Genomic DNA, 55,839 nt, shown 5'->3' with positions numbered 1-55,839 from the left:
CACTCTCACCGCCGCCACCGCCGGCGCCGAGCGGCTCCAGGAGATCCTGGACGCCGAGCCCGCCGTCAGCGACCCCGCCGACCCGGTGCGGGCATGGCCCGTGCGCGGCTGGGTCGGCTTCCACGGCACGTCGTTCCGCTACCCAGGCGCCGGGCGCGACTCTCTGCACGACGTGACCTTCACGGCAGGACCGGGCGAACTCGTCATCGTCACCGGAACCAGCGGCGCCGGAAAGTCCACCCTCTCCAAACTCCTCACCCGCTTCTACGACCCCACGGCCGGCGTGATCTGCCTCGACGGCGTCCCGCTGACCGACGTACCCCTGGAGTTCCTGCGCGAGAACGTCGCGCTGCTGCCCCAGGAGACCCTCATCCTGCACGGCACCATCCGCGAGAACATCGAGTGCGGACGGCCGGGAGCGACGGATGCCGAGATCGAGCGGGCCGCGCGGGACGCCGTCGCGCACGACTTCATCAGCGCCCTTCCGGACGGGTACGACACCGAGATCGCGCCCGGCACGGCCACGCTCTCCGGTGGTCAGCTCCAGCGGATCGCCATCGCCCGCGCCATGCTGCGCGGCGCCCCCGTCCTCGTCCTCGACGAGCCCACGGCCGGTCTCGACGCGGTCGCCGCGCGCCGCGTGGTGCAGCCGCTGCGCCGGCTGATGGCGGGCCGTACGACCATCATGATCACGCACGATCTGTCGCTGGCGCCCGACGCGGACCGCATCCTCGTCGTGGACGGCGGACGGCTGGTGGAGGCGGGCACGCACGACGAGCTGATGGCGTACGGAGGGGCCTACGCGCGGCTCGCGACGCCGACGGCGGAGCTCGGCCTCGGCTACCTGGCGGGGCGGAGCGTGTAGCCCAGGCCCCGCACGGTGTGGATCAGCCGCGGACCGCCGTGGCTCTCCAGCTTGCGGCGCAGATACATCACGTACACATCCAGCGTGTTGGACGTCGGCTCGAAGTCGAAGCGCCAGACCTCCTTGAGGATCTGGGCCCGGCTGAGGACCCTGGCCGGGTGCCGCAGCAGGTACTCCAGCAACGCGTACTCGGTCCTGGTGAGGTCGAGGGGGCGGTCGGCGCGGGTGACCGTGCGGGTGCGCGGGTCCATGGCGACGTCGAAGGAGAGCGCGCTGCCGGGGGCGGTCCCCACGTCGGGCCCGCCCGCGAGATCGAGGACCTCGCGACCGCCCCCGGCGAGGACGGTCTCGTACCGTTCCTGAGCAGTGAGCGGCAGTGAGTCCGCACACTGGCACGCCCCGAACGGTCTTGAGCGCACTGGTCGTCCGCTTTCGCATCCCGGGCGGCGACACGGATCCTGTCCGTGGTCCGAGCCGGGTGGGCGGAGTTCCTCACGACCTGGCCAAGTGGGTGTGGCCAAAGGCGACGGGGAGGCCCTGAACCATCGCTCCGGTGGAGGAGGGGCCCCGCACGCTGGCACCGCACCCGTTGTCCCAGATCGCACAGCGACGGTACGCCGGCCGTCCCAGGGCGCCGCAAGTCCACAAGCCGACCATCACACGATCGAGCTGAACCGACTGTATGTGCCTCCTCGGCTCGGAGAGGCGCGTGGGGAGGCTGGGCGGTGTCCGGCGCCCAGCCTCCCCGACCGGGGAAACCCCGGCTTCCCCGGGAGGCCCCCCGGCCTCCCGGGGGGTCAGGAGGCGGTGGGCGTCCAGTCGCCGAGCCATGCCGCGACCGACTGGCCCGCCGCCTGCGCGTCGGCCAGCTGCGGACGGTCGCTGCTCGCGGCGCCCGCGCCCGCGCCGGTGTTCTTGTACTCGGCGAACCGGTCGTCCTTCCACGAGAACCCGCCCATGTCGGACCAGGGGGTCGACTTGATCGCGGCGCTGAGCGTGGAGTTGCGGACGATGGTCTGCGGGTCGACGGTGGTGCTGCCGCTCGGGTGCCAGTTGCGGCCGAGGAAGAAGCTCTTCGCGTCCACGTCGCCGTTGACGGTGGAGCGGTTGGTGCCGTACGTCGTGCCGTCCGCCTTCTTCGTACCGGCCGCGTTGTCGTAGACGATCACCGTGTCCTTGCGGCTGCCGCCGGTGCCCCGGATGGTGACGTGCGGCTTGTTCGAGGGGACCTTGACCGTCTCGCGGTACGTGCCCGGTTCGACGGAGATCACGACGCGCGCGGTGTTGTTGGCGGGGACGGCGTCGACGGCGGCCTGGACGGTCCTGTACTGACCGGTGCCGTCCTTGGCCACGGTGAGGGTGGTGGCCGCGGCGGTGGTGGTGGCCGTACCGAGTGAGCTCTGCGGCCCGGCGGCGGTCCTGAGCAGTGCGGGCAGGTCGGCCGCCTTGTCGAGTGTGTAGCGCCGATGCCGAACGCCTTGTTCGTTGCTGAGCTTGTTGTACGAGACCGTCAGGTACGTGGTGTCCTTGCGGCTGTCGATGAGGCCGTCGGCCATGTGCCGGATGTCGTTGTGGTCGATCCAGACGTGGTGGGCGCCGTCCATCTGGATGCCGTCGTAGTCGTGCTCCTTGTCGTTCCAGACGCCCTGGTACGCGTCCCGGATCGTCAGGTTGCGGATGATGACGTTGTGCACACCCTGGCCGAGGAAGAAGCCGCCGCCGACGATCTGGCCCGAGCTGCCGGAGCCGATGATCGTTCTCCTTGCCCACCGGGTCCATGGTGATGGCCGCGGCGACGACGATGACGTACGGGTCGGACGACGTCGCATACTTCTCCAGGTCGGTGAGCGTCTTCACGGTGACGGTTCTGCCGTCCCGGCCGCCGTAGGTGCCGTGCTGCCCCCGCGCGTCGACCGACGCGAAGCCGTCGGCGGTGGCCGTGGCCCAGGCGGGAGCGGCGCTCGCGGCCGACGCCCGGGGCTTCGCGTCCTCCCCGAAGATGCCGAAGGCGGCGCCGTACGCCATGGCTCCGGCGGCGGTCAGGGCCAGGGGGACGCCGACGTACAGTGCGGCCTTCCGTCTGCGGTGGCGTGCCTTGCGGATGTCACTCACGTGTGGGGTCCGTTCCATGTCTGTGGAGGGAGAGGCATGGTGCAGTCGTCACGGGTGGCTGATTGGTTGCCGTGCGGCGTGCGGACGCGGTGGAGAAGGCGTGTGACGCAGATCACGGGAAGGCCGTGCACGGTGCCGGACAGCTCATGAAGGTGAGCACTCATATGCGAACCCGGGTACGGGCCGGGGAATCGAGCGCGTTCGCCGAGCTCTACGACAGCTACGCCCGCGCGGTCTACAACCATGCCTTCCGGCTGACCGCCGACTGGTCGACGGCCGAGGACGTGATGGCGGCGACCTTCATGGAGGCATGGCGGCTGCGCGACAAGGTCGACCCGGAGGGCGGCTCGCTGCGGCCCTGGCTGCTGGGCATCGCCACCAACACCGCGCGCAACCAATACCGGAGCAACCGGCGGTACCGGGCGGCGGCCGGCGTTGCCGCGGCGGCCGAGCTGTCGGTGCCCGACCACGCCGAGGAGGTGGCCGACCGGGTCGACGGTCGGCGGCGCCTCGCGACGGCGCTCACCGCGCTCGCGGCGCTGCGCAGACCGGAGCGCGAGGTCATCGCGCTCTGCCTGGGAGAGGGCCTGGACTACGAGGCCGCGGCGGAGGCGCTCGGGGTTCCGGTGGGCACGGTCGCCTCCCGGCTCTCCCGGGCCCGCAAGAAGCTGCGCGCGCTCGCCGAAGCCGAACTGGCCCGCCCCACAGGCGAGTCGGAGTTCAGGAAAGTTCGCGGAAATCGGGAAGGCGTCCGCCCCGGCCGACAGACAAGAGGCGATCACGCACACGCGATCCGGCCCGCACAGGAAGGAAACCGATGAACGCGAACACGTCCCGGCAGAGCCCTGCCGAGTGGGAAGAGGGCGCACAGCTCTTCGACCGGACGACGCGCGACCTGCCTGCGGACCGTCACCGGTTCCACAAGGAGCGCATGATGGCCCAGATCCACGAACTCCAGCAGCAGGACGAGCGCACGGCTCCGGCCAAGAACCGGCGCTTCCGGCTGCCGCGCCCGGCGATCGTGCTGCCCGCGATGGCCGCCGCCGTGGCCGCGGCGGTCGTGGCCGGGGTGGTGACGTCCGGCAATGGCGGCGGGGTCGAGGCCGGCGGCGGTGTGGCCACCGGACCCGCCCTGACCACCCAGGTAGGTGCCGCGACCACCAAGGGTGTGCCGCAGCTCCTCGACCAGATCTCGCTGGCGGCCGCCGAAGGGGACCATCCGACGGTCAAGCCCGGCCAGTACATCTACATCGAGTCCAAGACGGCCGACAGCTTCCTGAAGTCCGTCGACGACAAGACGACCCTGGCCGGCCACGCGCTGCACCGCCGACAGATGTGGAAGTCCCCGGACGGCACCAAGGGCTGGCTGATCGACCCGGCCGTCAACGACAGCCCCGAGGGCGAGACCCTGAGCCTGCCGGACGAGCAGGGCAACACCCCGAAGGCGAACCTGAACGGTCCGTCGTACGACTACCTGGCCAAGCTGACCACCGATCCCGACGCGCTGCTGGCCAAGATCTACAAGGAGACGAAGGGGCAGGGCAACTCGCCCGACCAGGAGGCGTTCACGACCATCGGCGACCTGCTCGGCGAGAGCTACCCGCCGGCGGACCTGTACCCGGCGCTGTTCAAGGCCGCCGCGAAGATCCCCGGCGTGGTCGTCGTCGATGACGCGGTGGACGCGGTGGGCCGGCGCGGGGTGGCGGTGGCCCGGCTCGACGAGACCAGCGGTGAGCGCGAGGAATGGATCTTCGACAGGAAGAGCCATGTCTTCCTGGGCGAGCGCTCGGTCCAGGTGAAGCGGAACACCGGAGTGGAGGCCCTGATCAAGCCCGGCACGGTGACCTTCACCAGCGCCATCCTGAACCGTGCGGTGGTCGACGACATCAAGCAGACGCCGTCACGGTCCCAGGCGGGCTGAGGCCGACCGGGGCCGGGAAGGGCCCGCTACGGCGCCTCGGGCGGCGCGGTCGGCGCGCCCGGCAGGCGGAGCGTCGCCACCGTCCCGCCGCCCGCGGCGGGGGTCAGGGACACCTCGCCTCCCGACTGCTGCACCGTGCGGGCCACGATGGACAGGCCCAGGCCGGAGCCCGGCAGGGCGCGCGCCGACGGGGAGCGCCAGAAGCGGTCGAAGACGTGCGGCAGTTCCTCGCTGGGGATACCGGGGCCGTGGTCGCGGACGGTGAGTTCGCCGTCCTTGAGCACGACGTCGATCGTGCCGCCCTCGGGGCTGAACTTCACCGCGTTGTCGAGGATGTTCACGATCGCCCGCTCCAGCGCCGACGGCTCCGCCCGTACGAACCAGGGCTGCACATCCGCCGTGATCGTCAACTCCGGCCCGCGCAGCCGCGCACGGCGCAGGGCAGCCTCGACGGTGTCCTGCAGCGCGACCACCTCGGCACGGTCCGCCGGCTGGCCCGCGTCCGACCGCGACAGCGTCTGCAGATCGCCGATCAGGGCGGCCAGCTCGGTCATCTGGGCGGTGACCGATGCGAGCAGCGCCTTGCGGTCGGCCGGGGGGATCGGGCGGCCCATTTCCTCGCTGCGGCTGAGGAGTTCGATGTTCGTACGGAGGGAGGTGAGCGGGGTACGGAGTTCATGACCGGCGTCGGCGATGAGCTGCTGCTGCAGGTCGCGGGAGCTGGCGAGCGCGGAGGTCATCGAGTTGAAGGACTCGGACAGGCGCGCGATCTCGTCGTCGCCCTCGACCGGGATACGAACGGTGAGGTCCTCGGTGCGGGCCACGTGTTCCACGGTCTCGGTGAGCTTGTCGACGGGGCGCAGGCCCGCTCGGGCCACGGCGAGACCTGCGGCTCCGGCGCCCACCACTCCGACGCCGCCGACGAGGAGGAGGAGCAGGGCCAGTTCGTTGAGGGTGGAGTTGGTGCCCTTGAGGGGAAAGGCGAACTGGATCACGGCATCGGGGAACACCGTCGGGTTGCCGCCGCCGGGTTCGCTGATCAGCAGGGGGACCGTCAGTACCCGTACGGGGTTGCCCTCGGTGTCCGTGCCATTGCGGAAGATGCCGCGGTCCGGCTTCTTGGCCAGGTCGGTGTCACTGCTGGTGATCTTGACCGTGCCGGGTGACATCGAGGCGACGCAGGACTCGCCGTTCGCCTTGACCACCTGGAGGTAGTACTCGGTCCCCGCACGGAAGCCGCCCTGATCCGTCGACGATTCGTCGGACTGGTCGGACGACTGGCCGCAATTGTTGATGGTGTCGAGGAGTTTGCCGCCCTGCGGATGGGTCGCCTGTGACTGCAACTGGTTGTCGACCTCGGAGTACAACTTCTTCTGCACGATGAACCAGCACGTCATCGAAACAGCCGCCACCGCGAACGCCACCGCTGCGGCGACGAGCAACGCCAGTCGCGATCGCAGCGGGAGTGACCTGAACCTGCGGATCACTCCGCGCCGCCCGAGCGCAGGACGTACCCCACGCCCCGCACCGTGTGGACCAGGCGCGGCTCGCCGCCCGCCTCGGTCTTGCGGCGCAGGTACATGACGTACACGTCGAGGGAGTTGGAGGAGGGCTCGAAGTCGAAGCCCCAGACCGCCTTGAGGATCTGCTCGCGGGTGAGGACCTGGCGCGGGTGGGCCAGGAACATCTCCAGGAGGGTGAATTCCGTGCGGGTCAGCTCCACGGGGCGTCCGGCCCGCGTGACCTCGCGGGTCGCCAGGTCCATGCGCAGGTCGCCGAAGATGAGCGCGTCGTCCTCCTGCGTGCCGACCGCCGCGGCGGCGTAGGAACTGCGCCGCAGCAGGGCCCGGACGCGGGCGAAGAGCTCGTCGAGTTCGAAGGGCTTGACGAGGTAGTCGTCGGCGCCGGCGTCCAGGCCGGTGACGCGGTCGCCCACGGTGTCGCGGGCGGTGAGCATCAGGATCGGCGTGGTCGTGCCCGCGCCGCGCATCCGGCGGGCCGCCGTCAGGCCGTCCATGCGGGGCATCTGGATGTCCAGGACGACCAGGTCGGGCTGGTAGGCCGTCGCCTTCTCCAGCGCGTCCGCGCCGTCGACCGCGACCTCGGTGTCGTACCCCTCGAAGGCGAGGCTGCGCTGGAGTGCTTCGCGTACGGCCGGCTCGTCGTCGACGATCAGGATGCGCTGGGATTCACGGTCGCCTTCGGCGGGGCTCATGGTCGGGAGTTCCTCGGGTGCGGTGGGACGGTGAGGCTGACGCCATTCAGCCTCGCACGTTTGAGGGCGCGGCCGGAGCGGCTCAGCCGGGGAGTGACCGGCTCGAGCGGGGAGGACCGGCTCAGGTCGGCAGCGTGCTGAGCGCGGTGAGCCGACGCAGCGGAACCTTGCGGCGGTGGGGGTGCTCGGCGGACATACGCAGTCCCATCAGCTGCGGGACGGCGACCTCCGGGGTCCGTGCGGCCGGGGCGTGCAGTTCGTGTGCCACTTCCAGGGCCAGGACGAAACCGGCCGGGTCGCTGTCGGTGATGATGTGGGAGACGCGCGTGATCATGTGAACCTCCGGGTGTCAGCTGTCGGAGCCGCCGGCCCGCAGAGAGGCCAGGTCGGACTTCACGGTGTTGATCGGGATGGCGAAGCCGAGGCCGACGCTGCCGGCGCTCGACGAGGACGAGTCCGAAGCGGCGGAGTACATCGCGGAGTTGATGCCGATGATGTTGCCGTTCATATCGATCAGCGCGCCGCCGGAGTTGCCCGGGTTGAGCGAGGCGTCGGTCTGGATGGCCTTGTAGGTCGTCGTCGACGAACCGGTGTCGCCGTTGAACTCCTGGCCGCCGAAGGAGAACGGCCACTGGCCGTTGCCGCCGCCCTGCTGTTGCTGCCGGCCCTGGCTCTCGTCCGTGGAGACGGTCACGTCACGGTCGAGGGCCGAGACGATGCCGCTGGTGACGGTGCCGGTCAGGCCCTCGGGGGAGCCGATCGCGACGACGTCGTCGCCGACCTGTACGCCGTCGGAGTTGCCGAGCGTGGCGACCTTCAGGCCGGAGGGCGCGCTCTCCAGCTTGATCAGGGCGAGGTCCTTCTTGCTGTCGGTGCCGACGACGTTCGCGGTGTACGACTTGCCGTTGCTCAGCTGCACCTTGATCTCGGAGGCGCCCGAGACGACGTGGTTGTTGGTGATGATCTCGCCGCTCGAGGAGATGATCACGCCCGAGCCGGTGGACGAACCGGCGTTCGAGGTCGCACTGATCTCGACGATGCTGGGGCTGACCGCCTGGGCGACCCCGGCGACGGTGCCCTTCTTCGCCGTCGGCACCACGTTGGTGCTGGTGCTGCTCGACGTGGTGTCCTTCCCGGTCAGCTCCTGGATGCCGTACGCCGTACCGCCTCCGATGGCCGCGGCGACTATCGCCACGGCGGCGAGCAGGGCCAGCGGGCCCTTCGCGCGCTTCTTGGCCGGAGCGTGCGCGGGGTTCTCCTGGACGAGGGCCGCGGCGAGCACCGCGGTGGAGCCGGCGTCCGGCTCGGGGTATCCCGCGTAGCTTCCGCCGCCCTGGCCCTCGCCACCGTTGCCGCCCTCACCGGAGCCCGGCCACACGGTGGTACCCGGCTCCACGGCGACCGGTGCGGCCGGCTGGTACGCCGGCGGGGGAGGCCACTCGGGGTTCACGGGGGAGGAGGCGTGCTGCTGCCGGGGGTACGCGGGCTGCTGGTCGCCCTGGACGTACCCGGACTGGCCGTCCTGCTGGGGGTGCTCGTACTCGCCGCTGCGGCGGAAGCTCTCGGTCATGGAAAAAGACTGTCCCCCGATCATGAGAGCTCCCTGAGTGCCCGCTGAGAAGCCCGACAGAACCTCGTATGCCCGATATAAAGGCGCTCGGGCCCGGGAAACGGAGGGTTGCGGTGGGGTGAGGGCGGGGAACGCGGCGGACGAACACTTGTCTGTCTGCTGTGAAGCCCGTGTGTGGAGGGGCGCCCGAGGCCTACGATCTCCGCGCCGGAGGGGGGCTCCGCGGTTACGCCTGAATCGATGCAGGCAATGGCGAGCGCGTTACACGCGTGTGCAAGCGATTGCTGTCGTCGATCGGGCGGGTGCGTCGTATGCCCTTCTCGGGCCTCTCACGACACGGAACGACACCACACGCACCCACGCACACCAGGAGCCCTGAGTGATACCTGCCCTGCGCGGCCGCCTGAGACGCCCTGTCACGGCGTTGCCCGCGGCCGCCCTCGCGCTGGCGCTGACCTGCGCCGGCGCCCTCGCGGCGCAGCCCGCGGCGGCGGCGGACGACCCGTCCGCACTGCCCGACGCCGGCGTCGCCCAGTCGGTGAACCCCGCGCCCACCGCCTCGGACAAAGAACTGCGCAACCGGGTCATCGAGGCCGCCAAGGACCAGGCGACCCCGGAGACGACCCCCAAGAAGACGCCCTTCATCATCGGCGGCAGCGAGACGGCGATCTCCTCCGCCCCGTGGATGGTCCAGCTCGCCTACTACGACGACACCAGCGGCGCGGGCTACTTCTGCGGCGGCACCCTCGTGGCCCCGAACAAGGTCCTGACGGCGGCCCACTGCGTCGCGGGCCTGGACTGGGTGAAGAACGGCGCCGTCGTGGCCGGCACCGCCAACCTGTACGACGACACCAACGGCACCGTCGCGGGCGTCTGGCGCCAGTGGAACCACCCGCGCTACAACTCCACGACCATCCAGAACGACATCGCGGTCCTCACCCTGGACCGCCCGCTGGAGCAGCAGTGGACACGCCTGGTGGCCGCCGGCGACTCCGCGTCCTACGCCGCCGGCAAGACCGCCACCGTCTACGGCTGGGGCCTGACCTCCGGTGCCGAGGGCGCCGACCTGTCGGCCACGCTGCGCAAGGTCGACCTGCCGGTGCAGTCCGACGCCACCTGCAACTCCGCGATGCAGACGGTCCTCGGCGAGGACGACTTCGTCGAGGGCTCGATGTTCTGTGCGGGCACCCCGGCCACCGGCACCGACGAGGGCACCAAGAGCCCATGCAACGGTGACTCCGGCGGCCCGGTGATCGTCGGCGGCAAGGTCGTCGGCATCGTCTCGTGGGGCGTCTCGGGCTGCACGGCCAAGGGCGCCTACCCGGTCTTCACCAAGGTGTCCTCGTACACCTGGGCGGCCCAGCCGCGCATCGACGACACCGACCTGTCCTTCGACGGCAAGGCCGACATCCTGGCCCGTACGCCCTCCGGTGGCCTGTTCGAGCAGGACAGCAAGGGCACCTCGCTCGCGCAGCGCGCCTTCCAGGGCACCGGCTGGCAGGGCATCAGCTGGGGTCTGCAGGCCGACCTCGACCGGGACTTCTACCAGGACCTGATCGTCCGCGACAAGGGTGACGGCAAGCTGTACCGCAGCTACCTGAACCACTCCAGCGGTGAGTTCGAGTGGATGCAGATCAGCTCGGTGTGGGGCGGCTACAAGTCGTACGCCATTCCCGGCGACATGACCGGTGACGCCCGCCCCGACCTCGTCGCGGTGGACTCCGACGGCTCGGTCTACCTCTACCCGGGCAAGGGCAACGGCCAGTTCTACGCCCGCGTCAAGGTCGTCGACAAGGCCTGGAAGAACGTCAAGATCTTCGGCCACGGCGACCTGTCCGGTGACGGCCGCGCCGACCTGCTGGTCCGCAACAGCTCCGGCGTCCTGTATCTCTACCGGGGCACCCAGCAGGAGCACACCCCCTGGTCGGCACGGATCCAGGCGCGTACGGGCTGGAACTTCACCTCGTACGTCTCCAACGGCGACGTGACGGGCGACGGTATCGCCGACGTCATCACCCGCGACTCCGGCGGCACGCTCTGGCTCTACCCGGGCACGAACAAGGCGTCCAGCAGCCTCTTCGGCTCACGGAAGAGCCTGGGCACCGGCTTCAACCAGTACAACCTGCTGTTCTAGGGCATCCGAAGAAACGCCCCGGCCCTGGGGGCCGGGGCGTTTCTTCAGAGGCGCGGGGCTGTGACATATGCGGCTCCGCCGCGTGGGCGCGGGCGACCACATCGGGCCCGCGGCTACTCACAACCGCAGGATCGCCGCACAACCAGCCGGGACGGAAACAGCTTCAACCGTTCACGCCGGGACCCGGCGACCCGCAACCCGTCGTCGAGCACGAGGTCGACCGCGGAGCGCGCCATGGCCGACCGGTCCGATGCAATCGTTGTCAAAGGCGGGTCCGTCAGCGCGGCTTCCTTGACGTCGTCGAAGCCGGCGACGGCCAGCTCCCCGGGCACGTCGATGCGCAGCTCGCGCGCGGCCCGCAGCAGACCGATCGCCTGGTCGTCCGTGGAGCAGAAGATGGCCGGCGGCCGATCCGGCCCGGCGAGCAGCCCCAGGGCGACCTGATACGCGTCGTAGCGGTTGTACGGCGCCTCGAAGAGGCGCCCTTCCGTGGAGATCCCGGCCTCCTGCATCGCGCGCCGCCAGCCCTCGACGTGGTCGGAGACCGGGTCGCCGACGGCGGGCGTCTCCGCGGTACCGCCGAGACAGGCGACGTACTCGTAGCCGTGCTCCAGGAGGTGGCGGACGGCGAGCTGGGCGCCGCCGAGGTCGTCCGTGACGACCGCGACATCGTCGATCGCCTCGGGCCGCTCGTGCAGCAGCACCACGCGGGCGTCCCAGGCGTCGATCTCGGCGGCCGCGTTGTCGTTCAACGCGTGGCTGACCAGGATCAGCCCGGAGACCCGCATGCCGAGGAAGGCCCGCAGATAATGGACCTCGCGCTCGGCGATGTAGTCGGTGTTGCCGACGAGCACCATTTTCCCGCGCTCGGCGGCGGCCTGTTCCACCGCGTGCGCCATCTCGCCGAAGAACGGCTGGCGCGCATCCGGGATGATCAGGCCTATGAGCTCGGTCCGCCGCGACGCCATGGCCTGGGCGACCCGGTCGGGCCGGTACCCCAGCTCCTTGATCGCGGCGAGAACGCGCTCGCGCGTGGCCGGGGCAACCGGCCTCGGTCCGTTGTTGATGACATAGCTGACGACGGCGGTGGAAGTACCCGCCAGCCGCGCCACATCATCCCTAGTCACCTTGGCCACGCGCGGAGTCTACGCGGATGGACCTACCTCTGGGCAGGGCGTACGGCGGCTTCCTCTGCCTCCGGTGCGGCCTCCACCGCGTCGACCGCGTCCAGGTGCGCCGTCTCGTCCGCATCATCCGGCTTTGGCTGGGCGGCCTTGGCCCTCGCCCCTTCGGCGGCGCGGTCCACCTTCTCGGGAGTAACGAATCGATAACCGACGTTCCGCACGGTTCCGATGAGCGACTCGTGCTCGGGTCCGAGCTTCGCGCGCAGTCGTCGTACGTGGACATCGACGGTCCGCGTGCCACCGAAGTAGTCGTAGCCCCAGACCTCCTGGAGCAGCTGGGCGCGGGTGAACACGCGGCCCGGGTGCTGCGCGAGGTACTTCAGGAGCTCGAACTCCTTGAAGGTCAGGTCGAGGACCCGGCCCTTGAGCTTGGCGCTGTACGTCGCCTCGTCCACGGAGAGATCGCCGTTGCGGATCTCCATGGGGGAGTCGTCGTTGACGATCTGCTGGCGGCCCATGGCGAGCCGGAGGCGGGCCTCGACCTCGGCAGGACCGGCCGTGTCCAGGAGTACGTCGTCGATGCCCCAGTCGGCCGTGACGGCGGCGAGGCCGCCTTCGGTGACGACGAGGATGAGGGGACAGCCGGGGCCCGTGGAGCGCAGCAGCTGGCACAGGCTGCGGACCTGCGGGAGGTCACGGCGCCCGTCGATCAGGATGACGTCGGCACCCGGGGTGTCGACGAGAGCGGGGCCTTCCGCCGGAGCCACTCGCACGTTGTGCAGGAGCAGGCCGAGGGCGGGAAGCACCTCCGTCGATGGTTGAAGGGCATTGGTCAGGAGCAGCAGAGAACTCATCGCGCCCCACCTGCCTGGGTCGTCCTACGTTCGTGCACGGTTCGCTCGCCCATAACGTCTGGTTCCTCCTCGGTCCCTGCGAGGACGTTTGCGGCACTGCTCTGTACATGCGGCTCCCGCGCCCCTGGGATCCGCTGTGCATTCAAGGCCCCGTACACCTGCGGTTTCCCGCTTCGTATACAACCCTTCCGAAAGCACAAAAGGACCCGGGGGCTACGTTGCCCGAGTCCTCTTCCCAGCAGAATAGCCCACATGAGCTCAGGCCCGGCAGGTCATGTGACGCGATCTTCCAATAGTCCACACCGTGAGACGGCGCCCCGCACCCCGATGCGGACGTTTCTGCGCACGGTCGACGGGGTGACGATCGATGCGGCGTACGACCCTGGAACGGGGCCTTCCGGCGACCTCGCGATCGTTGTCGCGCACGGTTTCACGGGTGACCTGGAGCGCCCGCACGTGCGCCGCGCGGCGGGTGTCCTCGGGCGGAACGCGGCGGTGGTGACCTTCTCCTTCCGTGGTCACGGGGCCTCCGGCGGCCGCTCGACGGTCGGCGACCGGGAGGTGCACGACCTGGCGGCCGCGGTGGCGTGGGCGCGGGAGCTGGGGCACCAGAGGGTCGCCACCGTCGGGTTCTCGATGGGCGGCTCGGTGGTGCTGCGGCACGCGGCGCTGCACCGAGTGGCCGGTTCGGAGCATGAGGGGCGCACGGAAGCGCAGGCGGACGCGGTGGTTTCGGTGAGCGCACCGGCCCGTTGGTACTACCGGGGCACTGCCCCTATGCGGCGGGTGCACTGGCTGGTAACCCGGCCGGTGGGACGGACCGTGGGCCGCTACGGGCTGCGGACGCGGATCCAGCACCGCGAGTGGGACCCGGTGCCCGCCTCCCCCGTCGAGTCGGTCCCCCTCATCGCGCCCACCCCGCTGCTGATCGTCCACGGCGACCAGGACGGCTATTTCCCGGTGGACCACCCGCGGATGCTGGCCGAGGCCTCCGGGGACCACGCCGAGCTGTGGCTGGAGCACGGCATGGGCCATGCCGAGAACGCGGCCGACGACGAGCTGCTCGCCCGGATCGGGGACTGGGCGGCCGCGCACGCGGGCTAGCCTGACGGTGTTCACAGGATCCACCGGTCTACGCGATCCGGATCCACTGATGTACGCGATCCACCGGGTCACGTATCCACTGATTGAGGAACGAGATGGCAAAGGGCACGGTGCGTTACTGGGCCGCCGCCAAGGCCGCGGCAGGCGTCGCCGAGGAGCCGTACGACGCGAGCACGCTCGCCGAAGCGCTCGACGCGGCCCGCGAGCGACACCCCGGCGAACTCGTCAGCGTCCTGCGGCGATGCTCCTTCCTCATCGACGGTGATCCCGTGGGGACCCGCGGGCATGAGACGGTACGGCTGGCCGAGGGCGGCACGGTCGAGGTGCTCCCGCCGTTCGCAGGAGGGTGAGCGAGACGATGAGCAACCAGCCGTATGAGCCCCCGTACGAGCCGCCGTACGAGGGGTACGACCCATATCAGCAGCCCCAGCAGCCCCAGCAGCCCCAGCAACATCCGCAGCAGCCCGAGTGGCAGCAGTACACCCAGCAGTGGGAGGGGCAGACCTGGGAGACGCAGGCGCAGGCGCCGGTCTCCGCGGCGGACACGGCGTATCTGCCTTCGCAGGGGTATGCCGAGCCGTCTCCTTACGGCACCGTCGGTCAGCCCCTGCCGCCGGAGGCGCCTGCTTCCCAGTGGACCGGGGTTGCCGGTCCTGCTTACGGACCCGGTTACCCGGCGCCCGGCGACGGTGGCTTTGCCCACGCGTCCGGCCCGGGGGTCCCCCCGGGGCCTTCAGGCGCCGGGGGAGGGACGACAGCCCGGACGGGGAGCAGCAGCCCCCAGGAGCCGTCCGTCCCCGTTGCCGAGCCTGCCCCCGGCTACGGCCCCCCCACCATCACCGGCAACCCCCGCATCACCGACGCCCAGCGTGCACGTGCCGAGGGACGGTCGCCGATCATCGAGCCCGGGATGCAGCCGGCCGCGCTCACGGCGGGGCTGGGGCTGCTGCTGTCCGGTGCGGCGGCGGTCGGGGAGTACGCACTCGTCGTACCCCTCGTGCTGCTGCAGGCCGTCACGGCGGCGGGATGGTTCCGGCTGAACGGGATGTGGCCCGCCCGGCAGGGCATCGCGCTGGCGTTCCTCGGCGCGGTGACCGCGGACGCGGCACTGCTCGCGACCGGCCGGGAGAACGCGCCCGCCGCGATCCTCGGCACCCTGGGCGTATGGGTCCTGCTCACCCTCGTCCTGCAACTGCGCAGCCACGCCGACCCGGACACCCGGATGTACGGCCTGATGGCGACCGTCGCCTCGGCCGCGCTGGCGATCGTCGCGGCCGGGCACCTCGCCGCGGAGCCGGACGCCGTCACGGTGGGCGCGGCCGCCGTCGCCGTGGCGATCCTCGCCCGTGCGCTGCCGCTGCCCACGGCGGCCTCCGTGGTGGTCGCGCTGCTGGCCGCCGCGGGCGCCGGCATCGCGGTCGGCGGGATGACGGACTTCGGGTCGCGGGGCGCCTTCCTCGGCCTCGGGGCGGGCGTCTGCGCGCTGGTCGGCCACCGGGTCGCGAGCTACGACTACCCGTCCCGTTTCGTCCACTTCACCGCGGGCGTGGCCCTTCCGCTGGCCACCGCGGCCCCGGCGGTCTACCTGCTGGGCCGCGCGCTCGGCTAGGCCCGGTCGTCGAACTTGCGTCGTCCGCCCGGAGAGCGGGGAAGGCGGGAGTTCTGACGACAGGGCCCAGCGGCGCGGTTCGTCACAGCTGATCGACAAGCAGCCCGAAGGGCCCCCGACACGGGGGCCCTTCGGGGTTAGGCTCGCGAATTGACGGCCACTCGGTCGTTGAGACCGGGTCTGCCGAGGTGGGGGAAACACCGAGCATGCGCGCACTGCGAATCATCCTGATCGTCGCCGTCGTCCTGGGCGGCCTGTTCGTGATCGCGGACCGGGTGGCGGTCGGGTTCGCGGAGGACAAGGCGGCCGACCGGATCAAGAGCACCGAGGGGCTGGCCAGCACCCCCGACGTGTCCATCGAGGGCTTCCCCTTCCTCACCCAGGTCGCCGGCGGCGAGCTCGACGACGTGAAGATCGGCATCAAGAACTACGAGGCCTCGACGGGCGGCACAGGGGCCGCCGCCTCCACGATCCGTATCGACGACCTCAGCGCCGAGATGCACGGCGTCGTCTTCAACGGCGACTACAGCTCCGCCACCGCGGACAGCGCCACCGGCACCGCGTCCATCTCGTACGCCGAGCTGCTGAAGGCCGCCAAGGCCGAGCCCACCCAGGTCGCCTCGGGTGTCAGTGCGCGGGTGATCGGCCTCTCCGACGGCGGCAACGGCAAGATCAAGGTCACGATCGAGGCCACCGTCCTCGGCACCAAGCTGCCCCAGCCGGTCTCCGTGCTCAGCTCCGTCAGCGTCTCGGGCGACACCGTGAAGGTGCACGCCGACTCCCTGCCCAAGCTGGGTGTCGAGCTCGCCGAGGGCCGGATCCGCGCGATCACCGACTTCCAGCAGAAGATCGACGAACTGCCCGGCGGCATCCAGCTCGACAAGGTCGAGGCGGCGAAGAGCGGCGTCGACATCTCGGTGAAGGGTTCGGACGTCAAGCTGGTCGGGTAGGCACCGGCACGGGCCGGGGGGGCCTGTGGAGGACCGATTGTCCGAAGAGCGAGACGGCCTCGTCCGTACCGCAGATGCGCTATCGGTGTGACGACGGAAAACGAGCCTCGGAAACCGGGCGGGCGCGGCCTCGACGTTTATCGCATCTCACATCACGGGCGATCGCGTCTCAATATACGACACACCGGTGACATGCCCGCCTGTCCGTCCCTACGATCGGACGCATGAAGCGACAGGCGGATCTCACGAAGCGGCGGGCAGTAGACCTGTGCCGCGTCGCCGCCATGCTCTGTCGCACCTTCTGAGCGGAAGCGTTCGTACTTCCGCGAGCCGGGCCCCTGGACCTCTCTTGCCGGGGCCACCCCTGCGCCAGGCAGCCGTCACCGGCATGACCGCGCACCCCTCTTCAACGCACCGCCCCGCCGCAACTGCCCCGGAGGAGAACGAGCATGAGCCGCAGCGACGTCCTGGTAGACGCCGACTGGGTCCAGGACCACCTGGACGACCCGAACGTGGCCGTCGTCGAGGTCGACGAGGACACGTCCGCGTACGAGAAGAACCACATCAAGAACGCCATCCGGATCGACTGGACCAAGGACCTCCAGGACCCGGTCCGCCGTGACTTCATCGACCAGGAGGGCTTCGAGAAGCTCCTCTCGTCGAAGGGCATCGGCAACGACACTCTCGTCGTCCTCTACGGCGGCAACAACAACTGGTTCGCCTCGTACGCCTACTGGTACTTCAAGCTCTACGGCCACGAGAACGTGAAGCTCCTCGACGGCGGCCGCAAGAAGTGGGAGCTCGACTCCCGCGACCTGGTCGACGGCTCGCAGCTGCCCGACCGCGCCGCCACCGAGTACAAGGCCAAGGCCCAGAACACGGCGATCCGCGCCTTCCGCGACGACGTCGTCGCCGCGATCGGCTCGCAGAACCTGGTCGACGTGCGGTCGCCCGACGAGTTCAGCGGCAAGCTGCTCGCCCCGGCCCACCTGCCGCAGGAGCAGTCGCAGCGTCCGGGCCACGTCCCGTCCGCGCGCAACATCCCGTGGTCGAAGAACGCCAACGACGACGGCACCTTCAAGTCGGACGACGAGCTCAAGGAGCTCTACGCCGAGGAGCAGGTCGACCTCGCCAAGGACACCATCGCGTACTGCCGCATCGGTGAGCGTTCCGCGCTCACCTGGTTCGTGCTGCACGAGCTGCTCGGTGTGGAGAACGTCAAGAACTACGACGGCTCCTGGACCGAGTACGGCTCCCTGGTCGGCGTCCCGATCGAGCTCGGCGCCAACAAGTAACCCTCAAGGCCTGACGTACTGAAGGACGGAATCGACATATGTGTGGAGCGAAGGCCGGCGGCCCCGACGCCTCGACGATCAAGCCCGGTGAGACCACGATCCAGGGCCAGGTGACCCGCGACGGCGAGCCGGTCACGGGTTACGTCCGCCTCCTGGACTCGACCGGCGAGTTCACCGCCGAGGTCCCGACCTCGGCCACCGGACAGTTCCGCTTCTACGCGGCCGAGGGCACGTGGACCGTGCGGGCCCTGGTGCCCGGCGGCACCGCCGACCGCACGGTCGTCGCCCAGACGGGCGGCCTCGCCGAGGTCGCGATCGCCGTCTGAGAGGCGGACCGCCGTCGCTGACGGCAGTCACCTGAACGGCTGAAGGGCCGCACCCCCGGGGGTTGGACGCTTACCGGATCGGGGTGCGGCCCTTCGGCTTGCCCGGAGGCTCTCCGCCCGTGCGCCGAGGGCTTTCGCGGGCCTACGCTGGGTGTATGTACGCACGACGGCGTCACGTGTACTTCGCCATGATGGGGACGTGCATCGGGCTCTTCGTCCTGGCCTGGGCAGTGGTGCGGCTCTGGTCGATCCCGGTGGCCGTGGGGATGTGTGTGGTGGCCATGGTGATTCCGCCGGTGGCCGCGATGGTGGCCAATCGGCGCGGGCCGGAGGACCGGTGGTGGGACGACCCGTCCGGTGACCCCAAGTCCGACGAGTGGTGGGACGAGCTGGACGGCAAGAAGCGGCGGCAGTAGCCGGCGGCGGGTCGGCAGACGGCACGGGAGCTGTGGGAGAAAGGCGCATATGTCGCGTACGAGATTGTCCACCGTGGTGTTCGACGCGCCCGACGCACATGTGCTGGCCGACTTCTACATGCGGTTGCTCGGATACGTGGTGCGCGCGGAGGAGCCGGACTGGGTGCTCATCGGCCCGTCGTACGGCGGCACCGCGCTCGCCTTCGAGACCGAGCGGCTGTACACGCCGCCCGTGTGGCCCGCGGGACCGGGCGAGCAGCGGATGATGCTGCACCTCGACATCGAGGTCGACGATCTGGCGGCCGAGACCGCGCGTGCCCTCTCCGAGGGGGCCAGGCTCGCCGAGTTCCAGCCCCAGGAGCATGTACGGGTCTTCCTCGACCCGGCGGGGCACCCGTTCTGCCTGTGGGTGCACACGCACGAGAAACCTCCGAAGCGCCTGAGGCGTCACGCACGTCAGAGCAACTCCCTGGACGAGCGGTCGGCGGGTCGGTAGACGAGCGGTCGGCGGGTCAGTAGACGAGCGCCTGCGTCTCGTCCCCCATCGCCTCCTGCACGAAAACCTGTGCGCCCGCGATGCGTACGCCCTTCAGGACGTCCTTCTCCGTGATCTCGCGCCGGGCCGCGCACTGCGTGCACAGGGTGATGCGGCCGGCCGCCAGGATCGAGTCGATCAGGTCGGGCAGCGGCGCCGCGTGCGGAAGCTCGAACTCGGCGGCCCGGCCCGGCAGCGCGAACCACGAGGACTCGCCGGTCAGCCACAGGGAGACGTCGACGCCACTGGCCACGGCCACCGCCGCGACGGTGAACGCCTGTGAGCAGCGCTCCGGAGCATCGGCCCCAGCCGTCACCTTGATCACGAGCTTCTTCGCCATGCCCGAATGGTAGTCCGAATCGTAATGAACTCTCGTGCAACTCCATGCGGTGGTCATGGGTCTCCTGTGCGCGCGGATACGGAATCCGCGCTTCACGTTCCGTGGGGGGACGTCTTGGAAGTCTCGGAAACACCTGAAGCATCTGAAAGGCCTGAAAGACCCGAGGTACCTGAAGTACCTCGAGTACTGGAAGTGCCCGAAGGGTCGGAAGCGCCTGAAGTATCTGAAGAGCCGAAAGTGCCTGAAGCGCCGGAAGTGCCGGAAGTGCGCGTACGTCGACGTGGCCGTACGACGCTGCTGATCGCCACGGCCGCCGTGCTCGGGCTCGTCGCCGGTACCTGCGCCGGTTATCTGGTGCAGGCCGACCGTGAGCCCACCAAGCTGCCGTCGCTGTCGCAGCCGGTGGTCGCGCAGGCCAAGGGCGCGGGCCCCGAGCCTCTGTCGGCCGCACAGGACCACCGGGTGAAGACCGATGGCGACCTGCGCAAGCTGCTGATCAAGCGGCCGAAGGGGACGCGGGAGGCCGACTGGCTGAGCGACGACGGCTGGATGGACATCGGCGAGTACGCGGAGTCGTTCACGAAACCGGCCGGTGCCTTCAGGGATCTGGTCGGCGACGAATTCCGTCGCACGGCCGTCACCGGATGGCGCGTCGGGAACACGTACAGCGTCGAGATCCGGCTCGTCCAGTACCGCCAGGAGGAAAACCTCGGCGCGGTCGAAGCGGCCGACGACGGCCACTACTGGGCGGTCGACGAGGACGGCACCCGCAGCTGGGACATCCCCGGCACGGGTGACGGCATGGCGTACGTCCACACCAAGCCCCGCACGAAGGCCGGCTATCTGCCGATGTACGAGGCCGAGGCGCAGGCCCGGCGCGGTGACATCGCCGTGGAGATCTGGGTGAACGACACCAAGCCGATCTCCAAGGCGAAGATCATGGACCTGGCCAAGCGGCAGATGGAGCGGCTGTGACCACCGAGCAATCGACAACACCGGAGCCGGTGGAGCCCGTGAGGCCGACGGAGCCCGCGCAGGCCGTTGAGCCTGTACAGCCGGTCGAGCCCGTGGAGCCCGTGGAGGCCACGCAGGCTGTGGAGCCCGTGGAGCCCGTGCAGGCCGCGCAGGCTGTGGAGCCCGTGGAGCCCGTGCAGGCCGCGCAGGCTGTGGAGCCCTTGGCTCCCGTGGATTCCGTTCAGGAGCCCGTGTCCGAAGCCGCTCCGAAGAAGCCCGTTCGGCGCGGCCGTATCGCCGCCATCGCCGGTTCCGTCCTGCTCGTCGGTGCCGTCATCGGTGGCGCCGGCTACACCGTCGTGACCGTCCAGGACGCCGACCGGGACGCGGGCGCGCCCGTCTGGAAGCTCCCCAAGGCCGCGAAGGAGGACGCCAAGAAGGCGAAGGCGGCCTCGGAGCTCGCCGCCATGCTCGTGCCGTACGAGGCCGACGGCTGGAGCAGGGGCCCGGACATCGCCGAGTTCGGCTCCGACGCCGCGCTCAGCGGGGGCGAGGCCGCCGCCCTGCGCAAGGAGTCGATCAGCGATCTGCCCCGCTCCCAGAGGCGGCGGCTGGAGAAGGAGATCGACAAGCAGCACACCAAGGGCATGGTGATGCGCAGTTACCTGAGCACGTCGAACGCGAGCGACTCCACGCTCTACGCCGAGAGGGCCTTCACCGTGAGCGTCGAGCTCATGCAGATGGAGGACAAGACGGCGGTCCGGAACATGTCGACCTTCCAGAACGAGTTCTTCGACGCTCTCTCGATCTTCCGCAGCGGGCCGAAGATCGAGGGCCACAAGAACGCCAAGTGCTTCCTTCCGCCCAAGGACAAGGAGGAGAAGCTCGACATGATGATCTGCTCCGCCTACGAGGGGAACGTGCTGGTCAGCGTCACCGCGGAGGCGGCCAAGCCATTGAACACCAAGGGGGTCGCGGCGCTCCTGCGCGAGCAGCTCGACCGCATCGTCGAGCCGGGGGAGGCGGTATGACCGAGCAGACGACACCGATGGAGCCGCAGGCCGTCCTGCCTCCGGTGCCACCGATGCCCGCGGCGGCCCCGCCCGTCCTGGTCGCCGAGCCGACTCCGCGCGTCAAGAAGGACCGTCGCGTCCTGCGTGCCGTGCTGCGCTGGACGGCTGCCGTGGTGGTCTTCGGCGCGGTCGGCACGTCGGCCGCGTACGGCATCACGCGGATGGAACGCACCGACGTACCGGGTCTGGCGACGGAGTCGGACGGGCGCTGGGACTACCCGACGATCACCAAGCCACCGCTGCCCTCGGGCAGCCCGGGACCGATGGCCGAGTCGAACAAGGCCGGCGCCCACTACGCCGACCTGCGCAAGCTGGTCCTCCCCGCCCCCAGGGGGGCGAAGGCCGACGCGGCGCTGCGCGGCGAGGACGGCTGGCTGGCGAGCAAGACCTTCCTGGCGGAGTACGCCGAGAAGGCCGACCGGGAGACTGTCGGGCAGTTGCTGACCGACTCCGGTCTGCGGCACATCGCCGCACGCGGCTGGACCACCGAGGACGGTACGCACACGCGGATCTACCTGCTGCAGTTCGACACCGCGGCCGTCGCGGACGATCTGGTCAGCAGCGACCTGGCGAACTACGACTCCCCGCAGTACGCGGTGCGCGGCGCGGCGCTGACCGAGCGGGACGAGAGGTTCCCCGAACGCGCCGCGGTGGACGACATCACGCGTTTCGCGTACGTGGAGAGCAAGCCGTACGGCGCCGAACAGGTCCGGCAGTCGTACCTCTCGGCGGGGGACACCATCGCCGTGATCGTCCAGTCACGGAAGGGCACCGCGCAGGCGGTCCCGTTCCAGCAGACGGTGATCCTGCAGAGCGAGCTGCTCGGCTGAGCCCGCCAGGGTGCACCTGAAAGAGAGGGCCGGGCCCCACCCGACTAGAGTGGGGTCCGGCTCTTGTGTACACCGCAACCCCCGCTCATCCGAGGAGCACCCGTGGAGATCTTCTTCGAAACCCTGCTGGTCCTGGTCTGCGTAGGCGTGCTCGCCTTCGCCGGGCTGACCGTGAAGAAGCTGTACCAGGGCCAGCGCTGACCCCCATCAAGGAATTTCCGAGCTCATGATCGAGATCCCGTCCGACCTCCACAAGGACCTGGTTCCCCTCGCCTTCCTGCTCGGCAACTGGGCAGGGGCGGGCGTCCACGACTTCCCCGGCTCCGAGAAGTGCAACTTCGGGCAGGAAGTCACCTTCACCCACGACGGGCGGGACTTCCTGGAGTACCACTCGCACACCTGGGTGCTGGACGCGGACGGGAACAAGGTCAGGCCGCTGGAGACCGAGTCCGGCTTCTGGCGCATCGACGACAACCGCAAGGTGGAGGTCGTCATGACCCGCGACGACGGTGTCGTCGAGGTCTGGTATGGCACGCTGGCCGACAAGAAGCCGCAGATCGACCTGGCCACGGACACGGTCGCGCGCACCGCGGCCTCGGGTCCGTACAGCGGCGGCCAGCGGCTGTACGGGTATGTGAACAGCGACCTCATGTGGGTGGGCGAGAAGCAGACCCCCGAGGTCGAGCTGCGCCCCTACATGTCCGCGCAACTGAAGAAGGTCGTCACCCCGGAGGACGTCGAGCGCTGGGCCAAGGCCCTCCCCGACGACATGCCGGACGACGGCATCGCGTTCTTCAAGTAGGTCTTCCAGGGCTTCGAGCAGTTCATCAGGTCGGCAACACCCGGAATGGTCCTAGACTTCCAGGTGTGGTGAGCACCGACTGGAAGAGCGACCTGAGGCAGCGCGGCTACCGGCTGACGCCGCAGCGTCAGCTTGTCCTCGAAGCCGTGGACACCCTGGAACACGCGACCCCCGACGACATCCTCATCGAGGTGAGGAAGACGGCGTCGGGGGTCAACATTTCCACGGTCTACCGGACCCTGGAGCTCCTGGAGGAGCTCGGCCTGGTCTCGCACGCCCACCTGGGGCACGGCGCGCCGACGTACCACCTGGCCGACCGGCACCACCACATCCACCTGGTGTGCCGCGACTGCACGAACGTCATCGAGGCCGATGTCTCGGTAGCCGCCGAGTTCACGGCGAAGCTCCGTGAGACCTTCGGCTTCGAGACGGACATGAAGCACTTCGCGATCTTCGGCCGCTGCAAGGACTGCACGGCCAAGAAGTAAGGGCCGCGCGGCCGCGAAGCAGGGGCGGCGCGGCCGAGATGGGGTGTCGGGCCAGGAGGCCGGGCTTGGCGGGAAATAAATTCGGCAGCTACTGGGTCGTAGGCTGTGTGGATATGAAGAGCCCCCTGCTGTCCCTGCCCGGCGCCGTTCCCGCCGAGGGCGTGGACGAAGCCGTCGCCGCCCACTACGGCGATCTGTTCCGTGAGCAGCGTGCCCTCGCCGACGGCACCGGCTTCGTGGACCTCTCCCACCGCGGTGTCGTCACCGTCACCGGTGAGGACCGGCTCAGCTGGCTGCATCTGCTGCTCACCCAGCACGTCTCGGACCTCCCGGCCGGCCGCGCCACCGAGGCACTGATCCTCTCCGCGCACGGCCACATCGAGCACGCGCTGTATCTCGTGGACGACGGCGAGACCGTGTGGATGCACGTGGAACCCGGCACCCAGGAGCCGCTGATCGCCTACCTGGAGTCGATGAAGTTCTTCTACCGGGTCGAAGTCGCCGACCGGACGGCCGACTTCGCGATCGTGCACCTCCCGGCCGGTTCCATCGCCGAGGTGCCGGAGGGCGTCGTCGTACGCGAGACACCGTACGGGCGTGACCTCTTCCTCCCGCGTACGGACCTGGAGTCGTACGCGCGGAAGAACGGCCCCGCGGCCGGACTGCTGGCCTACGAGGCCCTGCGCGTCGAGCACCACCGCCCGCGCCTCGGCTTCGAGACCGACCACCGCACCATCCCGCACGAGCTGGGCTGGATCGGCAGCGCGGTGCACCTCCAGAAGGGCTGCTACCGCGGCCAGGAGACCGTCGCTCGCGTCCAGAACCTGGGTAAGCCCCCGCGCCGCCTCGTCTTCCTCCACCTCGACGGCAGCGAGGTCCATCTGCCGCCGCACGGCACCGAACTCCGCCTCGCGGACGAAGGCCCCGACGGCCGGAAGATCGGCTTCATCACCACCTCCGTACGCCACCACGAGCTGGGCCCGATCGCCCTGGCACTGGTGAAGCGAAACGTGCCGGTCGATGCGGCGCTGGTGGCCGACACGACGGCGGCGGCACAGGAGGTCGTGGTCGAGCCGTAGCCGGCCGTCCCGGCTGCGGCCGTCCTGGCTCACATCTCCAGCAGCACCGTGAAGGGCCCGTCGTTCGTCAGGGACACCCGCATCTGCGCCCCGAAGCGCCCTGTCGCCACCGTCGCACCCAGCGCGCGCAGTCGGGCGACGACCTCGTCGACGAGAGGCTCGGCCACATCGCCCGGGGCTGCGGCGTTCCAGGTGGGGCGACGCCCCTTACGGGCGTCGCCGTACAGGGTGAACTGGCTGATCACGAGCAGCGGCGCGTCGATGTCGGAGCAGGACTTCTCGTCCGCGAGCATGCGAAGGGACCAGAGTTTGCGGGCGAGTTGGCCCGCCTTCTCCTTGGTGTCCTCGTGCGTGACCCCGACCAGCACGCACAACCCCTCACCGCTGATCTCGCCGACCGTCTCGCCGTCCACGACGACGCTCGCGCCGTCCACTCTCTGCACCACCGCACGCATGCGGACCATCATGCCGTGCGGCGCCGACGGGGCGCCGTGCGGGCCCTTCGCGTGATTTCCGGGGTCACTAACCCCCCATCTGGGGCTGATCGGGGGCACTCGGTCACATAGCGGCCACTTGGGGTGGCACGATGCGGTGTGTTGCGGTGCAACCGTGGGGTGGACCGCGCCGGTCGAGGGGACGGTAGAGGCACATGAGCACACCGAGTAGCGGGCAGCCGCCCGGAACCGTGTCATTGACCCGTACGAGTCCACGGGCGGATCGGACGGGCGGGATGACGGCCCGGCCGCCGACGCAGCGCACCGACAGCCCGCTGTCGGCCGACCCGCCCCCGCACGATCTCGCGGTGCTCCGGCTGCCCGAGCTGCGGACACTGCGCCGGGACGCCCAGCGCGACGAGGCCGACCTCAGCTATGTGCGGCGGCTGCTGCAGGGACGTATCGACATCCTGCGGGCGGAGCTGGCGCGTCGCGGCGAGCGACGGGCGCCGTTCCCTGCATCGGGGCAGCTGTCGGTCGTCGGCCCCGGACAGCCGTCGGTCGTGGAACGGCTCTCGGAGATCCTGACGGACGCGCCTGCCAGGCACCGCCAGTCGGCCCGCCATGTGACAGTGGGCACACCGCATGGCGAGGAGTACCGGGCGCTGGCCGCGGACATGCTCGCGGAGGTGGAGCTGTCCGACCTGGAAGCCCGCACGGACGAGGAGTTGGGCGCCGGGATGGGCCGGCTCGTCCGGTACGAGCGGCAGGTCTCCCGGCGGCGCCAGCAGCTGCAGCGCACGGCCGACGATTGCAGCGCCGAGATCGCCCGCAGGTACCGTGAAGGCGAAGCGCAAGTAGACGACCTGCTCATGTGACGAAGCGGCGCCGGCGATCCCGGGCCCCTTCCGGGGTGGGTCTCCCACCCCGGAAGGCCACCCCTGATGTCCGTGCCCGCCATATCGCCTGTCCTCGCCGAGGTCGTACGTTCCGGCTTCGTCGAGGGACGCCATCGCGGCAGCCTGGTGCTGCTGGCCGCGGACGGGTCGGTCGAGCTGGCGCTCGGTGAGGTGACGGCGCCGGTCTTCCCGCGCTCGTCGAACAAGCCCATGCAGGCGGCAGGTGTGCTGCGCGCGGGCCTCGACCTGGCCGGAGAGCGTCTCGCCCTCGCCGCCGCGAGCCACTCCGGGGAGACATTCCACCGCGATCTCGTCCACAAGATGCTGGATGAGCACGGGTTGTCGGCCGGGCAGTTGCAGTGCCCGCCGGATCTGCCGCTGGACCCGGCCGAGGCCGAGACGTATCTCGCCGCGGGCTCCGTCCGCGACCGGGTCACCATGAACTGCTCGGGCAAGCACGCGGCGATGCTCGCGGTGTGCGCGCTGCGGGGCTGGCCGACGGATTCGTACCTCGACCCCGAACACCCCCTCCAGCAGCTGATCCACTCCGTGGTCGAGGAGGCAGCCGGGGAGTCCGTCGCCGCGGTCGGCACCGACGGCTGCGGGGCGCCCCTCATGGCCATCACCCTCACCGGCCTCGCCCGCGCCTTCCGCTCCTTCGTCCTCGCCGCCCCCGGCTCCGCCGAACGCCGCGTCGCCGACGCCATGCGCACCCACCCCGAGTACGTCGCCGGCACCCGTCGCCCCGACACCTGGCTGATGCGCGAGATCCCCGGTGCCCTGTCCAAGATGGGCGCGGAGGCCGTCCAGGCGATCGCCCTCCCGGACGGGCGCGCCCTCGCCTTCAAGATCGACGACGGCGGAGGCCGGGCGCTGGGCCCTGTCCTCGCGCGGGGGTTGGGCCTGCTGGGCGTGGACGGCCCGGTGGTGTCGCGGATCGGGCGGTCGCCGCTGCTGGGTGGAGGGCGAGAGGTGGGGGAGGTCCGGGCGGCGTTCTGAGCGCAGGGAGAGGCGGGGGCGGCGTGCAGGGTCTTTCACCCCCTCCGCCCCTGCCCGTCCCGTCCCTGGGGGCTGCGCCCCGGGACCCCTCTGAAAGATTGCGCAGTTTCCCGCGCCCCTGAAGGGGAGCGAAAACCCCACGACACCCCCACCGTCGTCCACCTGGCGCGGCGTCATGACCGCCCGCGACACCATCGACGTACGCCCGATCACGGAGCCCGAAACCCGGGACTGGATCCGCGCGCTGAACGCGGGCTTCCTGCGGTCGCCGGAAGTGTCGGAGCGAGAGCTCGCGGACCGGCGCTCGTACATCGTGCCCGAGCGCACGCTCGGCGCCTTCGACGGCACCCTCCCCCACTCTCGGCTTCGCTCGAGCGGGGGGACCCCCATCGTCGCGACCTTCCGATCGTTCCCCCAAGACCTCACCACGGTGGGTGGCACCCTCGTCCCCGCCGACGCCATCTCGAACGTCACCGTCACCGCCACCCACCGCCGCCGCGGCCTCCTCACCGCATGATGGCGACCGACCTCACGGCGGCGAAGCAGCGGGGCGCCGTGGTGGCGACACTGATCGCCGCGGAGTACCCGATCTACGGGCGGTACGGCTTCGGTCCCGCCACCAGCACCACCGAGTGGACCATCGACGTGCCGCGCGCGGGCCTGGACCCCCGCTGGTCGGGCCCGCCCGGCGGCGGTCGAGCAGACCTCGTGGACGCGGAGGACGTCCGCAAGATCGGCCCCGAACTGCACGACCGGTTCAGGCGCAGCCGGCCCGGCGCCGTCAGCCGCACCGACCGCTGGTGGCAGATCAACACCGGCGTGCTGCGCCTGGACCGCGCGCCGTGGACGGAGCCGTTCTACGCCGTGTACCGCTCGGCGGCCGGCGAGGTCGAGGGCCTGGTCTCGTACGAGTCGGACGACAACTGGGGCGACGCCAAACAGCCCCTGAACACGGCGGAGGTGAACTGGCTGATCGCGGTGACGCCGGAGGCCGAACGCGCCCTGTGGCAGTACCTCTGCTCGATCGACTGGATCACCCGGGTCAAGACCGGCCGGCGGGCCCCGGACGACCTGCTGCCGCACTTCCTGCCGGACCCGCGCGCCGCCCACATCACCACGCAGGCGGACTGGCTGTGGGTGCGGATCCTGGATGTCGTACGGGCTCTGGAGGCGCGTACGTACGCAGGGACCGGGACCCTGGTGCTGGAGGTCACCGACCAGGACGGGCTGTCCGCCGGGCGCTATCGGCTGGACGCGGGGCCCGCCGGAGCGGACTGCGCGACGACCACGCAAAGGGCGCCGAACTCACTCTGGACGTGGGCGACTTGGCGGCGTTGTGGCTGGGCGACGAGTCGGCGGTGCGGCTCGCGGCGCTGGGGCGGGTGCGGGAAGAACGAGAGGGCGCCGCCTCCGTTGCCGACGCCCTGCTCCGCACGTCCGGGCGACCGTGGTGCCCGGACAGTTTCTGATCTGGGCCGGCGGTACTCCTTCCGTGCGGGTGATGACTCCTGGTCCGTTATCCGTAGCGAGCTATTCAGTTGTGGCTGCGCATTCAGTTGTGGCTGTGCGTTCAGTTGTGGCTGTGCTGTGCGGTGGTGCGGACTGACCGAGCTCCCGGCTCCCCTCCGGAAGGGAGCCCGGCCAGCCGGACTGCCGGACGATGGCGCCCGGTCAGCCGGACTGGGCGAGCAGCATCACGAGGATCACCGCTCCGATGCCGCTGATCACGGAGTTCTTGGCCTTGAGGCCGATGGACAGCGCGACGAACGCGATGATGCCCATCGGCCCGTACTTCCACTGGATGAGCTGTTCGAATCCGATGGCGAGGGCGGCGACGGCGAGGGCGATGAGCGGCATGACGGTCCCTCCTTCGGGACGGGGAGGCGGACCCCCGCTGAGGACCGTCCACCGGTCCACCTGGCTGACAGGTGCGACTCTGGCGACCAACCCTCGGGAAGTTTGACCATGTTGCGCAAGTTGGTGACCAACTCACTGTTACTTATCTCCGCGTTGGGTCGACTCATAACCACCTATCAGGTAACTGCCCAAAGATGGCGGGAAGTTGTAGTGTTTGGTCGTGGACCCGGAACACGCCGCCGTCAATGGGCGGAACAGGTCACCACGGCCACAGAGGTCACACCGCGAGGTGGCCGACGAGCTGCGCAGTCGGATCAGGTCCGGTCAGCTGCGGGCGGGCCAGCGCATGCCCACGCAGGCCAAGCTGGCGGACGAGTTCGGCGTCGAGCGCGGCGCCGTGCGCCAGGCGCTGCGCATCCTGCAGTCGGAGCATCTGCTCGTCAACGTGTCCAAGGGGAGCCCCGCGACCGTCGCCGACACCCCGGAAAGGTCTCTGACCGGCCCCGAAGCCCCGCCGCAGCCCACCACGGTGGCGCTCGGCGCGCGGATAGCGGCCGCCTTCGCGGCCCCTCATGTGGAGATAGACGCGCTGTGTCTGACGTCCATCTCGCTGACACTTGCCATCGGTGAGCCCCTCCGTCAGATTCACGCGGGGCGTATAAAACCGGCCAGGGTGGACGTTCGCCTGCTGCTGCCGAGCAGTGACATCGACCTTGCCTTCCCGGCCCCCGTCGACTCTGCCGAGGACGGCCGCCTCCAGCGCAACTGGCTGGCCAACCGCAACGCCCAGGCCCAGGTGCTGCGCCACAACCTGCTGACTCTGCGCTCCACGCACGGCATCGACGTGAACGTCACCTTCCGCGCGCTTCCCTTCACGCCACCCGTGAAGCTGTATCTGCTCAACGGCGCCGAGGCTCTCTTCGCGTACTACACCCTCGCCAAGCGCGAGCAGGAGATCGACGATGTGTACCTGGAGATGTACGACGTCCAGGGCACGCAGTCCATGCTCTTCCCCTTCACCCAGGGCGCCGGGCTGCGGGACACGACGTTCGTGGAGCAGTCCCACCTGTGGTTCAACGCGCTGTGGGAGACCATCAGCTCGGAGTTGCTGTTCACGAACTGATGGCCTCCTGGGCTGTACAGAGGCGTCTCGGGCGGGAGGCTGCCCAGCTCACAGGGCGGGTCCGGCGACCATCAGGGCGAGCATGACCGCCCCGATGGAGCTGCAGGCAGGACTCTTGGCCTTGATCCCGATGCTGAGCAGCAGCAGTCCGACGATGCCTATAGGACCGTACTGCCATTGGACGAGCTGCTCGAAGCCGACGACGAAGACGGCGGAGAGGAGGGCTATGACGGGCATGGTGGTTCCTCCTGCTTCTTCCTGCTGTTCGCGACCTGCTCGGGTGGTACGTGCCACGGATTGGCGAGGGGAGGCAAAACTTCCGCCATCTTGGCCAAGTTGGTAACCAACTCCACTTATGTTGTCCCCACTTGGTCCCATGTTATAAACAACTTTCAAACAACTCCCGCCAGATGGAGCAAAGTTGTAGCGTTTGGTCGTGACCCAGGAGAACGTCGCAGTGAACGGCAACAGAAGGCTCTCGCCGCAGGAGATCGCCGACGCCCTGCGGGACCGGATCCGCAGCGGTGACCTGAAGGCGGGAGACCGCCTGCCCACCCAGGCCGAGTTGGCAGCGGAATTCGGCGTTGAACGCGGCACCGTGCGGCAAGCCCTGCGTACCCTCCAGGCAGACGGCCTCCTCAGTAACGTCAGTAAGGGGAGCCCCCCGCGGGTCGCGGAGCCGGCGCCGACGCGGGACGAACCCCAGCCGACGATGGTGGGGCTGGCGCCGCGGCTCACCGAGGCCTTCTCCGCACCGCACGTCCGCGTGGACGCCGTCGGCCTCACCGCGGAGACCCTGATGCTGGCCCTCGGTGAACCGGTCCGCATGATCCACGAGGGCAGGATCCACCCCCAGTCGATCGACGTGCGGATTCTGCTGCCCTCCCGGGACATCACCCTGGCGTTCCCCGTCCCGGTGGAGGGACACGGAGAGGACGACCCGGTCCACAAGCGCTGGCTGGACCAGCGCAACGCCCAGGGCCACGTCCTGCGCCACAACCTCCAGGCCCTGCGCTCTTCCCATGGCATCGACGTCCGAGTGACCTTCCGCGCACTGCCTTTCACTCCACCGGTGAAGCTGTACGTGCTCAACGAGTCGGAGGCGCTGATCGCGTACTACATGATCACCAGGCGCGAGGAGACCGTGGACAGCGGAGTCCTGGAGATGTACGACACCTTCGGCTCCAGATCGCTCCTCTTCTCCTTCGAGAAGCGAGCCGGCCAGCGGGACGCCGCCTTTGTGGAGGAATCCCAGAAGTGGTTCGACGCCCTCTGGGAAACCATCACCACGGACCTGACACTCTCCTAGTGACTTCTGATACGGCGACGCAGACTGATCCGGTGGCGGAACAGACCGAATCCCTCCGGAAACTGATCAAGAGCGCACGGTTCGTGCTCTTCGACTTCGACGGGCCGATCTGCCGGCTGTTCGCGGGGCACTCGGCGGAGGACGTGGCCCAGGAGCTGGTCGCGTGGATCGAGGGCATGGGCCTGCGCGAGTTGCTCACGGCCGACGAGCGGGTGAATCCGGACCCGCACGTCGTCGTCCGCGCGGTCGATCGCAGACGTCCCGCCAGCGACCTGGTGTTCGAGCTGGAGCGCCGTCTCACCCAGCACGAACTAAAGGCGGTGGCCACCGCGATGCCCACCGCCTACGCGGATCCGCTGATCAGGACGTGGGCCGCGGTGGGCGCCCGGTTGGCCATCACCACCAACAACTCCGCACGGGTGGCAGACCGGTACCTGCGGACCCGTGGCCTCACCGAGTGTTTCGCGCCGCACATCTACGGCCGCACCCAGGACCTGACGCTCATGAAGCCGAACCCCCACTGCCTGAACCGGGCGCTGAATGCGATGGGCGCCGATCCGTCCCAGGCACTGATGATCGGCGACGCCCCTTCCGACTTCGAGGCGGCCGAGGAAGCCGGCGTGGCCTTCTTGGGGTACGCGCGCAACGACCGCAAGGAGCAGTCGCTTCGGGCGTCCGGGGCCGCGTACACGGTGTCGTCCCTGGAACAGGTGCTCCGTCTGCTGCGCCCTGCGGGGTGAGTGCGTGAGAGAGCTCCTGGGGGTCCTGGACGCGTTTCGGTCACGCATCACTGAGGGGACCTATCCGCTGGGATCCACGCTGCCGCCACAGCGCGAACTGGCCGAGGAATTCGAGGTCTCGAGGGACACTGTCCAGCGAGCACTGAGAGAACTGCGCTCCGATGGCTGGATCGAGTCCCGGCAAGGCAGCGGATCGCGTGTGATCCGAGCCTCGCGATCGACCGGGAGCTCGCGCTGTACGGCCCGAGGCCGCGCCCTGAGCCTGGGGGAGTTCATCGGCCGGGCGTTCGAGCAGCCCGAAGTCACTCTCGACGTCTTCACGTTCACGGCCGAGTCCCTCGACCTGCATCTGCGCCTTCAGGCGGAACGGATCCGGGGCGGGCTGATGGCGCCGGAGCGGATCGCCCTGCGCGTACTGCTGCCGTCCGAGGAAGTGAGCCTCCCGTATCCGCGAGCCAGGGACGATCCTGACGACCCACGCCTCCAATGGCGCCTACGGGAGATCAAGGGCCGACATCTGGCGTCTTTGCGGCATGCCCTGCGGGACCTTCGCGCAGAGGCCCTGGTCCCGTTCGTGAGCCTGGAGGTACGCCACACACTCCTGACACCCGTCTTCAAGCTCTACCTGCTCAGTGGCACCGAAGCACTCTTCGCCCCATACGAGGTGGTACAGCGGCAGGTCTGTCTCGACGACGGCAACGAGATCGAGGCGATCGACGTCCTGGGACTTGGGGCGCCCCTCACGTTCCACATCAGCGACGGCGACCCGGACTCCGAAGGAAGCGCCTTCGTGGCGAGCATGCAGTCCTGGTTCGACTCCGTCTGGAACCTGCTCTCGAAGTAGGGCGAGTTGGTTGCCAACCAACGTAGAGTTGTCCTGACTTGGCGCGAGGTTGAGACCCAGGAGAACGTTGCGGTGAATGGCAGCAGAAAGCACTCGCACGAGGAGATCGCCGACGACCTGCGGAAGCGCATTCGCGGCGGCGAGTTGAGTCCGGGTACCAAGTTGCCGACCCAGGCTGCGCTGGCCAAGGAGTTCGGGGTGGAGCGGGGAGCCGTGCGCCAGGCTCTCAACGTCCTCCAGGCGGAGGGTCTGCTCAGCAATGTCACCCGGGGTACTTCCCCCACCGTGGCCAAGCCGTCGGACGTCGGTGCCGAGCCGGAGCCCCAGCCGACCCTGGTCGGGCTCGCGCCACGCCTGGAGGCCGCGTTCGCGGTGCCGGATGTGCGGTTGGACGCGGCCTGTCTCACCGCGGAGACGCTGATGCTGTCGATGGACGCTCCCATGCGTCTGATCGAGCAGGAGATCGTGCGCCCCGAGTCGGTCACGGCCCGCATCGTGCTGCCGAGCAAGGAGCTGAGACTGCTCTACCCCGCGCCGGCCGCCGGCTGGGGGCACGACGAGAGGGTCGATGCCGTCGTGCACGACCGTTCGATGACACAGCACGCCTCCCAGACCGAGGTGCTCAGCCAGCATTTTCGGCGGCTGAAGAACCGGTACGGGATCCCCACCTCGCTCAGTTTCCGCGTAGTGGACAACACGCCCTACCACAAGGTCTATGTGCTGAACGCGACCGAGGTTCTCTTCGCGCACTACACGGTCACGAAGCGGGAAGAGGACATCGATGGGGAGCGGATGTGGCTCAGGGACGCGTCGGGCGCGCGCTCTCCGCTCTTCGCCTTCAACAAGGAGTACGGCCCTCGGGACGAGCAGTTCGTCGACGGTTTTCAGACCTGGTTCGACGCGTTGTGGGAATCCGTGGAACCCGACTACCTGAAGGTCTAGCGACAAGCGGACACTCGCGCGCATATGGCTCCATGCGACTCCGAACGGGTTGTGTCGCAGGTGCGGTTCAGGAGATGGGGAGTCTGCTCCGTTCAGGGGACGCACCGCCGCTCGGACGTGCGGGAACAGGAGGCGGCCAACACCGGGCAGGCGTGGCAGCCGACTTGACATACCCGACCCGGTGAGTGGTGGGCCGGGTGTAAGGCGCTAGATTCTGCGACCATGCCGTCCCCTCTGCCCCGCAGAGCGCACCAGGCGCTCGTCCGCCGACTCGCGGAATCCAGAAGGGTGCGCGGAAGCGGGGAAGTGCTGGGGGGCCATCACAACATCAACTACATCCTGCCGCTCGGCATCGGACTCGCCCTGCTACTGGGCACCGTGCCGTTCGCCCGGGCCAAGCTGAGGGTGCCGCTGAAGGACAGGGTGGAGGTGGTGCCGCGCATCTGGCCGAGCGAGGCCGAGGTGCTGCGGGTCGTCTCCCGCCATTTGCGTGAGGTACCGCGCTGCCTGGCCGATTTCGGAGACGGTTCCCTGCACGCCTATCGGAGGGGCAAGGCGCTCAGCGAAGAGATTCCCGACGGGGACGTGGACGACGACCTGATGGGTGCGTTCGCGGACTTCTTCGTCAGGACCGCCGGGATTCCGGTCGCCGAACTGCCGCCTCGCCCCGCCGACTGGCCGGACGACGGCGACAGCCAGAGATTCCTGCACTGGCTGGTCGATTTCACCGAGGAGCGGGTGCACCGGGCCAACCGCGACCGTTTCGGCTCCCTCTTCGACGATGTCCTGATCCCCGAGGACGCGATGGCGACCTTCAAGCGGGACCACACCGGACTCACCTCGCGCCCGTTTCGCCTCCTCCACACCGATGTGCACCGGGCCAACGTGGTCATGCGCAACCGCCGACTCGCCGTCATCGACTGGGAGCTGGCGATATACGGCGACCCTCTTCACGAACTCGCGACGCACCTGGTGCGCATGGGGTACGGAAAGCAGGAGCGGGACCACATGACGGAGCTGTGGGCCAAGGCCATGCGGCGTGCCGGATACGACGAGCTGACCGAGGGTCTCGACGACGATCTGCCCGTGTACGTGGCCTTCGAATACGCGCAGTCGGTGTTTCCCGACGTCATGCGCGCGGCACTCGGTCTTCCCGAGCAGCCGGACGAGGTGGACTTCAGGGAGGCGGGCCGGAGGATCTGCGTGGCGATGGGACTGGCACGGGAGCCTTTGCAGCTCATGGATGTGCCGGACCTGGACCGTGCGGTGAAGGCGCTGCGCAGCTGGCACGACAGAAACGTCGCGGCTCGCTCGCTCGATGGCACGCCTGGGCTGATGACGATGGAACGACCTGAACGACGCGAGCGACCTGAAGGACTGGAACGGCCGGAGCGACGGGATGTTGTGACGCGGGCCGACGAGGCCGACTCGGCTCAGGGCAATCGGGCTGAGCAACGACCTCACGCCGGCCATGCGGGCCGTGCCGGTGGCGGCAGCCATACCGGTCGCGCGGGCCACACAGGTCGCGCCACCCGCGCCGATCAGACCAAGCGAAGGCAGCTGAACGACCCGCGCGCCCTGCGTGAGATCGCGCAGCACGTGACGACCGGCCGATGCGTCCTCTTCGATTTCGACGGCCCCCTCTGCCGGCTCTTCCCGGACGAGGCGTCGGCCCCTCTGGCCCGGGAACTGCGCCGCATCGTTGCCCTGCGTGGCGCCGGAGAACTGCTCACGGCGGAGGCCCGCGCGTCCGTCGATCCACAGGTCGTGCTGCGGGCCGTGGACCGAGCCCGCCCCGCCGGCGACCTGGTCGCGGAGCTGGAGGAACGGCTGGCGGAGGGCGAGGCCGCCGCCGCGGCGATCGCACCGTCCACCCCCGGCGCCGATCTGCTGGTCTGCCGGCTGGCGAAGGCCGGGATCCGCATGGGCGTGGCCACGAACAACTCGCCCGAGGCAGTGGCTGTATACCTGCGAAGAGTCCACCTCCACGAGTACTTCGAGGGACACATCCACGGCCGTACCGACGACCCCAGACGGCTGAAACCCGACCCCGACTCTCTGCAACGGGCCCTGCGAAGTCTTGAAGCCGAGGCGTACGACGCCCTGATGATCGGGGACATGCCGACCGATCTGGAGGCGGCACGCGAGGCCAAGGTGCCATTTGTAGGCTATGCCCGAGATGAGAAGGAGGCCGGCCCGCTCTGGGACGCAGGCGCGCAACTCGTCGTATCCCGACCTGAGTTGTTGTCGGCCATGATTCCGCTGTCCCCTTCCTGACGGCACTTGCAGAAGGCACCATGAGCAGGCTCGGTTCAACACAGGGGCCAACGGGGGTATTTGGTGTCCGAAGGAACGCCGTCGTCGCTCGGCAGCAGGGTAGCCGCGGGCTGGGCGCGCTCGGAGAGTGTCGTGACCAAGGTCGTGCTCCTGGTCATCGCCGCCGTCGGACTCGTCGCGCAGTTCGTGAAACCGGTGGGCGACGCGCTCGAAGGAAAGGCGTTCCTCGGTGGGGCGCTGCTCAGCTTGGTGGGATACGTGCTGTACACCGAGGTGCAGCGGCTGAACGAGGCACACGGCGTCCAGCGAGAGGGCACGGAAAGCCTCCAGGCCACGGTCCGGCATCTCGACGAGGGCGTCCAGCACCTCAATGAGGAGGTCCAGCAGCTGAACGAGGAGCGGCGTTCGGGGCGGCGGGACCTGGTGACTCCCGATGACCTGAAGGCCGAGTTCGAGAAGGCGCTCGAGGTGGGAGGCGACGTACGCTTCGCCGCGATGGGTTTCACCGGCGAGACCTTCGCCAGACCTGTGGAACGGATACTGGAGAACATCGCCGAGAACCCTCAACGCTCCGTGCACATCAGGGTCCTCGTTCCGGACTTCACCCGGCGGATAGAAATGCCCGGCCTCATCGGAGCGGACGGCAAGGTCACGGACGCCCCGGTTTTCCGGGAGAGCCTGGTGCAGCAGATCCAGAGCTACGAGGCCCTGCTGAAGCGGCAGAAGGGCAGAATGTGGCGCAAGCGGCAGGGGGACCTGACCGTGGAATTCCGCGTGATGCACATGTCGCCCTCGCTCAAGCTCTATCTCATCAACAATGACCAGGTCTTCGAGGGCATTTACGACAAGATCGAGCTGCGTCACGGTGAGTACGACTCGGGAGACCTGGCGGGGGATCTGGCCGGGGAGCCGAGCGAGGCGTCCGGCGGCCAGATACTGGATCTTCTGGGATACGACTCCCTGCTGACCCGCTGGAGCTGGGACGACGACGAGCGGGCGCGCGAGATCGTCGCCCGGCGGCAGAAGCTGTTCGACACTCTCTGGAATGCCGCGCGTGCTCTGCCGACGGGCTCCGGGAACAACGGGCCGAGGGCCTCCTAGGCAGAACTGGCGGCCCGGATGGGGACTCTGTCAGCACGCCCCGGTCTTGGTCGACGTCAAGCGCCGGTCCCGTCGGTGCGTAGGCTCGTGGTCATGGATGAGATCGGACTGCGTGAGCGCAAGAAGCAGCGGATGTACCAGGCCGTCTCCGACATCGCGATCGGGCTCTTCCTGGAGAAGGGGTTCGACGCCGTGTCCGTCGCCGAGGTCGCCGCGGCCGCCGAGATCTCCAAGCCGACCCTCTTCCGGTACTTCCCGACCAAGGAGGACCTGGTCCTGTACCGGTTCGCCGATCATGAGGACGAAGCCGCGCGTGTGGCTGTGAAGGGCCCCTCCCCGGTGGAGGCGCTGCGGCGGCATTTCCTCGACGGGCTGGAGCGGTGCGATCCCATCACCGGGCTCAATGACCACCCGAATGTCCTCGCCTTCCAGCGGCTGCTCTACGGGACGCCCTCGCTGGTGCCCCGGATGTACGCGTATCTGGAGCGGTCCGAGGCCGCCCTCGCCGAAGCGCTCGGCGGTGACCTCGGCGCCCGGCTCGCCGCCGGGCAGATCATCGCCGTACAGCGCATCCTCGGACAGGAGAACTGGCGGCGGATCGCGGGCGGCGAAGGGGTCGAGCAGGTACGGGCCGACGCCGTTGCCGCGGCCGAGGAGGCCTTCGCGCGATTGGGAGCGGGCCTTCCGCAGTATGCGTAAGTACGCGTAGCCCCCCGGCCGGCGTTACCGAGTTAAAAATGTAACTCGGTAACGTTATTCAGTTATCCTTGACGGCATGACGTCACCCGACCCTGCCCTCAGCCGTTCCCTCGCCCGCGAACGCACCTACCACGACACCTGCCGCGCCGCCCTCGCCGCCATGGTCGCCGGTGCCGAGGAACAGGTCGTCACCGGCGAAGACGTCTCCGCCTCCGGTGCCGACGCCGAAGTGCTCGGATACCGGCTGCGCAGCCAGGCGAAGGAGCTGCACGAGCTGCCCCGGGGGCCGTTGTTCTTCGGCAAGCTGGGATTCGGGCGGGATGCCGGGGCGGCCGGCGAGCATGCCGGGCAGAGCTATCACATCGGCCGGCTGCGGATCACCGAACATCCCTCCGCCCCGCCCCTGATCGTGGACTGGCGCGCCCCCGTCTCGCGCGCCTTCTACCAGGCGAGCGCCCGCGACCCGCAGGGCGTCGCCGTGCGCCGGCGGTTCGGTTGGGCTCCCGGCAGCCACGGCGACTCGGCCGACCTCACGGGCCTGGAGGACGAGTACATCGGCACGGGTCACGAGCCGGACAGCCGCATCCTCGCGAGCGAGATCGAGCGCCCCCGGGTCGGCCCCATGCGCGACATCGCCGCGACCATCCAGCCCGAACAGGACGAGCTCGTACGAGGTGATCTCGCGGCCTCGGTCTGTGTGCAGGGCGCCCCCGGCACCGGCAAGACGGCCGTCGGCCTGCACCGGGCCGCGTACCTCCTCTACACGCACCCGCAGCGCATCCGGCGCGGCGGTCTGCTGATCCTCGGCCCCAACCGCACCTTCCTCTCGTACATCTCGGAGGTTCTGCCCGCGCTGGGCGAGACGGGCGTGCGGCAGTCGACCGTCGGGGACGAGATCGCCCGGCACCCGGTGACAGGGGAGGACGACGAGCGCGCCGCCGTCGTCAAGCACGACGTCCGTATGGCGGAGGTGTTGCGCCGGGCCCTGTACGGGAACATCGGCAGCCCCGCCGACGCCCTCGTCGTACCGGACGGCTCGTACCGCTGGCGCGTCCCGGTCGACGAACTCCGCCGCATCGTGGACGGCGTACGGGCCGAGGAGCCCCCTTACGCCGTCGGGCGCGAGCGCGTGCGGACGCGGGTCGTGCGCCGTATGCAGGAGCGGGCCGAACGGCGCGCCGTGCCGTGTACGAACGCCTGGCTGCAGACGATCTCCCGGGCCCGGCCGGTCGGTGCGTACGTCGACGCGGTGTGGCCCCGGGTACGTCCGGAGGAGCTCGTCGCTCAACTCCTCACCGACGCCGATGCGCTGGCGGCGGCGGCCGAGGGGCTCCTGGACGCGGACGAGCAGAAGGCGATCCTGTGGGTCAAGCCGCCGCGGTCGTGGAAGTCGGCGAGGTGGTCGGCCGCCGACCTTGTCCTCCTCGACGAGGTCGCCGGGCTCATCGAACACCCTGAGGGATACGGCCACTTGGTCATCGACGAGGCGCAGGATCTGTCGCCGATGGAGTGCCGCGCGATCGCGCGACGGGCGTCGTTCGGGTCGCTGACCGTGCTCGGCGATCTCGCGCAGGGCACGACTCCGTGGGCCGCGCGGGAGTGGGGCGAGGTGCTCGGGCACCTGGGGAAACCGGACGCCGCGGTGGTACCGCTGACGACCGGTTTCCGGGTGCCGGGCGCCGTCGTCGAACTGGCCAATCGGCTGTTGGGGAAACTGGACGTGGAGGTCACGGCCGCTCAATCCCTGCGCAGCGACGGAGAGTTGAGTATCCGGTCGGTGTCCGACGTACTGGCCGCGACCGTCGCCGCCGTGCGCGGCGCGCTCACCCACGAGGGCTCCATCGGGGTGATCACCGCCGACGCGGATGTCGCAGGGGTGCGGGAGACGCTCGGCGCCGCGGGCATCGCGACGGCGGGCCCCGACGAACTGGGCGCGCGCGTCGCGGTGGTGCCCGCGGGACTGGCCAAGGGACTCGAGTACGACCATGTCATCGCCGTCGAACCGGCCGCCGTCGCGGAGGCGGAGGCACGCGGACTGCACCGGCTGTACGTCGTCCTGACGCGGGCGGTGTCGCGGCTGGACGTGGTGCACGCACGCCCTCTCCCTTGGTGAGTCACCAAGGGACGGGCGCGCCGTCGCGGAAGAAATCGCCGGTGGGACCGTCGTCCGGGAGGGTGGCCGTCCGTACGACGCTCACGGCACCCTCCTCGACCGGACGGCCGCCGGGCGCGCCCATGTCGGTGTGGACCCAGCCCGGGCAGACGGCGTTCACCAGGACCCCGTCGGCACGCAGTTCGGCGGCGAGCATGCGGGTGAGCGCGTTGAGACCCGTCTTTGTCACGGAGTGGGACGGGGTGCCGCCGCCCATGCCCGCCAGGGACGCGGCCTCGCTGGAGACGTTCACGACACGCGGGTGCGCGCTCGCGCGCAGCAGGGGCAGCGCCTGGATCAGCCGCCAGGGACCGTACAGATTCGTCTCGGCCGCCTCGCGTACGACGTCCAGGTCGGCGGTGGTCGCGCGCTGCCAGGTGTCGTACGTGATCGCCGCGTTGTTGATCAGGACGTCGAGGGCGTCGACGTCCCGGGCGGCCGCGGTGATGTCGGCCTCGGAGGTGAGATCAAGGCGGAGGGGGCGTGCGCTCGGGCCGACATATCGCGCCGTCTCCTCGGCGGCCTCGGCCGACCGGGCGGTCACGAGCACGGTGTGGTCCGCGGCGGCCGGCTGCCGGGCGACCTCACGGCCGATGCCTCGGTTGGCGCCGGTGACGAGAGCGATCACCGCGACACTCCCGGTGAGGCCCCCTGGGGTGTGAGGAGGGGGATCAACTGTTCTTCCTCGTATGTCAGATGGGCTTCGAGCTCGCTGGTGAGGCGTTCCACCTGGGAGAGTACGCGGCCGGGGTCCGTGTCCTGCGGATCCTGGGCGAGGGCGCGGCGCAGCTCTTCGAGAAGCTCGGCGATCCGCTCGTGCTCCTGGCGCAGTCGGTCCAGGGCCGGAGCGAGTGCGGGATGGCGGTCGGCGAGGAGCGGGAAGATGCCGAGTTCCTCGCCGGTGTGGTGGTTGTGGAGGCCCTGGCAGAGGGTGAGGCAGTTGACGCGGAGCTGGGCGCCGAGGAAGGCACCGGTGGTGCCGCTGACGCCGGCAGCCGTGAATTCCGTGCGGATCAAGGCGAGTTCATGCCGGAAGACGTTGTGGGCGACCAACAGGTGCTCGGCCATGGAGCCGGCGTTGATCTTCGGCGGGCCGTCCTTCGGGATCGGGTGGAGGGCGACGACCGGGATCACGCGATCCGTCTTCGCCTGGTACTCCGCCCAGCCCGGATCGGCCTCGATGGCGCGGGCGAACACGGCGTCGCGTTCGGCGCGTTCGAGGACGACGGCCTGGGCCTCGTAGGTGAAGAGCCCGTCCTCGACGGTCAACCGGGGGTTCGCGACGAGGTTGTGGAACCAGTCGGGATGCTGGGGCGCGCCACCGGCCGACGCGATGACGAGCACCCGCTCGCCGCCGTCGGGGTAGAAAGCGACAGGGGTCGTGTGCGGGGTCCCCGTGCGCGCCCCCGCGGTCGTCAGCAGGAGCAGCCGCGCTCCCTCGAAATAACCACCGACGCGTCCGTTGTTGGCGCGGAATTCTTCGATGACCTGCTCATTGAAAGGATTCGGCATTCGCTGCTTTCTTGTTTTTCGGACAGGGGGAATTGCCGCGGGGCGAATGGGGTGCGAAGGGCGCGCCGCGGTACTGAACGTGTGCGTGCGTGAGGGCGCGTGGTGTCCCGAACAGGGGGTGCGCGCATGGAAGTCGTACGGGGGCGCAGTACGCGGAAGGCATACGCGGAGGCCGTACGAAGAAGGCGTACGAAGAAGGCGTACGAAGATGTCGTACGAAGAAAGTGCGGGCGGGGCTCTACCCCGCCCCGGCCTCACTCGGAGGCCGGGCAACCAACTCGCTCACGGCACAGGGCCGACCCGGCAGTCATGGGCGCAACGCTAATGCCAAGTACGGCCTCAATGCAATGCGATATTCCTTGCCCGAGCGATTTCGAGCATGTTTTCAGGAATCCAGGGCGGCGACTTCCAGTTCAGCGAGGCGGTCCGGGTCGGCGATGACGTCGATCCCGGTGATGCGGCCGTCGTCCGCGAGGGTGAAGGTGAGGACCAGGCGGAGCCGGCCGAGGGGAGCCATGGCCAGGCCGACGGTTCCGTCGAGGAGGGCGAGGCCGGTGAAGCGGGCGCGGCCGACGGCGGCCATCGCGCCCTTGGCGACGGTGGTCGCGCCGCTGACGACGACCGGTTCGGGGGTGGGGATGACGGACCTGTCGGCGTGCAGGACGACGTCCGGGTGGAGAAGGGCGACCAGCGCGTCGAAGTCACCGCCGCGGGTGGCGGCCAGGAAGGCTTCGACGACCCGCCGCCGGCGGGTGAGGTCGGCCTCGGGCAGGGGCGAGGCGCCCTTGACGCGGCGCCGGGCGCGGCTCGCGAGCTGCCGTACCGCGGCCGGGGAGCGATCGAGCATCGGGCCGATCTCGTCGAAGGGCACGGTGAACATGTCGTGCAGGACGAAGGCGAGCCGCTCGGCCGGGGAGAGCGTGTCCAGTACCACCAGCAGCGCGACACCGACCGAGTCGGCGAGGACCGCTTCCTCTTCGGGGTCGCCGCCGCCCTCCGGGCTGACGGCCGGGTCGGTGAGGCGTGCGTCGAGGGGTTCCTCGCGCTGCCGCTCGCGGGTGCGCAGCATGTTCAGGCACACCCGCGCCACGATCGTGGTCAGCCACCCGGCGAGGTTCTCGACGTCGTCGGTGTCGGCGCGGCCGGCCCGCAGCCAGGCTTCCTGGAGAGCGTCATCGGCTTCGCTCACCGAGCCGAGCATCCGGTAGGCCACCGCACGCAGATGCCTCCGGTGCTCCTCGAACCGCTCCGCCAGCCATGCGCTCTCGCCCACCGTGTCACATTCCTTCTTCGCCGGGTGTCAGAGAAGTAGAACACCGAGAACCCGCTGCGGGGACAGGGATTTCGCAGGTCCGGTCCCCACCACCATGGGAGTAGTCATGACGTCCACCCCGTCAACCATCCTGGTCACCGGCGGCACCGGCACGCTCGGGAGCCTCGTCGTCCCGCTGCTGCGGGAGGCCGGCCGCGACGTACGGGTGCTGAGCCGGCACGCCCGCGAGGTCGCCGACGGCGTCGAGTACGTGGCGGTCGACCTGCTCAAGGGTGAAGGCCTCGAGGCCGCGTCGGCCGGGGTCGACACCGTCCTGCACCTCGCGGGCGGCCCCAAGGGCGACGACATCGCGACGCGGAACCTGGTGCGGGCCGCCCGGTCCGCCGGCGTACGGCACCTTGTGTACATCTCGGTCATCGGGGCGGACCGGGTCCCGCTGGCCTGGCTCAGGTCCAAGCTGGACGCCGAGCGGGCCATCGCCGAATCGGGGGTGCCGTGGACGACGCTGCGGGCGGCCCAATTCAACGAACTGACGCTGAAGATGGTGCGGACGATGGCGAAGATGCCGGTCTTCCCGGTCCCGGGCGGCCTGCGCCTCCAGCCGGTCGACGCGCGCGACGTCGCGGCCCGCATCGCGGAACTCGCCCTCGGCAGCCCGGCCGGCCTGGTGCCCGACCTCGCGGGCCCCAAGGTCTACGGCCTCGGCGACCTGGCCCGCGGCTACCTCGAGGCCCACGGCAAGCGCCGCCCGATGATGCCGGTCCGCATCCCCGGCAAGGCGGGGCGCGCCTACCGCGCGGGCGACAACCTGACGCTCGACGGCGCGGAGATCGGCAAGCGGACGTGGGAGGACTTCTTGGCGGAGCGGGTGAGGCAGGCGCATTGATCACGAGCGTTGCTGACAGCGGCCGGCCGCCCCTCACCCGCGTCAACAACCCTGCGGGTCAATGCACCTGGCGCCGCGACACAACGGGGTGGGCCCGGTGGTTCCTATGATCACCCCATGATCGAAGGCAAGTTGGTACGGCTGCGGGCGCTGCGCGCCGACGACCTGGACGCCCATGTCCGCTGGCGCAACGACCCGGAGGTGGTGCACTGGGCGACCGGCGGCGACCCGCTCTTCGGCCCGGTCACCCGCGAGGCGGTGGCCCACTTCTACGAGGCCCGGCTGCGCGACGACCCGCGCCTGCAGGCCACGTTCACCGTGGAGGACCTGGCCGACGGCCGTGCGATCGGCATGGTCGACTACCGCGACCTCGATCCGTTCACCGGCTGCGCGACGGTCGGCATCACCATCGGCGAACGCGACCGCTGGGGCGGTGGCTACGGCTCCGAGGCCCTCCACCTCCTCCTCGGCCACCTCTTCGGCCCCCTGCGCCTGCACCGCATCGACCTGGACACCTGGAGCGGCAACGAACGTGCCCTCCGCGCCTTCCGGGCGGCCGGCTTCGTCGAGGAGGGGCGGCGAAGGGCCAGTGTGCGGGTGGGGGACGAGTGGTACGACAGGGTGCTGTTCGGCCTGCTCAGGGAGGAGTGGACGGCACACGGCGACAGGCCTTAGCCGGCGGCGGTAGGCGCTGCCCGCTGGAGGGCGGGCAGCCCCTGCACAACAAGGCGGCCGACCTCGCTCCACATGCCCCTTCGGGTTCGGGTCGGCTTCGGGTCGGCTTCGGCATCGGGCTCAGCCTCAGCCTCGGCTTCGGCCTCAGCTTCGGCTTCGGCCGACGCCGAAGCCGAGAAACCCCTGAACGATCACGCGCCGACGTAGGTCGCGAGGTGCTCGCCGGTGAGGGTGGAGCGGGCGGCGACAAGGTCGGCGGGTGTGCCCTCGAAGACGATCTTGCCGCCGTCGTGGCCGGCGCCGGGGCCGAGGTCGATGATCCAGTCGGCGTGCGCCATGACCGCCTGGTGGTGCTCGACCACGATGACCGACTTGCCGGAGTCGACGAGACCGTCGAGCAGGCCGAGCAGCTGCTCGACGTCGGCGAGATGGAGGCCGGCGGTCGGCTCGTCGAGGACGTAGACGCCGCCCTTCTCGGCCATGTGCGTGGCCAGCTTGAGCCGTTGCCGCTCGCCGCCGGACAGCGTGGTGAGCGGCTGGCCGAGGCTGAGGTAGCCGAGCCCGACGTCGGCGAGCCGGCCGAGGACGCGCTGCGCGGCCGGCGTGTGCGCCTCGCCGCTGCCGAAGAACTCCTCGGCCTCGTTCACCGACATCGCGAGCACCTCGCTGATGTCGCGGCCGCCGAGGTGGTACTCGAGCACCGACGCCTGGTACCGCTTGCCCTCGCACTCCTCGCAGGTGGTGGCGACGCCGGCCATCATCGCCAGGTCGGTGTAGATGACGCCCGCGCCGTTGCACGTAGGGCAGGCGCCCTCGGAGTTGGCGCTGAACAGCGCCGGCTTCACGCCGTTGGTCTTCGCGAACGCCTTGCGGATCGGGTCGAGCAGTCCGGTGTACGTCGCCGGGTTGCTGCGTCGGGAGCCCTTGATGGCTCCCTGGTCGACCGACACCACGCCCGCGCCGGCCGGGATCGAGCCGTGGACGAGAGAGCTCTTGCCGGAGCCCGCGACGCCGGTGACGACACAGAGCACCCCGAGCGGGATGTCGACGTCGACGCTCTGGAGGTTGTGGGAGGTGGCGCCGCGGATCTCCAGCGTGCCGGTGGGCTTGCGCACCGTCTCTTTGAGGGCGGCCCGGTCGCCGAGATGGCGGCCGGTGACGGTGTCGCCTGCCCGCAGCCCCTCGACGGTCCCCTCGAAGCAGACGGTGCCGCCCGCCGTACCGGCCCCGGGGCCGAGGTCGACGACGTGGTCGGCGATCGCGATCGTCTGCGGCTTGTGCTCCACGACGAGCACCGTGTTGCCCTTGTCCCGCAGCCGCAGCAGCAGGTCGTTCATCCGCTGGATGTCATGGGGGTGCAGACCCGTGGTGGGCTCGTCGAAGACGTAGGTGACGTCGGTGAGCGAGGAGCCGAGGTGGCGGATCATCTTGACGCGCTGCGCCTCGCCGCCCGAGAGCGTGCCCGCCGGCCGGTCGAGGGCGAGGTAGCCGAGGCCGATCTCCACGAACGAGTCGAGACTCTGCTGCAGCGCGGTGAGCAGCGGCGCCACCGTCGGCTCGGCGAGGCCGCGGACCCATTCGGCCAGGTCGCTGATCTGCATCGCGCAGGTGTCGGCGATGCTGATCTTCTCGATCTTCGAGGACCTGGCCCCCTCGCTGAGCCGGGTGCCGTCGCACTCGGGGCAGGTGGTGAAGGTGACCGCCCGTTCCACGAACGCGCGGATGTGCGGCTGCATCGCCTCCTTGTCCTTGGAGAGCATCGACTTCTGGATCCGCGGGATCAGCCCCTCGTAGGTCATGTTGATGCCCGCGATCTTCATCCTGGTCGGCTCGCGGTGGAGGAAGTCGTGCAGCTCTTTCTTGGTGTACTTGCGGATCGGCTTGTCCGGGTCGACGAAGCCCGACTCGCTGTAGAGCCGGGAGTTCCAGCCGCCCCCGGTGTAGCCGGGGACAGTGATCGCGCCTTCGGTGAGCGACTTGGAGTCGTCGTAGAGCTGGGTGAGGTCGATGTCGGAGACCGCGCCGCGGCCCTCGCAGCGCGTACACATGCCGCCGGTGCGGGTGAAGGTCGCCTTCACCGCCTTCTTGGCGCCGCGCTCGACGGTGATCGCGCCGCTCGCCCGGACCGAGGGGACATTGAAGGCATACGCGCTGGGCGGCCCGATGTGCGGTTCGCCGAGCCGGCTGAAGAGGATGCGCAGCATCGCGTTGGCGTCGGTGGCCGTGCCGACGGTGGAGCGGGGGTCGGCGCCCATCCGCTGCTGGTCGACGGTGATCGCGGTGGTCAGGCCGTCGAGGACGTCGACCTCGGGCCGCGCCAGCGTCGGCATGAAGCCCTGCACGAAGGCGCTGTAGGTCTCGTTGATCAGCCGCTGCGACTCCGCGGCGATCGTGTCGAACACCAGTGAGCTCTTGCCCGAGCCGGAGACACCGGTGAACACCGTCAGCCGGCGCTTCGGGATCTCGACGCTGACGTCCTTGAGATTGTTCTCGCGCGCGCCGTGCACGCGGATCAGACCGTGGCTGTCGGCGCCGTCCGGCGCAGGCGACTGCGTGTCCGTCCTCGTGGCCATGCTCATCGTGTCTCCATCTGTCGGGCGGGCCGCCTGCGCGGTCTCCGTCGGCGCCGCCTGGCTCGATCTGACCGCTTCGAGCGTACGTGTGGTTCTGCTTCGCTTCGGCCCGTTGAGCCTTTTGTGCCCCTGCCACGCGGTGCCCCCGCAGAGGCGCCGGACCGGCCGGCGGCCCTGGGGAGGCGCCGGACCGGCCGGCGGCCCTGGGGAGGCGTCGGACCGGTCGGCGGCCTTCGCGCATCAGCTCGCGGTACGGCTGAGGGGTGCCGACCTCGCGGTGAGCACCTGGCTTTGCCGCCCGTCTTGGATCTCGGGCTCGCTGAGGCAAGCGGTCATGGATCTTCCGACGGGCAGAAGTGCCGTGGCGTGACCACTCAAGCCGTGGCGTGACCACTCAAACGGTGCAACAGCGGCTTCGTGGGGTGATCGCGTCGGTGGCTCATGGATCCGTGACCAAGACGCAGGTCATTCCGATCGTCAACACCAGCTACATGGACGTTGCCGAGCGAGCCGATCTCGCCCCGACACGCAAGCTCTCGCTGCCCGAATCGACCAAGGCGCCGCAGCGCAACCCACCCGGGGTCATGGCGCATGAGCAGACAGGGCTCACGTGTCGGGGTGTCGTCAAGACTCCGCGTCAGGACCGGGCGAGGACGCAGAACTCGTGGCCCTCCGGGTCGGCCAGGCACGTCCACGGGACGTCGCCCTGGCCGACGTCGAGATCGGTGGCGCCGAGGGCCCGCAGCCGGGCCACCTCCGCTTCTTTGTCGTCACCGGGGTCCGGCACCAGGTCAAGATGGACGCGGTCCGGCACGGTCTTCACGCCAGTGCGGAGGAACTCGAGATACGGGCCGACACCCTTGGCGGAGCGCCACACCGCATGATCGTCGGTCACCTCGTGCAGGGTCCAGTCCATCGCCTCGTCCCAGAACCGGGCCATGGCCCGCGGATCCGCGCAGTCGACCACCACCCGGGCGATCGGCCCGGTGTCCCGGTAGCCCTCCCGAGGCTCCAGCACGCAGAACTCGTTTCCCTCGGGGTCGGCGAGGACCGTCCACGGCACTTTGCCCTGGCCCACGTGGGCGGGCGTCGCACCGAGAGCCTTCAGGCGCGCGACCAACTCCGCCTGATGGGCCACAGAGGTGGTGGCGAGATCGAGGTGCACCCGGTTCTTCGTTGTCGTCTTGGGTTCCGGGACGGCAATGACGTCGACGCAGACGGTGACCGGGTCCAGCCAATCGAAGCCGACGGGTTGAGCGGCGGTCGCGCCGGGTTCCGCGCTGGTCACACGCCAGCCCAGCGCCTCCGCCCAGAACCCGCCGACCGCCGAGTCATCAAGCGCCTTTATGTTCACCAGGGCGGGTCGCAGCGTCATGCCGGCGATCCTATGCACCCGCTCTGCAACGACATCCGCAGATACCGTCGCCAAACGGAGATCAACTCGCTCACCAGCCGCAATGCTCAGCCGGCCAAGCAGACCGCCTGCGGCGTGGCGTAGCGCACTTTTGCAAGCGGGTGCTTGCAATTGTTAGCGAGGATGGGGCAAGGTGGGGGCATGGCATCGCTCAACGTCGGCAATCTTGGTGAGTATCTGCGGGAACAGCGGCGCAACGCGCAGTTGTCACTGCGGCAGCTCGCCGACGCCGCCGGGGTGTCCAATCCGTATCTGAGTCAGATCGAGCGCGGGCTGCGCAAGCCGAGCGCGGAGGTGTTGCAGCAGGTCGCCAAGGCGCTGCGGATCTCCGCCGAGACGCTGTACGTGCGGGCCGGCATCCTCGACGCCGAGCGGGACCGGGACGAGGTGGAGACGCGCGCCGTCATCCTCGCCGATCCCACGCTGAACGAGCGGCAGAAGCAGGTGCTGCTCCAGATCTACGAGTCCTTCCGCAAGGAGAACGGATTCGAGATCACCCCGGCGAGCGAGGACGTGCACGGCACCGAGGTGCACGGCACCGGCAGACGCACGGCTCAGGACATACCGGATGCCGAGCACCCCAAGGACACCGCCGTCCGCGGCCCCCGCACGGCCGACGGCAGCGATGCCGATCCGCAGCAGACCGCCAGTTGAAGAACAGCGCCAGCACCGCCAGAAGCTCCGCAGACCGGCCGGTCACACCGCGGATCACCAAAACCCTCAGCTGAAAGCGACACGGGAGGACCATCGCCATGGCCATCACCGACGACATCCGCAAGGCCGCCACGGACCCGACCCCGCTCTACTTCCTCGCCGGCACCGCCGATCTGGCCGTCCAGCAGGCCAGGAAGGTCCCCGGCATCGTGGAGCAGATCCGCGCCGAGGCCCCCGCGCGCATCGAGACCGTCAAGAACATCGACCCGAACGCCGTCCAGGAGAGGGCCGCTGCCCGCGCCAAGGAGGCGCAGGAGACCATCCAGGCCAAGGTGACGGAGTTCATCAGCACTCTCGACGCCGACCTCAAGAAGCTCGGCAGCACCCTCGACACCGACCTGAAGAAGCTCGGTGAGTCCGCTCAGGACTTCGCCCTGCGTGGTGTCGGCGTCGCCGCCGAGTACGCCGTCAAGGCCCGGGAGACGTACGAGAAGGTCGCCGAGCACGGCGAGCAGACCGTGAGGACCTGGCGCGGCGAGGCCGCCGACGAGATCGAGGAGCTGGCCGCGGCCGTCGAGCCGAACGCCGAGCCGGTCGAGGTCAAGGACGAGGGCAAGCCGGCCGAGGCCGCCGCCTCCGCTCCGGCGAAGAAGCCCGTCGCCAAGAAGGCCCCGGCAGCCCGCAAGACCACCGCCAAGAAGACGACTCCGCCCGCGAAGTAGGTCGTGGGAAGCAGGTCGTAAGCAACAACCAGGCCGCTTCGCCTTCCTGAGACGGGCCGGGCACTCTCAGAGTTCCCGGCCCGTTCTGCGGGTACGGTGGCCGTAGAGACGACTCGACTCGGGCGGTGGGCATTGTGCTGATGACGGCATTCGGCGGCCTCATGTGGCTGATCTTCACGGCCATGCTGGTGCTCGCCGTGGTGGCACTGGTGATGGCCGCGGTGGCCCGCGAGGACGCCTACCGCGCGGCCGACAAGCAGAACAAGATGTTCTGGCTGATCATCCTCGGCATCACGGTGGCGGTGAACCTCCTGGTGCCGATGCTCTTCCTGCAGATCGCGGGCCTGATCGCCACGATCGTCTTCTTTGTCGACGTCCGCCCCGCCCTGCGCCAGGTATCCGGCGGCGGCCGCGGCCGCCGCGGCGGAAGCAGCAGCGACGGCCCGTACGGTCCCTACAACGGCGGACGGTAAGACCAACCAGGCCAATACGGTCGATAAGGCCAATAAGGCCAGCGCAACCAACACGGCCAACACGGTCAACAAGCCCTGACGCGTACGGCGCTTACGGCGTCCTGTCCAGCAACAGCACCGCGACGTCGTCCGCCAGCTCCCCGCCGTTGAGCTCGCGCACCTCGCTCACCGCCGCGCGCAGCAGCTCCTCGCCCTCCAGCCCCTGTGCGAGCTGGCGGCGGACCATGTCCACCATGCCGTCCTGGCCGAGCCGCTCCTTGCCCTCGCCGATGTGGCCCTCGATCAGGCCGTCGGTGTAGAGCATCAGGCTCCAGGCGGCGCCCAGCTCCACCTGCATTCGCGGCCAGCGGGCGTGCGGCAGCAGGCCGAGTGCGGGTCCGTTGTTGTCGTACGGCAGCAGTTCCGCGGGCCTGCCCGGGCGGGCGATCAGCGGGGACGGGTGGCCGGCCAGGCAGAGCCCGGCGCGGCGGCCGTCCGGTGCTATGTCCACGGTGCAGACGGTCGCGAAGATCTCGTCGTTCTCGCGCTCGTGCTCCAGGACCTGCTGGAGCGTCGAGAGCAGTTCGTCGCCGCACAGGCCCGCGAACGTCAGCGCGCGCCAGGCGATGCGCAGCTCCACGCCGAGCGCCGCCTCGTCGGGCCCGTGCCCGCAGACGTCGCCGATCATCGCGTGCACGGTGCCGTCGGGCGTGCGGACGGTGTCGTAGAAGTCGCCGCCGAGCAGCGCACGGGAGCGGCCCGGGCGGTAGCGTGCGGCGAAGCGCAGCGGGGAGCCCTCCAGCAGCGGGGTCGGCAGCAGGCCGCGCTCCAGGCGCGCGTTCTCCTGGGCGCGCAGCTTTGACTCGGTGAGCCGTCGCTCGGCCTTGTCGGAACGTTTCCTCTCCACCGCGTACCGGATCGCGCGGCTCAGCAGCCGCCCGTCCAGCTCGTCGCGGAACAGGTAGTCCTGGGCGCCGACGCGCACCGCCTCCGCACCGCGCTCGGCGTCCCCGGACGCGGTGAGCGCGAGGACGGCGTGCCGCGGCGCGAGCCGCAGCACGTGCTTGAGCGTGGCCAGCTCGTCCTCGCCGCCGCCGGCCCGGCCGGGCGCGGGCAGCGCCAGGTCGAGCAGGATGCAGTGGACGTCGTCGGTCAGCAGCCGCTCGGCCTCGGTGAGGTTGCGGGCGGTACGGATCCGGATCGGCTTGCCTGCGGCGTCGAGCATTTCGGGCACGCTGAGCGAACCCGCCGGGTCGTCCTCGATGACCAGCAGGGTCAGGTTCGTGGTGCTGTCGACAGGGGCAGTGGTGCGGGGCGCCGGAACTGTCCCGGCGGGGCCGCCGGTCGAGACTCCGGATGGGCCGCCGGGTGAGAACGCGGCTTGAGCCTGACCACTTTCCACGGCCGGGATCGCTCTCTGCCGCGGTACGGGTACGGGCATCGTCTGGGTTCCTTCCCTCCCCCCGAGGGCGTGGCGGGCCGAAGGTCCTCGAGCCGCCGACGGGGACCATAGCGTCACCGGGTGCCGCAACGGAATGGTGTGCGGCACGACGTCCGGCAAACAGCCACCGTCATATGCCGCATCCTGTAACGCACTTGGACAGGATGCGGCTCCCTCCGGGATGACGAAGGTCACGTCCCTGGGGTTGCGTGGGGAGGGCAACCGTGCGATAGGTCACGTGGGGCAGGTCACGCGGCGCGCACCGACGCCGGCCACACGTGAGGCGTCACGCGTCCGGCCGGACGACCCCCAGAATCCGCATCGAACCCGCACCCGTGATCGTCACCGTGCGCCCGGGCCGGGGCGCGTGCACGATCGCGCCGTCCCCTATGTACATCCCGACATGGCTGGCGTCGTCGAAGTAGATGATCAGGTCGCCGGGGCGCATGTCCTTGATGTCGACGTGGGTGAGCTGCTTCCACTGCTCCTGCGAGGTGCGGGGAATGCCGTGTCCGGCGGACGCCCAGGCCTGTGAGGTCAGCCCCGAGCAGTCGTACGACCCCGGGCCCTCCGCTCCCCACTCGTAGGGCTTGCCGATCTGGTCGGTCGCGTACTTCACGGCCTTCTTGCCCTGCGCGGACGCCTTGCCGTTGATCTCCGCGAGGATGCCGGAGCTCAGCCAGGTCGTCTGAGCCTGGTAGGCCGCCTGCTCCTCCAGCTTCGCCAGCCGCTCCTTCTCCTTCTTCTCCAGCTGGGACTCCAGCTTTTCGGCGGCGGCGATCCGCTCCTTGATCTTCTTCTTGGCCTCGGCCTTGGTCTTGCGATTGGCCTCCAGCTTCTTCCACTGGGCGGAGGCGTCCTTCGCGTACTGCCGCAAGTCCTGCTGGGTGCGCGTCATCTCGGCGAGCAGCCCCTTGGTCGCGTGCTCGCCCTGTCGCACGCGCCCCGCGCCGTCCAGGAACTCCTGCGGGTCGTCGCTCAGCCACAACTGCGCCTGGGGCGGCAGCCCGCCGCCGCGGTACTGCGCACGGGCCGCGGCGCCCGCGCGGTCCTTCAACTTATCCAGCTTCGCCTGGCCCTTGACGATCTCGCGGGCCAGATCGACGATCGCGGCGGACTGCTTCTGGGCCTTCTCCTCGGCGGCGTTGTACGCGTCCGTGGCCACCGACGCCTCGTGGTAGAGCTTGTCCAGCTTCTTGCGGACCGCTTCGAGGTCCTTGTTGCTCACGGGCGTTGGTGTCGCGTTGGGGGTCCGGGTCGGTGTCGGTGTCGGGCTCGCGTACGCCACTGTGGGTGTCGCGAGCACCGCGCAGGCACATGCGCAGGCCAGGGCCATGGCCGCCGTGGTCAGGCTCCGCTTGCCGGATCCCATTACTCAGCCCCCAAACTGATTTACCGTCAGTAACTTACGGACGCCTGGGGGATCGTGCCATGTCGACGCGCAATGCGACAGAGGTGGGCAAGAACTCCCCTCTCTCGGCCCAATTCGACGCCGCTCCGTCGGCCTGACTCCCCACCCTCTCCGGCCCGCTCCCCTTCCGCTGCCCGGATCCGGCAAGACGATCTCCCCGCCTGTGTGACGAACCAGTCACGGAGATCGTTCCCCGCAGGTCAGGCCACCCCGGCCGGACATGTTCCTCGATCCGCGATCACGCGCGCGGCGCCAGGGCCTCCCAGCGCACCGTGACTTCGCCCTGCCGCCAGCGCGTCACACCGTCCGTGACCGGCCAGTCGGCGGTCAGCTCGCGGACCGTCCGGATCCAGCGCTGCCGGGCGCCGTACGAGGCGTAGGGCGCGGCGGCGGCCCAGGCGCGGTCGAAGTCGCGCAGGAAGGCGTGCACCGGCTCGCCCGGGACATTGCGGTGGATGAGGGCCTTCGGCAGGCGTTCGGCGAGGTCGGACGGGCGGTCCAGGGAGCCGAGGCGGGTGGCGAAGGTGACCGTGCGGGGGCCCTCCGGGCCGAGGGCGACCCATACGTGCCGGCGGCCGATCTCGTCGCAGGTGCCTTCGACGAGCAGGCCGCCCCGGGAGCCCCGGTCCGCCGGCGCGAGGCGCGCGCACAGGCGCTGCCAGACCTCGGTGACCTGGTCCTCGTCGTACTGGCGCAGCACGTTGGCCGCACGGATGAGGGCGGGGCTGCCCTGCACCGGTACCTCGAAGCCGCCGTGCCGGAAGGCGAGACCGTCACGCTCGTACGGGCGGGCGGCGGCGACTCGGGCCGGGTCGATCTCGACGCCGACCACGTGGGCGCGGGGGGCGGTGGTGCGCAGCCGTGTCAGCAGCTCCACCGCCGTCCAGGGGGCCGCGCCGTAGCCGAGGTCGACCGCCACGGGGGCGCTGGCGTGGCGTAGTTCGGCGCCGTGCGTCGCTGCGATCCAGCGGTCCATGCGGCGGAGGCGGTTGGGGTTGGTGGTCCCGCGTGTCACGGTTCCCACGGGGCGGGAAGCTGCGCGGGCTGTCATACGTACGAGGGTATGCGCCCGTTCGGGGGCACCCCTGCGCCGGTGTCGAGGCCGGGGGATTTCCGCCCCCTCCGCCGCTTGCCCGTCCCATCCCCGGGGCTCCGCCCCAGACCCCGTTCGCGCAGTTCCCCGCGCCCCTGAAGCAGTTCCCCGCGCCCCTGAAAAGGGGTGCGGGGAACTGCGGGAACAACCCCCACCCGCCCGCAGCCGAAAGGCTGGGTCGGGACGGGTAAGGGCGGAGGGGGCGAAAACACATCCACGCCGCCCCGCACGGCCCCACGCCCTCCACACTCGAACGGTTGAGCGATCACCGGTAATGATTCGGCAAAGAGGAAATGGAGCGGCGCCCTCCGGCGTTCCTGCTCTCGGAGGGCGCGTGCGTCCTGCGACCGGCATGCCCGCAGCAAGGAGGAACGCCACGTGAGCCAGTACGTCAGCAGGCTCGGGCGACGCTCCCCGGCGGCGTCCGCACGGCTCAGGCTGCACCGCAGGCCCCGTCGCGTGGCGATGCTCTCCGTGCACACCTCACCGCTGCACCAGCCCGGCACGGGCGACGCGGGCGGGATGAACGTCTACATCGTGGAGCTCGCCCAGCGCCTCGCCGCGATCAACATCGAGGTCGAGATCTTCACCCGGGCCACCACGGCCGCCCTGCCGCCGACCGTCGAGCTCGCCCCCGGCGTCCTCGTCCGGCACGTCGACGCGGGCCCCTACGAGGGCCTCGCCAAGGAAGACCTGCCCGCCCAGCTGTGCGCCTTCACGCACGGCGTCATGCAGGCCTGGGCCGGCCACCGCCCCGGTTACTACGACCTCGTGCACTCGCACTACTGGCTCTCCGGCCACGTCGGCTGGCTCGCCGCCGAGCGCTGGGGCGCGCCTCTGGTGCACGCGATGCACACCATGGCCAAGGTCAAGAACGCCGCGCTCGCGGAGGGCGACACTCCCGAGCCCGCCGCCCGCGTCATCGGCGAGACCCAGATCGTGCGCGCCGCCGACCGCCTCATCGCGAACACCGCGGAGGAGGCCGACGAACTCGTACGCCACTACGAGGCCGACCCCGGCAAGGTCGCCGTCGTCCACCCGGGCGTGAACCTGGACCGCTTCCGCCCGGCCGACGGCCGCGCCGCCGCCCGCGCCCGCCTCGGGCTCCCGCAGCACGCCCTGATCCCCCTCTTCGCGGGCCGCATACAGCCCCTGAAAGCGCCCGACGTGCTGCTGCGCGCCGTCGCCGTCCTGCTCGACGAGCGTCCCGAGCTGCGCGGCAACATCGTCGTCCCCGTAGTGGGCGGTCCCAGCGGCAGCGGTCTTGCCGAGCCCGAGGGGCTGCAGAAGCTCGCCGCGCGGCTCGGCATCGCCGACGTCGTGCGCTTCCGGCCGCCCGTCGGGCAGGAGCAGCTCGCGGACTGGTTCCGGGCGGCGTCGGTGCTGGTCATGCCCTCGTACAGCGAGTCCTTCGGGCTGGTGGCCATCGAGGCGCAGGCGGCGGGTACGCCGGTGCTCGCGGCCGAGGTGGGCGGGCTGCCGGTGGCGGTCCGCCACCAGGAGACCGGCTTCCTCGTCCCCGGGCACGATCCCGTCGACTACGCGCGCGTGCTGCGTGATTTCGCGGACGACGCGCGGCTGTCCGTCCGGATGGGCGCCGCCGCGGCGTGCCATGCGGAGCACTTCGGGTGGGACACCGCGGCCGCGGTGACGGCGGACGTGTACACGGCGGCGATGCAGGCCCACCGGCGTCGCGTACGCTCCCACCATGGCTGACGTACAGCAGGCGGCACAGGTCATCGAAGGGGTCCTCAAGGACGC

General features: G+C 69.9%; 55 protein-coding genes and 3 pseudogenes (2 of these 58 cut by a window edge). 38 read left to right on the top strand and 20 right to left on the bottom strand.

The genetic code is table 11. The features are described 5' to 3' along the window. A protein-coding gene (locus ACIBK0_RS28960; protein WP_399086195.1) for an ABC transporter ATP-binding protein crosses the window boundary here: on the top strand, positions 1-865 show its 3' portion. 902 nt of this gene lie to the left of the window's left edge; only the last 865 of its 1,767 coding nucleotides appear in the window; the start codon falls outside the window, past its left edge; it ends in the stop codon at positions 863-865. Here ACIBK0_RS28960 and ACIBK0_RS28955 read toward each other — a convergent pair. Both ACIBK0_RS28955 and ACIBK0_RS28950 read right to left on the bottom strand, forming a co-directional pair. Further along, a pseudogene (locus ACIBK0_RS28955) lies at positions 841-1,137 on the bottom strand (winged helix-turn-helix domain-containing protein); the annotation flags it as partial. The gene ACIBK0_RS28960 and the pseudogene ACIBK0_RS28955 overlap by 25 nt on opposite strands. Before the next feature lie 525 nt (positions 1,138-1,662). Further along, positions 1,663-2,995 (bottom strand): annotated as a pseudogene (locus ACIBK0_RS28950) (pectinesterase family protein). A 146-nt stretch (positions 2,996-3,141) separates the two neighbouring features. On the opposite strand from ACIBK0_RS28950, the gene ACIBK0_RS28945 reads away from it, so the two are divergent. Further along, positions 3,142-3,798, top strand: a complete 657-nt coding sequence (locus ACIBK0_RS28945) for an RNA polymerase sigma factor (RefSeq protein WP_399086192.1) — start codon at positions 3,142-3,144, stop codon at positions 3,796-3,798. Continuing rightward, the gene (locus ACIBK0_RS28940) at positions 3,795-4,898 is read left to right on the top strand and encodes a CU044_5270 family protein (protein WP_399086189.1); all 1,104 of its coding nucleotides are present in this window, start codon (positions 3,795-3,797) and stop codon (positions 4,896-4,898) included. The genes ACIBK0_RS28945 and ACIBK0_RS28940 overlap by 4 nt, the downstream gene beginning before the upstream one ends. Positions 4,899-4,924: 26 nt before the next feature. On the opposite strand, the gene ACIBK0_RS28935 is transcribed toward ACIBK0_RS28940, so the two are convergent. From ACIBK0_RS28935 to ACIBK0_RS28920, 4 genes are all read right to left on the bottom strand, one after another. After that, positions 4,925-6,385: an ATP-binding protein gene (locus tag ACIBK0_RS28935; RefSeq protein ID WP_399086186.1), complete on the bottom strand. Its 1,461-nt coding sequence runs from the start codon at positions 6,383-6,385 to the stop codon at positions 4,925-4,927. Beyond that, a complete protein-coding gene (locus ACIBK0_RS28930; RefSeq protein ID WP_399086182.1) occupies positions 6,382-7,113 on the bottom strand; it encodes a response regulator transcription factor in 732 nt (243 codons plus the stop codon). Before ACIBK0_RS28930 ends, ACIBK0_RS28935 begins: the two co-directional genes overlap by 4 nt. 121 nt (positions 7,114-7,234) lie before the next feature. Then, positions 7,235-7,447 (bottom strand): hypothetical protein, encoded by a 213-nt coding sequence (locus ACIBK0_RS28925; RefSeq protein ID WP_399086179.1) that lies wholly within the window; start codon positions 7,445-7,447, stop codon positions 7,235-7,237. Between the two features lie 15 nt (positions 7,448-7,462). Next, the gene (locus tag ACIBK0_RS28920; RefSeq protein WP_399086176.1) at positions 7,463-8,683 is read right to left on the bottom strand and encodes a S1C family serine protease; all 1,221 of its coding nucleotides are present in this window, start codon (positions 8,681-8,683) and stop codon (positions 7,463-7,465) included. Between the two features lie 379 nt (positions 8,684-9,062). Between ACIBK0_RS28920 and ACIBK0_RS28915 the strand changes: the two genes are divergently transcribed. After that, on the top strand, positions 9,063-10,817 hold the full coding sequence (locus ACIBK0_RS28915) for a trypsin-like serine protease (protein WP_399086173.1): 1,755 nt from the start codon (positions 9,063-9,065) through the stop codon (positions 10,815-10,817). A gap of 113 nt (positions 10,818-10,930) precedes the next feature. On the opposite strand, the gene ACIBK0_RS28910 is transcribed toward ACIBK0_RS28915, so the two are convergent. Next, on the bottom strand, positions 10,931-11,953 hold the full coding sequence (locus ACIBK0_RS28910) for a LacI family DNA-binding transcriptional regulator (RefSeq protein ID WP_399086170.1): 1,023 nt from the start codon (positions 11,951-11,953) through the stop codon (positions 10,931-10,933). A gap of 23 nt (positions 11,954-11,976) precedes the next feature. Further along, positions 11,977-12,795 (bottom strand): response regulator transcription factor, encoded by an 819-nt coding sequence (locus tag ACIBK0_RS28905; RefSeq protein WP_399086167.1) that lies wholly within the window; start codon positions 12,793-12,795, stop codon positions 11,977-11,979. Positions 12,796-13,047: 252 nt separating this feature from the next. On the opposite strand from ACIBK0_RS28905, the gene ACIBK0_RS28900 reads away from it, so the two are divergent. The 9 genes from ACIBK0_RS28900 (at position 13,048) to ACIBK0_RS28860 (ending at position 18,991) form a co-directional block, all read left to right on the top strand. Continuing rightward, on the top strand, positions 13,048-13,899 hold the full coding sequence (locus tag ACIBK0_RS28900) for an alpha/beta hydrolase (RefSeq protein WP_399086164.1): 852 nt from the start codon (positions 13,048-13,050) through the stop codon (positions 13,897-13,899). 95 nt (positions 13,900-13,994) lie between these two features. Further along, entirely contained in the window at positions 13,995-14,249 is a 255-nt protein-coding gene (locus ACIBK0_RS28895) for a MoaD/ThiS family protein (protein ID WP_399086161.1), read from the top strand. Between the two features lie 8 nt (positions 14,250-14,257). Then, positions 14,258-15,508 (top strand): hypothetical protein, encoded by a 1,251-nt coding sequence (locus ACIBK0_RS28890; protein WP_399086158.1) that lies wholly within the window; start codon positions 14,258-14,260, stop codon positions 15,506-15,508. Between the two features lie 206 nt (positions 15,509-15,714). Beyond that, complete coding sequence (locus ACIBK0_RS28885) at positions 15,715-16,458, top strand: DUF2993 domain-containing protein (protein ID WP_399086155.1); 744 nt, start codon at positions 15,715-15,717, stop codon at positions 16,456-16,458. A gap of 224 nt (positions 16,459-16,682) precedes the next feature. Then, a complete protein-coding gene (locus ACIBK0_RS28880) occupies positions 16,683-16,763 on the top strand; it encodes a putative leader peptide (protein ID WP_350310325.1) in 81 nt (26 codons plus the stop codon). Positions 16,764-16,907: 144 nt separating this feature from the next. Then, complete coding sequence (locus ACIBK0_RS28875) at positions 16,908-17,753, top strand: sulfurtransferase (RefSeq protein WP_399086152.1); 846 nt, start codon at positions 16,908-16,910, stop codon at positions 17,751-17,753. Between the two features lie 38 nt (positions 17,754-17,791). Continuing rightward, positions 17,792-18,079, top strand: a complete 288-nt coding sequence (locus tag ACIBK0_RS28870; protein WP_054232391.1) for a DUF1416 domain-containing protein — start codon at positions 17,792-17,794, stop codon at positions 18,077-18,079. Positions 18,080-18,234: 155 nt separating this feature from the next. Beyond that, on the top strand, positions 18,235-18,495 hold the full coding sequence (locus ACIBK0_RS28865; protein WP_399086149.1) for a DUF3099 domain-containing protein: 261 nt from the start codon (positions 18,235-18,237) through the stop codon (positions 18,493-18,495). Between the two features lie 49 nt (positions 18,496-18,544). After that, positions 18,545-18,991 (top strand): VOC family protein, encoded by a 447-nt coding sequence (locus tag ACIBK0_RS28860; protein ID WP_399086146.1) that lies wholly within the window; start codon positions 18,545-18,547, stop codon positions 18,989-18,991. Positions 18,992-19,007: 16 nt separating this feature from the next. On the opposite strand, the gene ACIBK0_RS28855 is transcribed toward ACIBK0_RS28860, so the two are convergent. Beyond that, positions 19,008-19,370 (bottom strand): DsrE family protein, encoded by a 363-nt coding sequence (locus ACIBK0_RS28855; protein ID WP_399086143.1) that lies wholly within the window; start codon positions 19,368-19,370, stop codon positions 19,008-19,010. A gap of 237 nt (positions 19,371-19,607) precedes the next feature. Between ACIBK0_RS28855 and ACIBK0_RS28850 the strand changes: the two genes are divergently transcribed. The 6 genes from ACIBK0_RS28850 (at position 19,608) to ACIBK0_RS28825 (ending at position 24,596) form a co-directional block, all read left to right on the top strand. Then, positions 19,608-20,345, top strand: coding sequence for a hypothetical protein (locus ACIBK0_RS28850; protein ID WP_399086140.1), 738 nt, complete (start codon positions 19,608-19,610; stop codon positions 20,343-20,345). Then, the gene (locus ACIBK0_RS28845; protein ID WP_399086137.1) at positions 20,342-21,355 is read left to right on the top strand and encodes a hypothetical protein; all 1,014 of its coding nucleotides are present in this window, start codon (positions 20,342-20,344) and stop codon (positions 21,353-21,355) included. The genes ACIBK0_RS28850 and ACIBK0_RS28845 overlap by 4 nt, the downstream gene beginning before the upstream one ends. Beyond that, on the top strand, positions 21,352-22,227 hold the full coding sequence (locus ACIBK0_RS28840; protein WP_399086134.1) for a hypothetical protein: 876 nt from the start codon (positions 21,352-21,354) through the stop codon (positions 22,225-22,227). Before ACIBK0_RS28845 ends, ACIBK0_RS28840 begins: the two co-directional genes overlap by 4 nt. Before the next feature lie 226 nt (positions 22,228-22,453). Further along, entirely contained in the window at positions 22,454-23,029 is a 576-nt protein-coding gene (locus tag ACIBK0_RS28835) for an FABP family protein (protein ID WP_399086131.1), read from the top strand. Between the two features lie 65 nt (positions 23,030-23,094). After that, positions 23,095-23,517 (top strand): Fur family transcriptional regulator, encoded by a 423-nt coding sequence (locus tag ACIBK0_RS28830; protein WP_399086128.1) that lies wholly within the window; start codon positions 23,095-23,097, stop codon positions 23,515-23,517. A gap of 113 nt (positions 23,518-23,630) precedes the next feature. Then, positions 23,631-24,596: a YgfZ/GcvT domain-containing protein gene (locus tag ACIBK0_RS28825; RefSeq protein ID WP_399086125.1), complete on the top strand. Its 966-nt coding sequence runs from the start codon at positions 23,631-23,633 to the stop codon at positions 24,594-24,596. Between the two features lie 29 nt (positions 24,597-24,625). Here the strand turns inward: ACIBK0_RS28825 and dtd are convergent, their stop codons facing one another. Then, positions 24,626-25,051, bottom strand: a complete 426-nt coding sequence (gene dtd, locus ACIBK0_RS28820) for a D-aminoacyl-tRNA deacylase (RefSeq protein ID WP_399086122.1) — start codon at positions 25,049-25,051, stop codon at positions 24,626-24,628. A 194-nt stretch (positions 25,052-25,245) separates the two neighbouring features. On the opposite strand from dtd, the gene ACIBK0_RS28815 reads away from it, so the two are divergent. From ACIBK0_RS28815 to ACIBK0_RS28805, 3 genes and pseudogenes are all read left to right on the top strand, one after another. Next, a complete protein-coding gene (locus tag ACIBK0_RS28815; protein WP_399086119.1) occupies positions 25,246-25,908 on the top strand; it encodes an AmfC protein in 663 nt (220 codons plus the stop codon). A gap of 66 nt (positions 25,909-25,974) precedes the next feature. Beyond that, a complete protein-coding gene (locus tag ACIBK0_RS28810; protein ID WP_399086116.1) occupies positions 25,975-26,928 on the top strand; it encodes an asparaginase in 954 nt (317 codons plus the stop codon). A 175-nt stretch (positions 26,929-27,103) separates the two neighbouring features. Then, positions 27,104-28,397 (top strand): annotated as a pseudogene (locus ACIBK0_RS28805) (GNAT family N-acetyltransferase). Between the two features lie 202 nt (positions 28,398-28,599). On the opposite strand, the gene ACIBK0_RS28800 reads toward ACIBK0_RS28805, so the two are convergent. After that, positions 28,600-28,785 (bottom strand): hypothetical protein, encoded by a 186-nt coding sequence (locus ACIBK0_RS28800; protein ID WP_369247526.1) that lies wholly within the window; start codon positions 28,783-28,785, stop codon positions 28,600-28,602. Between the two features lie 214 nt (positions 28,786-28,999). Between ACIBK0_RS28800 and ACIBK0_RS28795 the strand changes: the two genes are divergently transcribed. After that, positions 29,000-29,908: a FadR/GntR family transcriptional regulator gene (locus ACIBK0_RS28795; protein WP_399086111.1), complete on the top strand. Its 909-nt coding sequence runs from the start codon at positions 29,000-29,002 to the stop codon at positions 29,906-29,908. A gap of 48 nt (positions 29,909-29,956) precedes the next feature. Here the strand turns inward: ACIBK0_RS28795 and ACIBK0_RS28790 are convergent, their stop codons facing one another. Then, entirely contained in the window at positions 29,957-30,145 is a 189-nt protein-coding gene (locus ACIBK0_RS28790; protein WP_399086108.1) for a hypothetical protein, read from the bottom strand. Positions 30,146-30,338: 193 nt separating this feature from the next. Here ACIBK0_RS28790 and ACIBK0_RS28785 point away from each other — a divergent pair, with 193 nt between their 5' ends. The 8 genes from ACIBK0_RS28785 (at position 30,339) to ACIBK0_RS28750 (ending at position 39,933) form a co-directional block, all read left to right on the top strand. Next, positions 30,339-31,217: a GntR family transcriptional regulator gene (locus ACIBK0_RS28785; RefSeq protein ID WP_399086105.1), complete on the top strand. Its 879-nt coding sequence runs from the start codon at positions 30,339-30,341 to the stop codon at positions 31,215-31,217. Then, the gene (locus ACIBK0_RS28780; RefSeq protein ID WP_399086102.1) at positions 31,166-31,957 is read left to right on the top strand and encodes an HAD family hydrolase; all 792 of its coding nucleotides are present in this window, start codon (positions 31,166-31,168) and stop codon (positions 31,955-31,957) included. The genes ACIBK0_RS28785 and ACIBK0_RS28780 overlap by 52 nt, the downstream gene beginning before the upstream one ends. A 4-nt stretch (positions 31,958-31,961) precedes the next feature. After that, positions 31,962-32,801, top strand: a complete 840-nt coding sequence (locus ACIBK0_RS28775) for a GntR family transcriptional regulator (RefSeq protein ID WP_399086099.1) — start codon at positions 31,962-31,964, stop codon at positions 32,799-32,801. 72 nt (positions 32,802-32,873) lie between these two features. Further along, on the top strand, positions 32,874-33,743 hold the full coding sequence (locus tag ACIBK0_RS28770) for a GntR family transcriptional regulator (protein WP_399086095.1): 870 nt from the start codon (positions 32,874-32,876) through the stop codon (positions 33,741-33,743). A 222-nt stretch (positions 33,744-33,965) separates the two neighbouring features. Beyond that, positions 33,966-36,020, top strand: coding sequence for an HAD-IA family hydrolase (locus ACIBK0_RS28765; RefSeq protein ID WP_399086092.1), 2,055 nt, complete (start codon positions 33,966-33,968; stop codon positions 36,018-36,020). A gap of 132 nt (positions 36,021-36,152) precedes the next feature. Continuing rightward, entirely contained in the window at positions 36,153-37,121 is a 969-nt protein-coding gene (locus tag ACIBK0_RS28760; RefSeq protein ID WP_399086089.1) for an ATP/GTP-binding protein, read from the top strand. A gap of 93 nt (positions 37,122-37,214) precedes the next feature. Continuing rightward, complete coding sequence (locus ACIBK0_RS28755; RefSeq protein WP_399086086.1) at positions 37,215-37,820, top strand: TetR/AcrR family transcriptional regulator; 606 nt, start codon at positions 37,215-37,217, stop codon at positions 37,818-37,820. Positions 37,821-37,896: 76 nt separating this feature from the next. After that, complete coding sequence (locus tag ACIBK0_RS28750) at positions 37,897-39,933, top strand: HelD family protein (RefSeq protein ID WP_399086083.1); 2,037 nt, start codon at positions 37,897-37,899, stop codon at positions 39,931-39,933. A gap of 1 nt (position 39,934) precedes the next feature. Here the strand turns inward: ACIBK0_RS28750 and ACIBK0_RS28745 are convergent, their stop codons facing one another. The 3 genes from ACIBK0_RS28745 to ACIBK0_RS28735 form a co-directional block, all read right to left on the bottom strand. Next, positions 39,935-40,600, bottom strand: coding sequence for an SDR family NAD(P)-dependent oxidoreductase (locus ACIBK0_RS28745; protein WP_399086080.1), 666 nt, complete (start codon positions 40,598-40,600; stop codon positions 39,935-39,937). After that, complete coding sequence (locus ACIBK0_RS28740; protein WP_399086077.1) at positions 40,597-41,484, bottom strand: nitroreductase/quinone reductase family protein; 888 nt, start codon at positions 41,482-41,484, stop codon at positions 40,597-40,599. Before ACIBK0_RS28740 ends, ACIBK0_RS28745 begins: the two co-directional genes overlap by 4 nt. Positions 41,485-41,869: 385 nt before the next feature. Next, positions 41,870-42,757, bottom strand: a complete 888-nt coding sequence (locus ACIBK0_RS28735; protein ID WP_399086074.1) for a sigma-70 family RNA polymerase sigma factor — start codon at positions 42,755-42,757, stop codon at positions 41,870-41,872. Positions 42,758-42,863: 106 nt separating this feature from the next. Between ACIBK0_RS28735 and ACIBK0_RS28730 the strand changes: the two genes are divergently transcribed. Together ACIBK0_RS28730 and ACIBK0_RS28725 are read left to right on the top strand one after the other, a co-directional pair. Next, the gene (locus tag ACIBK0_RS28730) at positions 42,864-43,643 is read left to right on the top strand and encodes an SDR family oxidoreductase (protein ID WP_399086071.1); all 780 of its coding nucleotides are present in this window, start codon (positions 42,864-42,866) and stop codon (positions 43,641-43,643) included. A gap of 117 nt (positions 43,644-43,760) precedes the next feature. Continuing rightward, positions 43,761-44,318 (top strand): GNAT family N-acetyltransferase, encoded by a 558-nt coding sequence (locus ACIBK0_RS28725; RefSeq protein WP_399086068.1) that lies wholly within the window; start codon positions 43,761-43,763, stop codon positions 44,316-44,318. 191 nt (positions 44,319-44,509) lie between these two features. On the opposite strand, the gene ACIBK0_RS28720 is transcribed toward ACIBK0_RS28725, so the two are convergent. Both ACIBK0_RS28720 and ACIBK0_RS28715 read right to left on the bottom strand, forming a co-directional pair. Next, positions 44,510-46,897 (bottom strand): ATP-binding cassette domain-containing protein, encoded by a 2,388-nt coding sequence (locus ACIBK0_RS28720; protein ID WP_399086065.1) that lies wholly within the window; start codon positions 46,895-46,897, stop codon positions 44,510-44,512. Positions 46,898-47,528: 631 nt separating this feature from the next. Then, positions 47,529-48,266, bottom strand: coding sequence for a VOC family protein (locus ACIBK0_RS28715; protein WP_399086062.1), 738 nt, complete (start codon positions 48,264-48,266; stop codon positions 47,529-47,531). A gap of 180 nt (positions 48,267-48,446) precedes the next feature. On the opposite strand from ACIBK0_RS28715, the gene ACIBK0_RS28710 reads away from it, so the two are divergent. The 3 genes from ACIBK0_RS28710 (at position 48,447) to ACIBK0_RS28700 (ending at position 50,154) form a co-directional block, all read left to right on the top strand. Next, positions 48,447-48,959 carry a helix-turn-helix domain-containing protein gene (locus ACIBK0_RS28710; protein ID WP_399086059.1) on the top strand — a complete coding sequence of 171 codons (513 nt, stop codon included), beginning with the start codon at positions 48,447-48,449 and terminating at the stop codon, positions 48,957-48,959. Between the two features lie 98 nt (positions 48,960-49,057). Next, positions 49,058-49,681, top strand: a complete 624-nt coding sequence (locus tag ACIBK0_RS28705) for a hypothetical protein (RefSeq protein WP_399086056.1) — start codon at positions 49,058-49,060, stop codon at positions 49,679-49,681. Positions 49,682-49,815: 134 nt separating this feature from the next. Beyond that, on the top strand, positions 49,816-50,154 hold the full coding sequence (locus ACIBK0_RS28700; RefSeq protein WP_189186484.1) for a DUF2516 family protein: 339 nt from the start codon (positions 49,816-49,818) through the stop codon (positions 50,152-50,154). A gap of 91 nt (positions 50,155-50,245) precedes the next feature. Here the strand turns inward: ACIBK0_RS28700 and ACIBK0_RS28695 are convergent, their stop codons facing one another. The 3 genes from ACIBK0_RS28695 to ACIBK0_RS28685 all read right to left on the bottom strand — a co-directional run bounded on the left by ACIBK0_RS28695 (position 50,246) and on the right by ACIBK0_RS28685 (position 54,036). Further along, positions 50,246-51,574, bottom strand: coding sequence for a PP2C family protein-serine/threonine phosphatase (locus tag ACIBK0_RS28695; RefSeq protein WP_399086053.1), 1,329 nt, complete (start codon positions 51,572-51,574; stop codon positions 50,246-50,248). Positions 51,575-51,860: 286 nt separating this feature from the next. Then, the gene (locus ACIBK0_RS28690) at positions 51,861-52,946 is read right to left on the bottom strand and encodes an NlpC/P60 family protein (RefSeq protein WP_399086050.1); all 1,086 of its coding nucleotides are present in this window, start codon (positions 52,944-52,946) and stop codon (positions 51,861-51,863) included. A 277-nt stretch (positions 52,947-53,223) separates the two neighbouring features. Next, positions 53,224-54,036, bottom strand: a complete 813-nt coding sequence (locus tag ACIBK0_RS28685) for a class I SAM-dependent methyltransferase (RefSeq protein WP_399086047.1) — start codon at positions 54,034-54,036, stop codon at positions 53,224-53,226. Between the two features lie 420 nt (positions 54,037-54,456). Here ACIBK0_RS28685 and mshA point away from each other — a divergent pair, with 420 nt between their 5' ends. Further along, complete coding sequence (mshA, locus tag ACIBK0_RS28680; RefSeq protein ID WP_399086044.1) at positions 54,457-55,794, top strand: D-inositol-3-phosphate glycosyltransferase; 1,338 nt, start codon at positions 54,457-54,459, stop codon at positions 55,792-55,794. Then, positions 55,787-55,839, top strand: the 5' end (the start) of a protein-coding gene (locus tag ACIBK0_RS28675) for a YbjN domain-containing protein (protein WP_399086041.1). Its footprint extends 448 nt past the window's final position; the window shows 53 of its 501 coding nt (coding positions 1-53); the start codon lies at positions 55,787-55,789; the stop codon falls past the right edge of the window. The genes mshA and ACIBK0_RS28675 overlap by 8 nt, the downstream gene beginning before the upstream one ends.

The sequence above is a fragment of the Streptomyces sp. NPDC050564 genome (assembly GCF_044457265.1).
Lineage (GTDB): Bacteria > Actinomycetota > Actinomycetes > Streptomycetales > Streptomycetaceae > Streptomyces.
This window is presented reverse-complemented; position numbering and strand designations above follow the sequence as displayed.

Coding starts and splice junctions, on each gene's coding strand:
- ACIBK0_RS28945 (WP_399086192.1), top strand. CDS start 3,142: ATGCGAACCCGGGTACGGGCCGGGGAATCGAGCGCGTTCGCCGAGCTC.
- ACIBK0_RS28940 (WP_399086189.1), top strand. CDS start 3,795: ATGAACGCGAACACGTCCCGGCAGAGCCCTGCCGAGTGGGAAGAGGGC.
- ACIBK0_RS28930 (WP_399086182.1), bottom strand. CDS start 7,113: ATGAGCCCCGCCGAAGGCGACCGTGAATCCCAGCGCATCCTGATCGTC.
- ACIBK0_RS28925 (WP_399086179.1), bottom strand. CDS start 7,447: ATGATCACGCGCGTCTCCCACATCATCACCGACAGCGACCCGGCCGGT.
- ACIBK0_RS28920 (WP_399086176.1), bottom strand. CDS start 8,683: ATGACCGAGAGCTTCCGCCGCAGCGGCGAGTACGAGCACCCCCAGCAG.
- ACIBK0_RS28905 (WP_399086167.1), bottom strand. CDS start 12,795: ATGAGTTCTCTGCTGCTCCTGACCAATGCCCTTCAACCATCGACGGAG.
- ACIBK0_RS28900 (WP_399086164.1), top strand. CDS start 13,048: ATGAGCTCAGGCCCGGCAGGTCATGTGACGCGATCTTCCAATAGTCCA.
- ACIBK0_RS28895 (WP_399086161.1), top strand. CDS start 13,995: ATGGCAAAGGGCACGGTGCGTTACTGGGCCGCCGCCAAGGCCGCGGCA.
- ACIBK0_RS28890 (WP_399086158.1), top strand. CDS start 14,258: ATGAGCAACCAGCCGTATGAGCCCCCGTACGAGCCGCCGTACGAGGGG.
- ACIBK0_RS28885 (WP_399086155.1), top strand. CDS start 15,715: ATGCGCGCACTGCGAATCATCCTGATCGTCGCCGTCGTCCTGGGCGGC.
- ACIBK0_RS28880 (WP_350310325.1), top strand. CDS start 16,683: ATGAAGCGACAGGCGGATCTCACGAAGCGGCGGGCAGTAGACCTGTGC.
- ACIBK0_RS28875 (WP_399086152.1), top strand. CDS start 16,908: ATGAGCCGCAGCGACGTCCTGGTAGACGCCGACTGGGTCCAGGACCAC.
- ACIBK0_RS28870 (WP_054232391.1), top strand. CDS start 17,792: ATGTGTGGAGCGAAGGCCGGCGGCCCCGACGCCTCGACGATCAAGCCC.
- ACIBK0_RS28865 (WP_399086149.1), top strand. CDS start 18,235: ATGTACGCACGACGGCGTCACGTGTACTTCGCCATGATGGGGACGTGC.
- ACIBK0_RS28860 (WP_399086146.1), top strand. CDS start 18,545: ATGTCGCGTACGAGATTGTCCACCGTGGTGTTCGACGCGCCCGACGCA.
- ACIBK0_RS28855 (WP_399086143.1), bottom strand. CDS start 19,370: ATGGCGAAGAAGCTCGTGATCAAGGTGACGGCTGGGGCCGATGCTCCG.
- ACIBK0_RS28840 (WP_399086134.1), top strand. CDS start 21,352: ATGACCGAGCAGACGACACCGATGGAGCCGCAGGCCGTCCTGCCTCCG.
- ACIBK0_RS28835 (WP_399086131.1), top strand. CDS start 22,454: ATGATCGAGATCCCGTCCGACCTCCACAAGGACCTGGTTCCCCTCGCC.
- ACIBK0_RS28825 (WP_399086125.1), top strand. CDS start 23,631: ATGAAGAGCCCCCTGCTGTCCCTGCCCGGCGCCGTTCCCGCCGAGGGC.
- dtd (WP_399086122.1), bottom strand. CDS start 25,051: ATGCGTGCGGTGGTGCAGAGAGTGGACGGCGCGAGCGTCGTCGTGGAC.
- ACIBK0_RS28815 (WP_399086119.1), top strand. CDS start 25,246: ATGAGCACACCGAGTAGCGGGCAGCCGCCCGGAACCGTGTCATTGACC.
- ACIBK0_RS28810 (WP_399086116.1), top strand. CDS start 25,975: ATGTCCGTGCCCGCCATATCGCCTGTCCTCGCCGAGGTCGTACGTTCC.
- ACIBK0_RS28800 (WP_369247526.1), bottom strand. CDS start 28,785: ATGCCGCTCATCGCCCTCGCCGTCGCCGCCCTCGCCATCGGATTCGAA.
- ACIBK0_RS28790 (WP_399086108.1), bottom strand. CDS start 30,145: ATGCCCGTCATAGCCCTCCTCTCCGCCGTCTTCGTCGTCGGCTTCGAG.
- ACIBK0_RS28765 (WP_399086092.1), top strand. CDS start 33,966: ATGCCGTCCCCTCTGCCCCGCAGAGCGCACCAGGCGCTCGTCCGCCGA.
- ACIBK0_RS28755 (WP_399086086.1), top strand. CDS start 37,215: ATGGATGAGATCGGACTGCGTGAGCGCAAGAAGCAGCGGATGTACCAG.
- ACIBK0_RS28750 (WP_399086083.1), top strand. CDS start 37,897: ATGACGTCACCCGACCCTGCCCTCAGCCGTTCCCTCGCCCGCGAACGC.
- ACIBK0_RS28740 (WP_399086077.1), bottom strand. CDS start 41,484: ATGCCGAATCCTTTCAATGAGCAGGTCATCGAAGAATTCCGCGCCAAC.
- ACIBK0_RS28730 (WP_399086071.1), top strand. CDS start 42,864: ATGACGTCCACCCCGTCAACCATCCTGGTCACCGGCGGCACCGGCACG.
- ACIBK0_RS28725 (WP_399086068.1), top strand. CDS start 43,761: ATGATCGAAGGCAAGTTGGTACGGCTGCGGGCGCTGCGCGCCGACGAC.
- ACIBK0_RS28720 (WP_399086065.1), bottom strand. CDS start 46,897: ATGAGCATGGCCACGAGGACGGACACGCAGTCGCCTGCGCCGGACGGC.
- ACIBK0_RS28715 (WP_399086062.1), bottom strand. CDS start 48,266: ATGACGCTGCGACCCGCCCTGGTGAACATAAAGGCGCTTGATGACTCG.
- ACIBK0_RS28710 (WP_399086059.1), top strand. CDS start 48,447: ATGGCATCGCTCAACGTCGGCAATCTTGGTGAGTATCTGCGGGAACAG.
- ACIBK0_RS28705 (WP_399086056.1), top strand. CDS start 49,058: ATGGCCATCACCGACGACATCCGCAAGGCCGCCACGGACCCGACCCCG.
- ACIBK0_RS28695 (WP_399086053.1), bottom strand. CDS start 51,574: ATGCCCGTACCCGTACCGCGGCAGAGAGCGATCCCGGCCGTGGAAAGT.
- ACIBK0_RS28690 (WP_399086050.1), bottom strand. CDS start 52,946: ATGGGATCCGGCAAGCGGAGCCTGACCACGGCGGCCATGGCCCTGGCC.
- ACIBK0_RS28685 (WP_399086047.1), bottom strand. CDS start 54,036: ATGACAGCCCGCGCAGCTTCCCGCCCCGTGGGAACCGTGACACGCGGG.